Here is a 56,364-nt window from a genome sequence, read left to right as displayed (position 1 = left end):
CGGAGCCGTCATCGGCGCCGACGGAAACCACGCAGAGATTGTCGTTGGTCACCTCGTCGCGGCTGCATTCCACGGCCCCCGCCCGCTCGCACTCCGCGATGACGGCCGCCGAGGCGGCCGCGTTGTCGACGCCGGTCGCGCTGTACCCGACCAGGGTTCCGTCGAGCACTCCGGAACCGACCGCCTGCGAGATGTTCTCGTCACCCTCGACGACACCGCTGGGCCCACCGGCCCATGCCGAGGCCGCCGACACCACCGAGACGAGCACGCCCGCGGCGAGCATCGCCGAACCTGTCCGAATGCGCGCCATTGGGCTCCTCACGTGTGCCGACCGCCGGAAGGTTAGACCCACACCACCCGCGGCGGGGATGGTGTCGGCAAAGGGTTGTCGCGGGCGACAGTATCAGGAGGTCGAGTGCATGGCGTGGCCCCGCCCTGGCTTCACGCAGGTGTGGTCAACCGCCCACGCCCGCGAGGTCGGACGTCGAGCAGCAGGCGATGAATGATTCAAGCAGTCGACGCGACGAGTTCTCCACGCTCCAGTTCACCTCGGGGTGCCACTGCACCGCGAGGAACGGTCGCTCGGTGGACTCGTAGGCCTCGATCAGCCCGTCAGCGGCACGCGCGGCCACGACGAAACCGTCGGCGAGATCGCGGATGCCCTGGTGGTGCTGACTGTTGACCGGCAGCATGCCGTCCCTGGCCATCCACTCGGCCAGCCGGGAGCCCGTGGTCACCTCGACCTCATGAGCCATCTCCATGAGCCGATCCTCACCCAGCCGATGCACGACGTCGGAGGCATGATCACGCGCCAGATCGACGTAGAGCGTGCCGCCGCGCTGGACGTTCACCAGCTGCGCACCCCGGCAGATCGCCAGGGTGGGGACGCCGCGCTGCCAGGCGGCCTCGAACGCCGCGATCTCGTTGGCATCGCGCGTCGGGTTCGTCCCGACCACGGTCGGATCCTCGGGGTCGCCGCCGTAGCGTCGCGGATCGACATCACCTCCCCCGCTGATGACCAGCCCATCCACCTGCCCCATCAGCGCATCCAGATCTGCTGTGGCCGTAGCACATTCCACTGCGACCACGATGGCCCCACATTCCTGAAGGCCGTCGAACATCCGCCGCCAGTGCAGCATCCACGAGAACTCCGAGGTGTTGACCGTGACGGCGATAACCGGCTTTGCAGACAAAATCTTCCTATCTCATCAACTCAGGCGAACGGCGATGCGGCGGAGCAGCTTGGTGGCCAGGATGTAGGCCGTGGCACCGAACGGCCACTGCGACACGATCCGGCCGCTGCCGGCCTGGAAGTAGTTGCGGGTGCCGGCCCACACCGTCTTGGCCAGCTTCTCCTGAATCCACTCGTTGTAGACCACGAACGCCGACCGGCGCACCTCGATCGTCCGGCGGCGCTCCTTGGCGGCCCGGCCGATCAGGCTCGCCGCGAACGCGGCCTGCGCCTCGTAGAACGACACCAGCGGAATGGAGTTGGTGTTCGGGCCGTACATGATGAAGAAGTTCGGGAACTTCGGCACCATCATGCCCAGGAAGGCCTCCGGCTCACCCTGCCATTCGGAGTGCAGTTCCACCCCGCCGCGACCGTGCACCCGGTAGTTGCCCAGGTAGTTGGCCGCGTCGAAACCGGTTGCCAGCACCACGATGTCGAGTTCGTGCTCGTCACCGTTGGCGTCGACGGCGCCCGTGCGGGTCAGGCCCTTGACGGCGTGCGGCACCAGGGTGACCTTGGGGCTCAGCAGCGACCGGTAGTAGGTGTCGCTGACGACCGTGCGCCTGCCCTCGTACGGGAACGACGGGGTGGCCAGCTTGAGCAGATCAGGCCGCGACCCCAACTCGCGGTGCAGGAACGCCTCGGCGGCGCGGCGCTTGCGCTTGTTGGTGAAGCCGTTGGCCCGGGCGTGGCTGGAACGGTACTGCCGCAGGTCGTAGTTGACGTACAGCTTCATCCGGCGGTAGGCGTACACCGGCAGCAGTCGGTTCAGGCGCCGCTCCGACGCAGTGAAGTCCCGGCTCTCCTTGGGCAGCAGCCAGTTCGGCTCGATCTGGAAGATCTTGACGTCCTTGCCGACTCGCTCAGCCTCGGTCACCACCTGGACGGCCGACGAACCGGTGCCGACCACGCCGATCGACTTGCCGGTCATGTCCACGCCTTCGGGCCAGCGTGAGGTGTGGCAGACCACGCCCTCGAAGTCGTGCTCCTCGCGGGCGAACGGCGGCAGCAGCGGGATGTTCAGGAAGCCGACGGCGCTGATGACGGCGGTGAAGCTGCCGTGGTCCTCCCCCGAGGAGGTGGTCAGCGTGTAGGTCTCGTCGGTGTCGGACCAGGTGACGTCCTCGACCTTCTCGTTGAACCGGATGCGACGGGGCAGATCCCATTTGCGCGCCACGTGGTTGAGGTAGCCGAGCAGCTCACGCCAACTGGCGTGGGTCCGGGTCCAGTCGTACCGTTCGAAGGAGAACGAGTAGATGTGCGACTCCAGGTCCACCTCGGCGCCCGGGTAGCGGTTGTAGAACCAGGTGCCGCCCAGTTCCGGCGCCTGCTCGAAGATCGTGAAGTTCTCGATCCCCTTCTTGCGCAGGGCGATGGCTGCGGCGATGCCGCTGAACCCCGACCCGATGATCGCGACTCGGGGAGTGGCACCAGCAGGTGCGTTCATCCTTGGTCTCCTGTCCATGATGCGGAAAAACGAGGGGCGGGCCAGAGCGACTTCGCCGGAGAATGTCGAACCTAAAGTTCTATAGGTTCATTATTTAGGCCTTTATTGAGAATGTCAACGGTCACCCCCGGCCGTCACCGCGGTGACCTACTTGATCTGGTTGCTCCACCCGCCGTCGACGACGAGGTCGGTGGCGGTGATGAAGGACGCTTCGTCAGACAGCAGGAACGCGATGGCGTTGGCGATGTCCTCGGGCAGGCCGAGACGGCGCAGCGGCGTGCGCTGCTCCATGTTGGTGCGGCGCGCCGGATCCTCGGTGTACAGATACTCGATCATCGGCGTCAGGGTGGCGCCCGGGCACACGGTGTTGCACCGGATGCCCTCCGGTCCCAGCTGCAGTGCCAGCGCCTGGGTCAGCGATACCACGGCGGCCTTGCTGACCTGGTAGGCGTCCAGCGGCGAATCCATGCCACGCAGGCCCGCAGTGCTGGCCACGTTCACGATGCTGCGCCCAGTTCCTTTGCGCAGGTGCGGGATCGCGGCCCGCGTGACGTGCCGCAGGCCGTGCAGGTTGACCCCGAGGGTGATGTCCCAGATCGACTCGTCGATGTCGAGCATCGACCCGTCGCGGTCGAACAGGGCGACGCCGGCCGCGTTGACCAGGTGGTCCAGTCCGGCCCCGGCCAGCGGTTCGAACAGCTCCTCCGGATCGCCGGAGCGCAGGTCGAACGGGATGTATTCGACGCCGGCCGGGAACTCCGGCGCCGACGGGTTCAGATCGGTGGCGATGACCCGAATCCCTTCGCGCGCCAGGCGTTCCACGGTGGCCGACCCGATGCCGCCACCGGCCCCGGTGACCAGTGCGGTGCGCGTCACCGCGCCACGCCCAGGGCCGCGGCCAATCGCTGACCGGCGAACGTCATGGCCTCGGTGGCGTTCGGGAACACCTCGTCGAGTCCGAAGAAGCCGTGCACCAGCCCCGGGGTGAGGTGGCTTTCCACCGGGACGCCTGCGTCGGCAAGGGCTTTGGCGTACAGCTCGCCCTGCGGCCGGATCGGATCACACTCAGCCAGGATCACCGTGGCCTCCACCGCTCCCGACAGATCCGCGTCAAGGACATTGACCCGCGGATCGGAGGCGGCCGCCGGGCTCGACAGGTAATTGTCCTGGTGCCACTGCAACTCGTCGCGCTCGAGCATGACGCCGTCGTATTCGGCGTCCATGCCGCGCGTCAGATCCGTGGTGGTCACCGGGTAGACCAACAGCTGGTGGCGCAATGCCGGACCACCGGCGTCACGGACGTGCAGGGCCACCACCGCTGCCAGGTTTCCACCCGCACTGTCGCCGGCGACGGCGACCCGCGTGGTGTCGACGCCGAGGTCCGCCTTCGGGCTGACCGCCCAGTTGAGCGCGTCGATCGCATCGTGGACCGCCGTCGGGAACCTCGCCTCCGGTCCGCGCCGGTAACCGACCGACAGCACGGCGCTGCCGGACGCCAGCGCCAGCAGGCGCGTCGCGACGTCGTGGGAGTCGATGCTGCCCAGCAGCCATCCCCCACCGTGGTAGTAGACGGTCAACGGCAGGTCCGAACTGTCGGACGGCAGGTAGAGGCGACCGGGGAGCTGCGCGCCGTCGCGGGTCGGGATGGTGACGTCGACGGTCCGGAAGATGTCGGGTTTGGCCAACGCGCCGAAGGTGTTCTCAAAGTTCTGTCGGGCGGTGGGGACGGGCAGCAGATGGGCGTTGGGACGTCCCGAGGCCTTCGCGTCGTCGAGCATCTTCTGTGCGATGGGATCAATGGGCATGTGCGGCTTCTCTTTCTTCTCGTCTTGTGGGCAGCGCTATACGCGCTCGTAGTAGCGGCGGGATTCCCAGTCGGTGACGGTGTGGGAATCGAAGGCGACCAGTTCGTTCTGCGCCGACTCCAGCAGATGCGCATACACCTCGTCGCCGAACGCCATCCGCGCCATCTTGTTCTCGGCGAACCGGTCCAGCGAACGATGCAGCGAGGTGGGCACAGTGACGATCTCGTCTGTGGTCCAGGCGTTTCCGCTGAACACCTCCGGCGCCTCGAGGCGACGCTCGATGCCGTCGAGCCCAGCCGCGATGGTGCCCGCGTAGGCGTAGTAAGGGTTCACGTCGGCACCAGGAATCCGATTCTCCACCCGGAACGACGGACCCGAGCCCACCAGCCGGAACGCGCACGACCGGTTGTCGTAACCCAGTGCGATCGCCGTGCCGGCGAACTGATCCGGCTGGAAACGCTTGTAGGAGTTGATCGTGGGAGCGAACAGCAGGCTGATGTCGACGGCATGGGCGAGCTGTCCGGCCACAAAGGAGCCGAACGTGGGCGCCATCCGTCCCGGGTCGGATTCCGACCAGCACAACGGCGTCGACTCGTCGGCCGACCACATGCTGACATGCAGGTGACACGACGATCCGACATCGTCGATCTTCGGTTTCGCCATGAAGGTCGCGGTCAGATCAGCGCGATGCGCAAGCTGTTTGACGCCGTACTTGAACAGCACGTGCCGGTCGGCCATCTCCAGGGTGGAGCAGTAGTCGAGGGTGACCTCCTGCTGTCCCAGTCCCCATTCGGGTTTCGAGGACTCGATGGGCACGCCGAACTTCGGCATCTGATTGCGGATCTGCTCGATGAACCAGTCGTCGCGGCTGGCCTGGATCATCTGATAGTCGGATCGGTAGTCCGACAGCATCTTCAGCTCCCGGTAACCCTGCTCCCAGGCCTGCCGGGGCGGCACCGCAGCCAGATAGAACTCCAGCTCGGAGGCGAACTTGAACGCCAGTCCCTGCTGGGCTGCCCGCTCGATCTGCCTGCGCAGGATCGACCTGGGCGCCACCGCCAGCAGCGTGTCCGACCCCATCTCGTAGGCATCGCAGATCACCAGCGCAACATTGGGTTCCCACGGCACCCGCCGCAGTGTCGTGAGATCGGGCACCAGCCGGATGTCGGCCCAGCCGTTCTCGGCGTTGGCCACCGGCAGGTCCAGCGGTTCCATCTCGAGGTCGACGGCGAAGACGAACCCACTCGCGGCGACACCGGCCCCGGTCAAACCCAGTTCACGGAACGCCGGGATCGTCAGACGCTTCCCCACCAGTCGTCCGTACGGATCAGGCGCGGCGCACACCACGGTGTTGATCTCTCCGCTGCGGGCGAGGGCCTCGAACTGGTCGAGGTCCAACAGGTTTGCATCAGACGTCGTCATTGGTGCTCCAGGTGTCGAGTGAGTTCCCAACCGGTGATGGTCGTGCGCAGCCACGTCTCGTAACGCTGCAGTTCGGCGCGGCGAGTGGCCGCAAATGAAGCGCAGAACTGTGGGCCGAGGAGTTCGGGCAACCACGTCGAGCCCTCGAACCGGCTCAGCGCGGCACCGAGGTCGCCGGGCAGCGTGAGCGGATCCTCGTCGCGGCCCGGCAGCGCCGTCCGTTCCCGCAGCCCGCGCAGCCCGGCGGCCAGCAGGGCGGCCGCAGCGAGGTAGGGGTTGGCGTCCGCGCCGGGGCGACGGTGTTCGACCCGAGCGGACTTCCGCTCACCGAGCAGGACGCGGGCCGCCGTGCTCCGATTGTCGAACCCCCAGTCCGCCACCGATGGTGTGTACATCTCGGGATCGATGCGCTTGTAGGAGTTGATGTTCGGGTTCATCATCAACACCGTGTCGGGCATGCCCGCCAACAGGCCGGCCAGGTAGTGGGTGCCCTCCTCCGAGAGAGCGGCGCCGGTCTCGTCGGCGAAGACGTTGATCCCGTCGCGCGTCAGGCTCGAATGCACGTGTCCCCCGGCGCCTGACTTGTCGGCGTACGGTTTCGACATGAAACTGGCGTGCATTCCCCGCTCGGCGCACAGGTCGCGCAGGTACTGACGGGCGCGGGCCGCGTTGTCCGCAGCGCGGATCGCGGGCGCCGGCGCGAGGGTGAACTCGAAGAATCCGGGCCCCAGTTCCCCGTGGAACATCTCCACCTCGATGCCAACCTGCTGCATCCGGTTGATGAAATCAGTGGCCAGAGAGTGAATTTCATTGCCACGAGTGAGGCTGTACGCATTCTCGGTGCGTCCGAAGGGAACGTAGCCGGGCAGCGCGCCGCCCACGCCGGGTGCACCCGGGGACTCGATGAACAGCCACATCTCGTATTCGAAGCCCAGCACCGGCTGCAGCCCCAGCTCGGCGTATCCCTGGTTCAGCGATCCCAGCACCGCACGCGGCGACAGCTCAAGCGGCTGCCCGTCGGCGCCGGTCAGTTCGGCGATCACCGCATCGGTGCCCGGACGCCACGGCAGCTCGATGCGGGTCGACTCGTCGGGCACCAACCGCGCGTCAGGGTAGCCGTTGCCGGCGTTGCTGAACGGGGTGTCGGTGACGTCGTCGGTGACCGACAGACCGTAGAGGATCGTGCAGAACGAGAGACCCGAACCGCCGGTGGTCTTGTCGGCCCGGGCCAGTTTGCCGCGGAGCCCGAGGTCGTAGTCGGCGACCTCGAGCTGTGTCATCGCCACGGTGTCAGCCATGCGCAGTCTCCCTCGATGGACTCGGACGCAGGGCTGGATCGCGGCCAACCCGGCGATAGACGGAATCGGGAACGTCGGCGGGGTCGTGATAGACCCACCAGGTGCACGACGTGGTGGTGGCTTCGGGGCCCCAGGTCGGCGGATCGATCACCCGCGTGGGATGACCCAGCCGGTCGATCGGCATGACCTCGTTGAGCTGGCAGCAGTGCACGCAGTAGGAGCAGATGCCGACGGTGTTCCAAGCCCAGTCGTGTGGCTGCGTGGTGACCGCGAAACCGAACGGAGCTCCCGACCGCGGCTGGCCGTCGGTGATCGCCGGATCCAACGAACGGCCACCCGAGCCGCACGGGGCGAACCTGAAGCCGGTCCGGTGGGGCTCCTCGATGAGCTCGATGTCGCCCTGTCGTCCGGTGCCGGCGAGGTGCGCGTGGAAGCCGTCGACGATCGCGACCATCAACTGGTGCGCCGACTGTTCCCACGGCTGGTTCGTCAGCGCGTAGCGGCGCTCGTGGACGTCGTACCAGTCGCCCATCAGGTGGTCCCACAGGGCGCCGAGCGCCGACTCCCCGACCAGCCTGACGGCGATGTCGATCATGCCGGCGACTCGGTCCACCGCACGGTCATGGATGCCCTGCCACACCCGCCGGGCGGCCTCGATGCTCTCCGCCGCCGCCGGGTCCTGGTCACGGCACAACCGCGCGGCAGCCGCTGCCGCGGCGATGTACTCCGGCCACTCGGCCGCGATGCCGGCCATCGCCGGCTCACCGATCAGATCGCCGAGTCGGCGCACCGCCTCTTCGACAGCGACCTCCGTGGCGCCATGGTCGCGGACCCACTGCAGCGTGGCGGTGGGCCAGCGGTCGTAGACGTCACGCAGCTCCTCGGCCTCGAGGACCGACACCTCGACCAGGCGCGCGGCGGCCTCCCACTCGGCCGCGTGCACCTTCTCGATCGCGGTCCGGAAGGTGCCGCGGGACAGTTCCGCCCAGCTGCCCTGGCGCGCATCGCGCCCGAGCGAGGGTTCGTACGCCACCACGGGCGGCACCGGCGTGGTCATGACAGCTGGAAGCCTCCGTCGACTCGCAGGTCAGAACCGGTGATGTAGCTGGCCTGATCACTGAGCAGGAACGCGACGGCGTTGGCGATCTCGTCGGCGGTGGCGAACCGACCGGCGGGCACCCGCGGCGCCAGCGAGGGCGGCAGGCTGCTGGTGTCGCCGTGAGCCGCGGCCATGGCGGTGGCCACGAAACCTGGCGAGACGCTGTTGACCCGCACACCGTCGGCCGCCAGGGCCCGCGCCGCACTCTGGGTGAGCATCTGCAGAGCGGCCTTCGACGCCGCGTACTGCGGAGTCGGGTCGGGGTCGGTCAGCGCCACCACCCGGGTGGCCTCGATCGAGGCGATGTTGACCACCGAGCCAGCCTGCGAGCGGCGCAGCGACGGTGTCAACGCATCCAGCACGTTGTATGCGCCGACGAGGTTGATGTCCAGACACCGCAGCCACTGCTCACGGGTCACCCCACCGAAACCGGTGGTCTCAATGATCCCGGCGCAGTTCACCACGTAGCCGACGTCGTCCGCCGCGATTCCGGCTGCCGCGAGCCTGCCGAGCAGGTCGGTGTCGCGGACATCGGCCGCGCAGCAGGCCTGCATATCGGGACCGAACTGCGGGTCCGGCTGCGGTTCCCGAACGTCGAGCCGGATGGTGCGCACACCCGCCGCCATCAGCGTGCGCGCGGTGGCCGCTCCGATGCCGGCTGCGGCCCCGGTGACGACGGCGTCTCCACCGCTGAACGTCAGCGCGAGGGTCTTGGCTCCCATGGAGATCATGCCTGCCCGTATCGGCGCTGGTGCTCTGCCATCGCATCAGCGAAGCACTCCCGCGGCGCACGGATGACACCGGCTCCGATCTGGCCGCCGTCGCGGCCGGCGAGTCCGACGTCCATGACCGGCAGCACTCCGCTCTCGAGCACCTTGCGGGCGTCGATGCCGGTGGGCGTGCCGCGGAACTCGAACAGCGGGATGCGGTAGGTGCTGTTCTCGCCGTGGGTGATGTCGTACATCTCTCGATTGCGCTCGATCATCACCTCGGGCGAACCGCCCTGGTATTCCTGCAGCGACAGGGCGCAGGCCTGGGCGAATCCGCCAAGCCCGATGGTCTCGGTGATCGGGGACTCACCACCCATCCAGGTGATCTCGTCCTCGGTGTGGCCGGCGAACAGCTTGCCCTGATGGATCGGCGGCGGTCCCTCGAACCAGGTGTCGCCGAGACCGGCCAGCTTGATCGCGAAGCCGCGGCAGCTGAAGGCCATCGCCGAGACCAGGGTGGACCCGGGCACGACCATGGCGTCGGCGGACGCCTTCGCGGCGGCCATCGACAGGCGCAGGAAGAAGTAGTCGTTCTCCGCCAGGTGCAGGATGGTCTCGCGAACGCCCGGGACCTTGTCCTCCACCATGTCCAGGATCGACGGCATGATCTCACGGTTGAACAGGATCGAGGCGGCCGCATTGCGGCTGTGCACCTCGTCGCCCATCCGGAGCGCCCGGGCGATCAGAGACTTGAGCGCGATACCGCCCCGACGGCGGATCGCCTCGCCCACCACCGGCGCGAGCACGTTGTTCACGTGCAGCAGACGGTCGCGGACCCCGTCGTCGTAGCAGCCGTAGTTGAGCCGGCGCGGCTCCTTGCCCTCGTAGAAGTTGCAGAAGCCGCGGTTGCCGTGCGCGCGGTTCTCCACGACGAACACCGGCATGGAAGCCGTGTAGATCCCCGCCAGGGAACCGACCGCCGAGTAGTCGTGGCAGGCGCCGACCTCGATGCGTCCCGAGTCGAAGCCTTCGATCGCCTCCTCCCGAGTCTGCGCCAGCCCTTCGAACAGGGCGCCGCCGATCAGCGCCTCGCGCTGCCCGCCGGTGTATTCCGACCACGGCATCGGTGCGCCCGACGTCAGGACGAGGTTGTCGCGGTAGCCGGGCAGCACATCGCGGGCCGGCGCGACATCGACGACCCAGGGATCGGCCTCGTTGAGTCGCGCGAACGCCGCCGCGTTGGCCGCCTCGACGGAGGTGGGGTTCTCAATCGTCGTGGTCACCAGGCGACCACCCCTCCGTCGACCAGCAGCGTCTGCGCGGTGATGAACGAGGCCCGCGGGGAGATCAGGAACTCGACCGCCTCGGCGACCTCTTCGGGCTCGCCGATCCGCTTGAGCATCGCGTAGCTGGCGCTGACCTCTTCACCGCCCGAGACCCGAGCCATCGACGGGCTCATCGGAGCCCGGATGACGCCGGGGGCGACGTTGTTGACCCGGATCCCGCGGGGGGCGAGCTCCTCGGCGACATAGCGGGTGTAGGCCGCGATTCCGGCCTTGGTGGCACCGTAGACCGAAGCGCCGCGGAACCGGCCGAAGTGTCCGGTCAGGCTGCCGATGTTCACGATCGCGCTGCCCTCGGTGAGCAGCGGTGCCACCGCGTCGGTGACCCGGGCCATGCCGGCGATGTTCACCTGGAACATCAGCTCCAGCTTCGCCTCATCCAGCTCACCCAGGAATGAATCCCGAAGGATGCCAGCGCAGTTCACCAACCCGTACAGCGATTCTCCGGGCTCCACGACGGATTCGACTGCCGAGGCGACACTTTCACGGTCGCTCACGTCCATCACCACTGTCAGCGCACCGTTCAGTCCGGCGGCGTCGAGGTCCAGCGCGTCGATCGCCGGCTTGAGGTCGGCCGCGACGGCGACATAGCCGCTCTCCATCAGACGACGGCAGATCGCCTGGCCGATGACGCCGGCACCGCCGGTAACGATGACTTTGTTTCCCACCGCGATACCCCTTCTGGTTCATGCCTCACTTGCGAAGTGACCTCAGTCTCACGCATAAAGAACTATTGGTCAAGTGTTTAGGTCTTTAATCCTCTTGACACGTCAGCCATCCCGCTCGCCGGCACCGATATGGCCCATTGGCTCGGACATACCCGCATTGACCGCCTCGTGGGTTACCCTTCGACGAAAGGAAGGGGTTCTACATGTCGGATGTGCACGCTTCGGCGTTGAGTCCGGTACGACAGATCCCTGCCCACGAACTCGTGGTGGACCAGATGCGCCGCGCCCTCGAACTCGGGCAGTTCCGGCCCGGCGACAGGCTTCCCACCGAGCGTGAGTTGGCCGAAACACTGGACGTGTCAAGGACCACCGTCCGTGCGGCCGTTGCAGTTCTGGAGCGCGAGGGCCTCATCGCCGTGCGCCGCGGCCGCGGCGGCGGCTTCACTGTGCAGGCGCCGGTGTACGACGCGGCCGAGATGCGCCGGGAGTTTCGGCGCGACAAGCGCGCCATCCGGGACGCGTTCGACTATCGCACCATCGTCGAGACCGGAGCCACCCGGCTGGCGGCGAACCGTCGCCGCGCCTCCGATCTGCACGAGCTGCACAAGCTGCTGCGCGGTATGGACACCGCGCTGCACACCGCATTGGCCGAGCAGTCTGCCCGGCACACCAGCGACTTCCAGACCCTGGACTCGGCGTTTCACCTCGGCATCGCCCAAGCCGCACAGAACGACCGGCTCCTCGAGGCCGTCGCCGATGCGCGCAGGCGGATGTGGCTGCCGGTCGGTGCGATCTTCGGCCGCCTCGAACCCAATGCCAACGACTACCACGAGGCCATCCTCGAGGCCATCGAGAACCGAGACCCCGAGCTCGCCGCGGCCCGCATGGAGGCCCACATCAACGACACCCGCCAGACCATCGAGGCCTGGCTCAAGCGCTGAGGCCGCGCGGCCGCAGAGCTCACTGAGACTCCGGGAACTCCGGCAGGGTCTGTCCACCGTCGACGACCAGGGTCTGGCCGGTGACAAAACCCGCCTCTTCACTCGCGAAGTACATTGCGGCGGCGGCGATGTCAGCCGGAGAACCCAGTCTGCGCTGGGGAATGCAGGCGATCATGCTCGCGATCGCCTCTGCGCCGAGGCCGTCGAGCCCCTCGGTTCGGATACTGCCGGGCAGGACCGCGTTGACGGTGATCCCGTCTCGCGTGAGCTCCAGTGCGGCACTTCGCACGAAGCCCAGCTGGGCGGCCTTACTGGCGCCGTAGTGACTCAGGCCGGGATAGCCCGTGATCGGACCGGTGATCGATGACGTCACGACGACCCTGCCGCGCCCGGATGCGCGCAGCGCCGCCCGGCACGCCTGCACGCTGAATATCGTGCCGCCGACGTTCACGGCCAGGATCGAGGTGACGTCATCCTGGGTGAGGTCGTCGATCTGCGCCTCGGGATAGATTCCGGCGTTGGCGCACAGGACATCCAGTCCACCGAGACGCTGCTGACACTCCTGCGCCATCCGGTCACAGGAGTCCCGGTCGGCGACGTCGGCGACGATCGTCTCCACTCGCCTGCCCGGTGCGGACAACCTTTCAGCGGCCGTGGCCAATGTCGCCGGGTTTCGTCCGGCGATCGCCACGGCGGCTCCCACCTTGAGGAACTCCTCGGCGATGCCCAGGCCGATGCCCTGACTTCCGCCGGTCACCAGGACCTTCATCGTCGACCAGTCAGTCATCGATTCCACATCCGCTCTCGTGTTCCTGTGTCATGAAAGCGCATGCCCGGCTTGGCTTGTGGGGGGGAAAAGCCAAGCCGGGCATGCAGATTGAGGTGGCTAGTCAGCCGAGCCGGAAGATCCGTCGTCGAAGACCGTGCTGCCGATCCGCGCGTACAGATCGGGCCGAGCCTTTCGCCAGTACAGCGCCAGTGCCATGGAACCGAACAGCAGACCCACCAGGATGAACGGGATCATCTTGAAGAACAGAGTTTCCGATGCCGTTCCCGCGGCCGCCTGCATGTTGGTCAGCATCAGGTAGATCACGTAGACCATGCCTGCGCCACCGATGATGGGGCACAGAATGGTGCGCCACCAGCTTGCGGTCTCCGGGTGCTCCTTCTTGATGTGGAAGTAGATGATGGTCGTCGCCGAACACATCGTCTGCACCACCAGCAGGCACAGTGTGGCCAGAATCGCCACCAGCACAAAGAGATCGGCGTAGGGATCCGAACCCGACACGGAGCACACGGTCAGCAGCACAGCGGCGAAGACGCTCTGCACCAGCGAGGCCACCCACGGCGAGGAGTGCTTGGGGTGGGCCTCACCCAGGCGCCGGGGCAGCAGGCCGTCCCGGCCGAAGGCGAAGAGGTAGCGGGCAGCCGAGTTGTGGATCGCCAGCGCGCAGGCGAAGGATCCGCCGAGCACCAGCCACTCGAACACCGTGACCGCCCAGGGGCCGAGGTAGGCCTCGGTGGGCACGTAGATCAAGTCGAACGGGTTTGAGCCGGAAGCCAATTCGACGGCCTTGTCGGGTCCGTTGCCCACGATCACACCCCAGGCCACGAAGGTGTAGAAGGCGCCGATGCCGATCACCGCGATGAGCGTGGCCAGGGGCACGATCTTCTTCGGGTTCTTCGACTCCTCACCGTAGATCGCGGTCGACTCGAAGCCGACCCAGGACCAGAAGGCCATCAGCAGGCCCAGGCCGACCACACCGCCGGCCACACCGTTGGTGCTCAGCGCCGAGGCGGGGTTCAACGATTCGAAGCTCATGCCGTCGGGGTGGTTGATCAACCCCGCGACCGAGGTGAGGGTCAGCATCGCGATCTCGGCGACCAGCACGACACCGAGGACCTTGGCGGCCACCGAGATGTCGAAGTGCGACAGCACGGCGATGGCCACCAGGCAGAACACCGCGTAGAGCTCCCACGGCAGATCGATGCCGAACTGGGAGGCCATGGCCTGGTTGGCGAACGCCGAGAAGATGCCGATCAGGCCGGCTTCCATGGTCATGTAGGTGAACGCCGGAAGCACGCCCGCGGGCAGGCCCGGAATCTTCGACCACCCGCGCGAGACGAAGGTGTAGAAGGCACCTGCGGCGGTGATGTGCCGCGCGAGGGCCACGAAGCCGACGCTGAACACCGTCAGCACGATCGTGGCGATGATGAACCCGGCGGGTGCGCCCAGACCGTTGCCGAATCCCACCGCAACCGGCAGGTTTCCGGTCATCGCGGTGATGGGTGCGGAGAATGCGACGACCATGAAGACGACTCCGACGAGTCCGATCGCGCCGCGCTTCAGCGTGGGTGTGTTCTGACCGGTCGGCGAGGTCGCCGTGGCCTTGGGCAAGGGTTCAACGGCCATGCGTTGCCTTCCTTTCTGGTGGGCTGGAGTGAGACTAGGGCCACAAAGACCTAAAAACAAGACCTATAGACCATTCTTAGCGCAGTGCGACGCCCCTCGCATCCGGAATGGCGCAGATTGCAGCCCATTTCCCAAAAAGGACTAAAGACCCACCCTTAGTGCCCAGAGTTTGGGAAGGATCCTCGTGGTGAGTCCTGACCGGCCCCAGAAGTGCCCCAGAAAGGCCACGAGGGCCGAGTCGGTACGTGCGACACGGAATGTCGCCGTACCCACTCGGCCCTCGTGGAAAAGGGATCCTAGGTGACGAGCGCGACCGAGTTGGCCCGGCGCAGCTTGCCCGACGGTGTCTTCGGGATGGTGCCCGGGCCCAGCACGACCACGTTGCGGGGCCGCACGTCGACCTCGGCGACCACCTCGTGGGCGACCTGGTGCTCGATCCGGCGCACCTCGGCGGGATCCTGATAGGCGTTGGACTCGACGGCCACCGCGAATGTCTCGCGCGAATGCCCGGCGTCCAGACGCACGGCGACCGCGCAGCCGGGACGCACGCCCTCGACCCGGCCCGCGGCGCGCTCGATGTCGGTCGGGTAGATGTTGCGGCCCGCCATGATGATGACGTCCTTGACACGACCGCACACCACGATGTGCCCGTTCTCCATGGTGTAACCCAGGTCGCCGGTGTCGTACCAACCGTGCTCGTCCTGCGCCGGGATGAATCCGCCCATGGTGGTGTGGCCGGGAGTCATCGCGTCGCCGCGCAGTTCGATCACGCCGACCGCACGCGCCGGACGGACATTTCCGTGTTCGTCGACGATGCGGGCCTCGATGCCCTCCAGCAGCGGTCCCAGCGAAGCGAGTCGCTTGGTGTTGCCCTTGGTGGCCGGAACGGCCTGACGCAGCGCGGCCAGCAGGTCCGCGTCGACCTCGTCGACCACCAGGCCCGCGTTGCACTCCGAGAACGACACCGCAAGCGTGGCCTCGGCCATGCCGTAGGCGGGCAGGATGGCCGATGGCTTGAGCCCGAAGGGCTTACCCGCGTCGATCAGGTCCTCGACGTCGGCCGGTTCGACGGGCTCCGCCCCCGACAGCGCGAACCGCAGCGTCGAGAGGTCGAACTGGCCGGGCTCGGCCTGCTTGCGCAGACGCTTGGCGAACAGCGCGTAGGCGAAGTTCGGGGCCGCCGTCATGGTGCCCTTGTACTTGTCGATCAGCTTGGCCCACAGCAGCGTGTCGCGCAGGAAGTCCATGGGCGTGACCTTGACCAGTTCGGCACCGAAGTACATCGGAACGGTCAGGAAGCCGATCATGCCCATGTCGTGGAAACACGGCAGCCAGCTGACCATGACGTCCTTGTCGACGTCGTACTCGGCGCCGATGAACATCGCCTCGGCGTTGGAGTGCAGGTTGCGGTGCGTGATGTGGACGGCCTTGGGCGACCCGGTCGAACCGGAGGTCAGCTGCATGAGCGCCAGGTCGTCCTCGTCGGTCTCGACGGGGTCGACGGGCTCGAACGCCAGCAGATCGGAGACCGTGAGGACCTTCAGGCCCTTCTCCTCCAACACCGGCGCGGCGGCCATGAAGGGCTCGGAGATGACCACGGCCTTGGCCTCGATCATGTCCACGACGTTCATCGTGTCCTCGGCCCACATCACCAGATCCGTGCGCGGTGTCGGCTGGTGAAGCATGGTCAGGCTCGCCCCGCGCATCCACAGGCCCTGCGCGGTGGGGGCGATCTCGACGGGCGCCCCCGCGAGCACACCGACGGCGTCACCGTGGCCGACGCCGGCGGCCGCGAGGCCTCCAGCAATGCGACGGGCGCGCTCATGCACCTCACCCCACGTGTGCCTGACCGGCTCGTGAGGTTCGCCGGTGACCATGCCCTTAGTGCTGGTCCTGGCGTTGTAGTACATCTTGTCGGTGAATCTGCTCACGAGGACCTCCTCGGCTGCGGGAGCAATTCCATGGTCCGCCCGTCGACGGGTGCTCCCAAGGAGGCACGCGAGAACAATTGAGCGGCAGTTGGATCTCGAAACGGCTGAGTACGGCGGGCACGCTGAACACCACCGGTGGCCCCGGCAGGCGAAACCTCAGCGGCTACAGATCGAGCGGTACCCATCACCGCGGATCATCTTAAACTCCTCTTAAGTAACCGGCCAAACTTTGCAGTTCGGTGAGACATATCCCACTGCACAGGTCGCCTCGGGCTGCTCATCCGGGCACAGATCATCGGTACGCGTCAACTGCTCACGATGCGTGCGCCGTGGACCGGGCCGCTTGCGACCCGCACCGTGCGGCACACCCCGGCACCGGCCAACTCGGTGCTGACGTCGACGGCCGCGGACTCCGAGGCACACAGGAACGCGCAGGTCGGCCCCGACCCCGAGACGATGCCGGCCAGCGCGCCGGCCTCCCTGCCCGCGCGCAGGGTGCGACGCAGGCCCGGATCCAGGCTCAGTGCCGCAGGCTGCAGATCGTTGCCGAGCAGCGGTGCCAGCGCCTTGGCGTCACCGGACGCCAGCGCGGCCAACACGGGTTCGGGATCCTCGAGCCGCGGCGGCGACCCCGCCTCGCGCAGCCGGTCGATCTCGGCGAACACCTTGGGCGTCGACAGGCCGTTCCGCCCGAACGCGAGCACCCAGTGGAACGTGTTGCGCGCGAGGACCGTCGCCAACTCCTCGCCCCGGCCCGTGCCCAATGCGGTCCCGCCGTGCAGCGCGAAGGGCACGTCGCTGCCCAACTGCGCCGCCAGCGCGTGCAGATCCCGGCGCGGAACGCCCTGCTCCCACAGCGCGTTGGCGGCCACCAGGACCGCCGCGGCGTCGGCACTGCCACCGGCCATCCCGCCTGCCACCGGGATGGCCTTGCGGATGGTGATCGCGACATCAGGTGTGCGGCCGACGTGCTCGGCCAGGAGTTCGGCGGCCTGCCAGGCCAGGTTGCGCTCATCGACCGGAAGATGCTCGGCGCCCTCGCCGAGGATGTCGAGTGACATCACATCCGAGGTCCGCACGGTCACCTCGTCGAACAGGGACACGGCGTGGAACACCGTCGTGAGCTCGTGATAGCCGTCGTCCCGAAGGTCGCCCACGGCCAGAAACAGATTGACCTTGCCGGGCACCCGCACGGTCACCGAACCCGTGGGCACCCAGTCGGCGGCGGTGTTGCCATCTGACGCGGTCACCGGACGAGGGTACCTAGGAACCGCCCCGAGGACGCCGAGGCCGCAATACGCTCAAGGGCGTGCCGCCTGCCGGTCCAGAACAGTGTGGTTACGTGCCCGAGAAGGTGCTGGGCCGTGGCGGCAGCGCCACTGTGTATCTGGCCCGCCGCGGCGCCGACAGCACCCCGGTGGCCCTGAAGGTTCTCGACACCGAGCACACCGAGCACACCGACGCCCGGATTCGGCTCGAGCGTGAATTCGCCTTCGCCAGGCGGGTGGACCATCGGCACGTCGTCACGATGTACGAGCACGGGCCCGACTGGCTGGCCATGCAGTATGTCGACGGCGGTGACATCGGCCACCTGGGATCCGACCGGCGGATGCGGGCACTGGCGCAGATCGCCGACGGGCTCGACCACACCCACCGGGCGGGCATCGTGCACTGCGACGTCAAACCGACCAACATCCTGGTGCATCGCGACTTCGAGGCCGGAGGCGCGGTGCTGATCGATTTCGGGGTGGCGCATTCCCTGGCGCAGGACATGGCGATCCGGCTGTCGCACGACCCGATGTCGAGGCTGTCGCTGGATCCCGCCCGCCGGATCACCCGGCATCCGGAGCACCGCGAACCGCTGATCCACGCGTCGCTGCCCTACGCCGCCCCCGAACTGCTGCTGGGCCGGATGCCGGCGGGCGGCACCGACCTCTACGCCCTGGCGTGCACTGCCGTCGAACTCCTCACGGGTGCGCCGCCGTTTCCCGCCGGCAGCGCGAACGAACTCATCGAAGCCCACCTCGACCGGCTGCCGCCGCCGACGGGCTTGGCCCGCGGGGTCGACTCGGTGCTCGCCAAGGCACTGGCCAAGGATCCGGAGGCGCGCTACGGCACGTGCCAGGAATTCATCGACGCGCTGGTCCGCGCGCTGCGCTGAATCGGCTAGAGAGCGGGGATGTCGCTGCGCTGATCGGACTCGCCGGAGCGCTGGTAGAGCCGGACGAAGTCCGCGATGGACAGCGTCTCACCACGGCGCGCCGGGTCGATGCTGGCGGCCAGCAGCCGGCTGGCCGACTCGTTGCCCGAGCCCGCCCATTCGACGAACGCGTTGCGCGAGGTCTTGCGGCGCTGCGCGAACGCGATGTCGACGAGTTCGAAGACCCGATCGCGGAAGTTCTCATCCGTGGGCCACGGCGACGTCTCGTACCGATCGATCCGGACCAGGCCGGAGTAGACGCGCGGGATCGGCCAGAAGACCGTGGGCGAGACCATGCCGTACCGGCGGACGCGACCGTAGAAGCGCACCTTGGCGCTCGGGACGCCGTACTCCTTGGTGCTGGGCTCGGCGGCCAGCCGCTCAGCCACCTCGGCCTGCACCATGACCATCACGGTCTTGATCGACGGGAACTCGGCGAGCAGGTGCAGCAGCGCCGGAACCGCGATGTTGTACGGCAGATTGGCGACCAGGGCGGTGGGCTCGGTGTCGAGGTCAGCCTGCTTGATCGTCAGGATGTCGCGGTTGAGCACCGTGAGCCGGTGGATCTCGCTGTGAGAGTGCGAGGCGATGGTCTGCGGAAGGCGTTGTGCCAGGACCGGATCGATTTCGACAGCGGTGACAGTCGCACCGCGGTCAAGGATTCCGAGCGTCAACGAACCCAGTCCGGGTCCCACTTCGATCACGCGGTCGTTGCGATTGATGCTCGACGCCGACACGATGCGGCGCACGGTGTTCGCGTCGTGGACGAAGTTCTGACCCAGCGACTTACGAGGCCGGAACTCGAGTTCCTTGGCCAGATTCCTTATCTCGGTTCGCCCGAGGAGTCGGATCGTCAGTTCACACCTGCCCTACCACTGCATGTTGGCCATGCACCCCAACCTTGCCGAGCCCGCGTCACCTCGGCGATCGCGATCTGTTCTTCACGAGTTGCCAGGTCCGCACGAGGAGCATAGCGCAAACCGCCCTGCCGTTCCCATGTGTTCAAGTCAAATTGCACGCCACCGTAGTAGCCGTTACCAGTGTTGATGGACCAGTTCCCGCCGGATTCGCAGCGTGCGAGCGCGTCCCAGATCAGTCCGTTGGTCACCGGCGGAACCTCGGTTCCCGGCTTTGCGCCGACCCTCACGACCGAATCCCGCGCGGGGGTCACCACGACATTTGCCACAGGGAGGCGCCCGGTTTCGACGCCGTTCACCTTCGCGACGGCGAACGTCACGTCCTGCGCGCCGGGCGTGCCCGGGTCCTCGACGACCTGACGGCTCATGTTCATCGTCGGATCCTCGATCCGCTGAGCGTTCGGGTCCAGGGGCCGGCGTTCGGTGACCTTCTCCACCCGGATCCGGGTGACCTGAATCTGCATGCCCTCGACCACGGGATCCGCACCCGCGGGCACGACCGTGTCGCTCTGTTCCAGCGGCACACCGGCTTCCGCGAGCAGACCGGCGACGTTCGGGGCGGCCAGGCGCACGGTGCGGACCGCGCCGCCGTCGTTGATGTGCACGGTCTTCGCGCTGACCACGGGAAGGGCCATCCCCTCCAACGGGACTCGGGAACCGCGCGAGGCCGCCGCCGGGGCCGTGTCGGTGAGCTTCAGTTGCGCCAACGCCTCATCGACGGTGGACGCCGTGGTCCACACCTGCCGGCTGCGCTGACCGTCCAACGAGAGTTCCACGGGCCTGCTGCGCTTGAGCACGATGGTCTCGGCGTCACGGACGGTGGAATCCGCGGCGGGCAGCAGGTCGTCGCGGTCGTCGACGTCGAAGCCGTTCTCGGTCACGACGTCGATGACGCGGGACTTCATGGTGGTCACGGTGATCGGTGCACCGTCGACGGACAGGGTGACGGTCTTGTGTGCCTTGACGGCGTATCCGCCCGCGAAGGTGAGCGCCAGCAGCATCGCGGCGACGAGCACCCTGAGCACGCGAGACTGCGATTGATGAAGTTGTGTCAGAGCATTCACCGCAGGCAGTCCAAACTCAGTCTCAATCCGGTGGGGACCGACAGGTCCCCCTGATGATCACAAGACGGTAACGAAGGCTCCTGCGGTGGGGCAAATTCGCAGGAGGACTCTCATAACCCTCACAGAGCCGGGCCGTCCTCCAGACCGTACACACGCCTGGCATTTGCCGACGAATCCGCAGCGAGTTCGCTCGCCGGCCTGCCGGTCAGGTCGGCCAGCGCACGCACCGTGTACGGCAGGCAGTACGGCTCGTTCGGCGCCCCACGGTGCGGATGCGGAGTGAGGAACGGCGCATCGGTCTCCACCAGCAGTTGCTCCCGCGGGATCAACACGGCGGCCTCCCGCAGGTCGGCGGCATTCTTGAAGCTGACCGTGCCCGACAGGCTGAGGTACCAACCGGCGTCGATGCACGTCCGTGCCATCTCCGGGCCCGACGAGAAGCAGTGGAAGATGACGTCGTCCGGGGCCCCTTCGGCACGCAGCACGTCGAGCACGTCGGCATCGGCGTCGCGGTTGTGGATCATCAACGGCTTGCCGGTCCGCTTCGCCAGGTCGATGTGCCAGGCGAACGATTCACGTTGCTGGGCGGGTTCGGCGCAGCCCTCGAGGCGGCCGGGCCAGTACAGGTCCATGCCGGTCTCCCCCACCGCGACGACCCGGTCTCGGCCCGCCAGGTCCTCGAGCACGGCCCGCGCGTGGTCGTCGAGAGCGTTCGCCCGAGTCGGGTGCAGCGCGACCGCGGCGTACACGCGGGAATCCCACTCAGTGGCCGCGGCGGCCCACGCAGCGGCCTCCAGGTCGTCGGCGATGGTCACCACGGCCTGCACCCCGACGGCTTCGGCGCGGTCGAGGATGTCGGCCACATCGCGGGCGTCGGAGGCGCCGCAGGCATCCAGATGGGTGTGAGCGTCGATCAACGGCGCGAGGGGCTCAGGTGCGGGAGGCGGCGTCCGGCGCCGGGAATCACTCGTGCTTTTCGTTGACACAACCGAAGACAATAAGGTGGGTACCTGATGAGTGAGCCTTACTACCTGACGACGGCCATCGCCTACCCCAACGGCGCGCCGCACGTCGGGCACGCCTACGAGTACATCGCGACCGATGCGATCGCGCGGTTCAAGCGTCTCGACGGGTACGACGTCCGCTTCCTGACCGGCACTGACGTCCACGGGCTCAAGATGGCGCAGACGGCCGCGGCCGAGGGCATCCCGACCGCCGAGTTGGCGCGCCGCAACTCCGACGTGTTCCAACGCCTGCAGGAGAAGCTCGGCATCTCCTTCGACCGGTTCATCAGGACCAGCGACCCCGACCACTACGAGGCGTCGAAGGCCATCTGGCAGCGGATGAACGACAACGGCGACATCTACCTGGACTCGTACGCGGGCTGGTACTCGGTGCGCGACGAGCGCTTCTTCACCGAGGACGAGATCGAGTCCAGGCCCGACGGCACCCGGATCGCCACCGAGACAGGCACCGAGGTGACCTGGACCGAGGAGCAGACCTACTTCTTCCGGCTGTCGGCCTACGCCGACCGCCTGCTGGCGCACTACGAGGCCAACCCGGACTTCATCGCCCCGGAGGCCCGCCGCAACGAGGTGGTCAGCTTCGTCTCACGCGGCCTGACCGACCTGTCGATCTCCCGCACGACGTTCGACTGGGGTGTGCCGGTGCCCGGCCATCCCGACCACGTCATGTACGTCTGGGTCGACGCGTTGACGAATTACCTGACCGGCGTTGGCTTTCCCGACACCGACTCCGAGGATTTCGGCCGGTACTGGCCCGCCCAGCTGCACATGATCGGCAAGGACATCATCCGGTTCCATGCGGTGTACTGGCCCGCATTCCTGATGTCAGCGGGAATCGAGTTGCCGCGCCAGGTCTTTGCGCACGGCTTCGTGTTCAACCGCGGCGAGAAGATGAGCAAGTCGGTGGGCAACGTCGTCGACCCGATCAACCTCGTCGACGCCTTCGGTCTCGACCAGGTCCGGTACTTCCTGCTGCGCGAGGTCCCGTTCGGCCAGGACGGCAGCTACAGCGAAGAGGCCATCATCAGCCGGATCAACACCGACCTGGCCAACGAATTGGGCAATCTGGCCCAGCGCTCGCTGTCGATGGTGGCCAAGAACCTCAGCGGCGTGGTGCCGCAGCCCGGCGCGTTCACCGCCGAGGACGAGGCCCTGCTGGCCCAGGCCGACGTGCTGCTCGACACCGCTCGCAGACATTTCGACAACCCGGCCATGCATCTTGCGCTCGAAGCGATCTGGCTGATGCTGGGCGCGGCCAACCGATACTTCTCCGCTCAGGAGCCGTGGGTACTGCGGAAGTCCGAGGACGCTGCCGACCAGCAGCGTTTCGGCACAGTGCTTTACACGACGATGGAGGCAGTCCGAATCGCGGCGCTACTGGTGCAGCCCGTGATGCCGACATCGTCAGCCAAACTGCTGGACCTGTTGGGCCAGCCGGAAGACCAGCGGGATTTCAGCGCGCTCAACACTCGGCTTGTGCCGGGCACGCAGCTGCCGAAACCAGAGGGCGTGTTCCCGCGATATCAGGTGGAAGAGAACTGATGAACACCGACGATCTGCATGTGAAGCTACGGGATGTCTTCGATGAGGTGATGCGCCGCAACACCGGCGAAGCCGAATTCCATCAAGCCGTCTACGAGGTCCTGACGAGCCTGGGGCCGGTGGTCGCCAAGCATCCCGAGTACGCCGACACCGCGGTGATCCGCCGGCTGTGCGAGCCCGAACGTCAGATCATCTTCCGGGTGCCCTGGATCGACGATTCCGGCACAGTCCAGCTCAACCGCGGCTTCCGCGTCGAATTCAACTCCGCGCTGGGACCTTTCAAGGGTGGGTTGCGGTTCCACCCGTCGGTCTATCTGGGCATCGTGAAGTTCCTCGGCTTCGAGCAGATCTTCAAGAATTCGCTGACCGGCCTGCCGATCGGCGGCGGCAAGGGCGGCTCGGACTTCGACCCCAAGGGCCGCTCGGACGCCGAGGTGATGCGGTTCTGTCAGTCCTTCATGACCGAGTTGTACCGGCATCTGGGCGAATACACCGATGTGCCGGCCGGTGACATCGGCGTCGGCATGCGCGAACTCGGTTACATGTTCGGCCAGTACAAGCGCATCACCAACCGCTACGAGTCGGGTGTGTTCACCGGCAAGGGCCTGACGTGGGGCGGATCGCAGGTCCGCACCGAGGCCACCGGTTACGGCACGGTGTTCTTCGTCGAGGAGATCCTGCGCAGCCGCGGGAAGTCCTTCGACGGTACCCGTGCCGTGGTGTCGGGTTCGGGCAACGTCGCGATCTACGCGATCGAGAAGATCCACCAGCTCGGCGGCATCGTCGTCGGCTGCTCGGATTCCAGCGGCTATGTGGTCGACGAGAAGGGCATCGACCTCGAACTGCTCAAGGAGGTCAAGGAGGTGCGGCGCGGCCGCATCGCCGAGTACGTCGACGCTCGCGGCGGCGCCACCGAGTTCGTGTCGGGCGGTTCGGTGTGGGACATCCCCTGTGACGTCGCGCTGCCCTGCGCCACGCAGAACGAACTCGACGGCGATGCCGCGACCGCCCTGATCAAGTCGGGCTGCAGGATCGTCGCCGAGGGCGCGAACATGCCGTGCACGCCGTCGGCGGTCAAGCAGTTCACCGAGGCCGGGGTCGTCTTCGCGCCCGGCAAGGCCGCTAACGCCGGCGGTGTGGCCACCAGCGCACTGGAGATGCAGCAGAACGCCTCGCGTGATTCGTGGACCTTCGAGGACACCGAGGAGCGGTTGGCGGAGATCATGGGCCGCATCCACGACCGCTGCCTGTCCACCGCCGACGAGTACGGCCAGCCGGGCAACTACGTCGCGGGCGCGAACATCGCGGGTTTCATTCGGGTCGCCGACGCGATGGCCGCACTCGGCCTGGTGTAAGCGCGTGATGTAGGTCACAAAACGCGAGAGAGTTGTCACAACTCCGGCTCCTGCGGTGTCTCGAGGTCAGCACCGCCTCAACAAAGGAGTGGAGAACATGGCAACCACAGCTGCGAACATCGTCGTGCTGGGTGGCGGCTACGCCGGAGTGCTGGCCGCCAACCGGCTGCGCCGGAACCAGGATCTGCATATCAGCCTGGTCAACGCCCGACCGCACTTCGTCGAGCGCATCCGGCTGCACCAGCTGGCGATCGGAAACGACGACGCCGTCGAGCCTTACGACACGCTGCTCGGCGACGGCGTCGACCTGGTCGTCGCCGCCGCGACCCGCATCGACGCCCCAGCGCGTCAGCTGCACCTGGCCTCAGGCGCGGTCCTGGACTACGACTGGCTGGTCTACGCCGTCGGCAGCACCGGCGGGGCACCGCGTGCCGTACCGGGGGCCGCCGAATTCGCGTTTCCGCTGGCCGAATTCGAGGACGCCACTCGCCTGCGCGCCCGACTTCAGGATGTGCCGGAGCACTCACCCATCGTGGTCGTCGGCGGTGGCCTCACCGGAATCGAGGCCGCCTCCGAGTTCGCCGAGGCGGGCCGTCCCGTCACGCTGGTCACCGATCGCCTCGGCCCCTCTCTGGGCACCGCCGGTCGCAAGTCGGTGACCAAGGCTCTGCGCAGGCACGGCGTGCGGATCCTCGAGGGTGTCACGGTCACCGCCGTCACGGCCGACGCGGTCCAGCTCGCCGATGGTGCTCGGCTGCCCAGCGCCGTGACCGTGTGGACCGCGGGCTTCGGTGTGCCGTCGCTGGCCGCCGACAGCGGCCTGACCGTCGACGCTCTGGGCCGCCTGCTCACCGACGAGACCTTGACCAGCGTGGACGACGACCGCATCATCGCCGCGGGCGACGCCGCGGCGCCGTCGGGCCTGCCGCTGCGGATGAGCTGCCAGGCCGCGATGCCGCTGGGCGCCCAAGCCGCCGAGACCGTGCTGGCCCGGGTCGCGGGTGCCGAAGCGAAGGCACTGAGTCAGGCGTTCACCGGGCAGTGCATCAGCCTGGGGCGTACGTTCGGCACTGTGCAGCTCGCGCATGTCGACGACACTCCTCGCCGGGCCTACATCGGCGGCCGGACAGCGGCATTCGTCAAGGAACAGGTGTGCCGGTTCACCCTGCGCGGACTGCGCTGGGAGGCCGACAGGCCCGGCGCCTACCGATGGTTCCACAGCGATTGGCGCCAGGACCTGCTGTCGGCGGCCGACGAGGCGGTGCCGGTCCGGTGACCGCAGCCGCCGCCGGCACCGACGAGCACGCAGAGCGGTTCACCCATCTGCGGCCGCTGCTGTTCACCATCGCCTATGAGATCCTCGGCACCGCAACGGAAGCCGACGACGTACTGCAGGAGAGCTACCTGCGGTGGGCGGCGGTGGACCTGAGCGGGGTCACCGACACCAAGGCCTACCTCGCCCAGCTGGTGACACGGCAGTCACTCAACGCGCTGCGCGCAGCGGCCCGACGTCGTGAGCAGTACGTCGGGCCGTGGCTGCCTGAGCCCCTGCTGCTGGAGGGTTCACTGCAGGGCGGGGACGCCTCGGCCGACGTGGTGCTGGCCGAGTCGGTGTCGATGGCGATGATGGTGGTGCTCGAGACGTTGAGCCCGGACGAGCGCGCGGTGTTCGTGCTGCGGGAGGTGTTCGGCTTCGACTACGACGAGATCGCCTCGGCCGTGGGCAAATCCACGGAGGCAGCGCGTCAGGTGGCGCACCGGGCCCGTGCGCATGTGCGGGCCCGCCGCCGCCGGTTCGAACCCGTCGACCCGCAGGAGTCACTCGCGTTGACCGCGCAGTTCTTCGCCGCGGCCGCCACCGGAGACGTTGACCAGCTGGTGTCGATGCTGGCGCCGGATGTGGTGTGGACCGCCGACAGCGACGGCAAGGTCAGTGCGGCCCGGCGCCCGGTGTCGGGTGCGGACAACGTCGCACGCCTGGTGATGGGACTGGTTCGCCTCGGCGGACCCCAGGCGCGGGTGGAACCGGCGAGCTACAACGGCGAGCCCGCGCTCAACCTCTATCTCGGCGACAGCTTCGAGGGTGTGGTCATGGTCGAGGTGGTCGACGGAAAGATCACCAACTTCTACGCCATGCGCAACCCGGAGAAGCTGGCCGGCCTCGCGGTCGCCCGCCAGATCAGCCGTTGAGCAGGCCGTCTGGGAAGCTGATGCCATGCGCATCGACCGCCTCGGAGCCCTCGGCACACCCGCCGAGGTGCTGCGCGCGGTGTCTGTCGGCGCCGCCCGGCGGGGGTTGGCCCCGCCGGCCGCGCTGACAGGCGAGTGGTTCGGCGCGCAGGCCGTGATCGCTCCGAGCGTCGCGATCGGATCCGTCGCCGCCGATGAGGCCTTCGATGTCCGCGCGGCGGGCCCGGCCGAGGTGGTCGGCGGCGGATGGATCGGCGGCCTGTCGTTTCCGTCCGGCGGGGCGCCCTCGGCGGTGGGCGGGTGGACCGACTGTGTGCTGCGCTGCGACGCCGCGGGGCTGTGGTGGTACGAGAGCCTGACGGGGGCGCCGCTGCCGGGCTGGCTGGACGAGGCCCTGATGACGCCGTCGACACCCCAGCCATGGCGCATCGACTGGACACCGCCCGACCGTGACGTGCACCGTGCCGGGGTTCTCGCCTGCCTGGCGGCCATCGCGGCCGGGGAGGTCTACCAGGCGTGCGTCTGCACGCGATTCACCGGAACGCTGCACGGGGCGGCGGTGGACTTCTTCGCCGACGCGGTCGCCTCGACAAGTCCGGCGCGCGCCGCCTATCTGAGTGGGCCGTGGGGTGCGGTGGCGTCGCTGTCCCCGGAGCTGTTCCTTCGCCGCCGCGGGCAGACCGTGACGTCGAGTCCCATCAAGGGCACGCTGCCGTTGCACGCCGACCCGGCACGGCTGCGCGACTCGGTCAAGGATGTCGCGGAGAACATCATGATCGTCGATCTGGTGCGCAATGATCTGGGCCGGGTGGCAACCATGGGTTCGGTGACCGTGCCCGAACTGCTCGCCGTGCGGCCCGCGCCGGGGGTGTGGCATCTGGTTTCGACGGTGTCGGCGCACGTTCCGGCCGAAGTCGCGACGCGCGAACTCCTGTCCGCCACGTTCCCCCCGGCCTCGGTCACCGGCACTCCGAAACTCCGTGCCCTGGAACTGCTTTCGCAGTGGGAGCCCCACCCGCGGGGCGTGTACTGCGGCGCCATCGGACTGGCGTCCCCCGTCGCGGGGACCGAACTCAACGTCGCGATCCGCACCGTCGAGTTCGATCATGCCGGGCGGGCCGTGCTCGGTGTGGGTGGCGGGATCACCGCCGACTCGCAACCAGACGCGGAGTGGCAGGAGTGCCTCGACAAGGCCGCGCCGACCATCGGGCTCAGCAGTGCCGCCGGCAGCGCTCGACGAGGATCTCCGCCAGCAGTCTCGGCTCGCTGACCATCACTGCGTGACACGCGTCGAGAGCCCCCGACGACCGCTACTCCCGTGAACGTAACACCGCGTCGTAGAGCTCGCGGCGCGATGGCGCGCCGGGATGCGCGGACACCACGTGCTGGCACGCGTCCTTGACGCGCATGCCCGTCTCGACCAGCTCGGCCACCTCGGCCGCCAGGGTGTCGATGTCGGCCACCGGCGTCGCTCCGGCCAGCACCACGGTGATCTCGCCGAGCACGCCGTCGGCGGCCCAGTCGGCCAGCTCGGCCAGCGTCCCGCGCACGATCTCCTCGTGGGTCTTGGTCAGCTCGCGGCACACCGCCGCGCGGCGATCCGGACCCAATTCGGCCACCGCGTCGCGCAGACAGTCGGCGAGCCGGCGCGGCGACTCGAAGAACACGCATGTGCGCTGCTCGCCGGCCAGCGTCGCCAACCAGGTGCGGCGGGCGCCGGGTCTGCGGGGGGCAAAGCCCTCGAAGCAGAACCGGTCGGCGGCCAGGCCCGAGACCGTCAGTGCTGTCGTCACCGCCGATGGGCCGGGCAGGCAGGTCAGCGGCAGGTCGGCGGCCACGCACGCGGCCACCAGGCGGTAGCCGGGATCGCTGATCGAGGGCATGCCGGCGTCGGTCACCGCCAGCACCGTGGCACCGGCCTGCAGTTCGGCGACCAGCATGGGAACGCGTGTGCTCTCGTTCTGGTCGAACAGGCTGACCACGCGTCCGCTGATGTGCACGCCCAGCGATTGCGCCAGTGAACGTACGCGTCTGGTGTCCTCGGCGGCGACGATGTCGGCCGAGCCGAGAGCTTCGATGAGGCGTGCCGACGCATCGCCGGGCTGCCCCAACGGCGTGGCAGCCAGCAACAGTCGGCCGCCAGTCATGACCCACAGCCTACGATCGTCACTGATGACCGCTCCAACTCCCGTCGTGCCGGAGCGCGCCGTACCCGTGATCAGTCCCGGGCCGCTCGTCCCGATCGCCGACTTCGGGCCGCTGGACCGGGCCCAGGGCTGGGCCATGACCGGCGTGATCGCCGGTTTGGCCGCCGCCAGCAGGTTCCTCAACGTGTGGTCGCCGACCGATGCCGGCACGCCCATCTTCGATGAGAAGCACTACGCGCCGCAGGCCTGGCAGATGCTGCACAACCACGGCGTCGAGGACAATCCGGGCTTCGGCCTGGTGGTCCATCCGCCGGTGGGCAAGCAGTTGATCGCCATCGGTGAGGCGATCTTCGGCTACAGCGGTCTGGGCTGGCGGTTCACCATGGCGCTTCTGGGCGTCATCACGGTCGTGCTGGTGGCACGGATCGTTCGGCGCATCACTCGCTCGACGCTGATCGGTGGCATCGCCGGCCTGCTGATGGTGGTCGAGAGCGTGTCCTTCGTGACGTCGCGTACCGCCCTGCTCGACGGGGTGCTGGTCACCTTTGTGGTGGCGGCGTTCGGAGCGCTCATCGTCGACCGGGACCAGGTCCGGGAGCGCATGCACACCGTCCTGCTCGACGGGCGGATCGGCGAGACGCCGTGGGGTCCGCGACTCGGCGTGCGATGGTGGCGGTTCGGCGCCGGTGTGCTGCTCGGCCTGGCGTGCGCGACCAAATGGTCGGGGCTGTACTTCGTGCTGTTCTTCGGGTTGATGTCGTTGGCGTTCGACGTGGCCGCACGGCGGCAGTACCGGGTGGGGCGGCCCTGGTTGGGCACCGTGCGCCGCGACCTCGGTCCGACGGCCTGGGCGATGGGTGTCATCCCGGTGGCGGTGTACCTGGCGTCGTACTGGGCGTGGTTCGCCTCCGAGACCGGGGTCAACCGCTACGAGGCGGGCCGAACCATCGGCGAGCGCGCCTGGTTCCAGCCCCCCGACGCGATCCGGTCGCTGTGGCATTACACGTTCAAGGCCTACGAGTTCCATTCCGGCCTGACCAACGCCGGGGGCAATCACCATCCGTGGGAGTCCAAGCCCTGGACATGGCCCATGTCGCTGCGGCCGGTGCTGTACGCGATCGACCAGGACAACGTGCCGGGGTGTGGCGCTGCCTCGTGCGTCAAGGCGGTCATGCTGGTCGGCACGCCGGCGATGTGGTGGCTGGCGGTCCCGGTGCTCGTCTACGCGGCCTGGCGCGCCTTCATCCGGCGCGACTGGCGCTACGCCGTGGTCCTGGTCGGCTACTGCGCTGGTTGGCTGCCGTGGTTCGCCGACATCGACCGGCAGATGTACTTCTTCTACGCCGCGACCATGGCGCCGTTCCTGGTGATGGCGATAGCCCTGATATGCGGCGACATTCTGTACAAACCGACACGTGACCCTGAGCGTCGCACGCTCGGCGCCGTCGTGGTCTGTCTTTACCTCGCCGTGGTGATCACGAACTTCGTCTGGCTGTTCCCAGTGCTGACCGGAATGCCGATCTCTCAGGCCACCTGGAATATGCAGATCTGGTTACCGTCCTGGCGGTAGTGCGGAGTCGGGTTGGCCGCCGAGCCGCCGTGGCCTGCCAGTCGCTTGCGTGCCGAATTGCCCAGACGGTCGTTGATCCACAGATCCCTCCGCCCTCCGTGCAATTTCGGCGAGGCGTGTCACCGGCGGCGCTGAACATGCCCCCATGGACAGTCCATTCCTGGGCACGGAAGCCCTCAGAAGCGGGGCGCTGACCCGCGCTCAGCGGCGCTGGAACCACCGCGCGATCCTGCCCAACGTGTACGTGCACAAGGACGCCCGAGCGTCGCTGTGGATGCGCACGAAGGCCGCGTGGCTGTGGTCCGGGCGGCGAGCAATCATCGCCGGTCGCGCCGCGGCAGCGTTGCACGGTGCGTTGTGGATCGACAGCGACATTCCCATCGAACTGCTGTGGCACTGCCCCCGCCCGCCGCCGGGCATCATCGCCCGCAACGAGCGGTTCTCGTTCGACGAAATCGTCGAGGTCCGGGGCATGTACGTCACGTCGCCGACCAGAACGGCGTTGGACCTGGCGCGGCACCTGACTCGTGACCCCGCCGTCGCACATCTCGACGCGTTGGCGCGAGCGACGGGAATACAGTCGGAGTCGGTGCTCGACCTGGCGGAGCTGTATCCCGGTGCGCGCGGACTGCCACAGGCGCGAAAGACACTGCCGCTCCTGGATGCCGGCGCGCAGTCGCCCAGGGAGAGCTGGCTTCGGCTGCTGCTCACCGATGCGGGCTTCCCGCGCCCACGTACGCAGATCCCGGTCACCGACGGGTTCAGCACGGCCTATCTCGACATGGGCTGGGAAGACGAGATGATCGGTTGCGACTATGACGGCGAGAGGCATTTCTCTGATCGCACACGCTTCGTGCACGACATCGGCCGCAACGAATTGGTGGCCGGTCAGGGGTGGATCGTCAGGCACGTCGTTGCCGAGCACAGCAGAAAGTTCATCGTGCGCCGGGTGAACGAGGCGTTTCGATTGCGGGGCATTGCATTACGGGGCACAGTTCGGCCAGATTGCGCCTAGGGTCGTTGCGCAGCCCAATCAACAGCCCTACATGCAATCCCGCGGCCAGGCAGGACACAAGCCCGCCCCCACCGAGCGCTGACTACAGCGGATCCCGCGCCGCCGGGCACGACATGCAGCGCGGGCCGCCACGCCCCGTCCCAAGCTCGGAGGCCGAGATGCGCAGCACCTCGATACCCGAATCCTCAAGCCGGGCATTGGTTTCGGAGTTCCGCTCGTAGGCCACCACCACTCCGGGGGCCACCGCGAGAGTGTTGTTGCCGTCGTCCCACTGCTCACGCTCGGCGGTGACGGGGTCCAGTCCCGTGGCGATCACCCGCAGCTTGTCGATCCCCATGGCGGTCGCCGCAGCCTCGACGAAGGGAGCCGAGTCCGCAATCTGCACACCGCCGTCGCCCAGCCGGCGAATGGTGAAGGCGGACAACGAGTCGACGACGTTGGGGTACATCACCACGGCGTCGACGTCGACCATCGTGCACACGGTGTCCAGATGCATCTGCGCGCGCTCCTGGGCGATCGGCACCGCCAGCACGGTGTGCGCCAGATCATCGTCGAACAGGCTGCGCGCCAATGCCTCCGCGCCGGCAGGTGTGGTCCGCTCCCCCACCCCGACGGCCACCACACCCGGCGCCAGCAGAAGCACATCGCCACCCTCGACGGGGGCCGACCGTGACTCGTAGGCGCGCCGCACACCGAGGAAGCGCGGATGGTGGGCATAGATCAGGTCCGTCAGCGAGGTCTCCCGGATGCGTGCGGGCAGCGCCAGCGACGTGATCGCCACCCGCGGACCGATCCAGAACGACGAGTCGCGGGTGAAGAGCAGATTCGGCAGGGGTTCGATCACGAAATCGCCGCCGTGATGCATGCGCCGCACCAGCGACAGCTCGCTCTGCGCGAGCGGCAACTCGGTGAACGTCATGCCCGCCATCAGCACGTGCGCCAAGGCCGTCGGGTCCAGGCCCCGCAGGTACGCCGAAAGTTCTTGGGCCAGGGGCAACCCCAGCCGACGAGAATCGACGGCTGCGGAGATGCCGTGCATTCTGGCCGCCCCGCTGACCAGCGCCTCACCGAGCAGGTCGGCGAGAAGAAGGACCTCGACACCGCGGGAGCGCAGCAGTTCGGCGAACGCGTCGTGTTCGTCCTGGGCCCGAGAGACCCAGGGCAGACCGTCGAACAGAAGTTTGTCGCTGTTGCGCGGTGTCAGCCTCTGCAGTTCAGCACCGGGCCGATGCAGGATCACCGAGCGCAGCGTCCCGACCTCGGAATTGGCGCCCAGAGTCACAGCACTCACACGTAGAACCGTAACCCCATCGGCCACCTCAACTATTGTTCAGGTGTATGAACGCCCTGGAGTTGACGCCGGGCGAGCTGGCATCCCGAGCCGGGGTGGCCATCTCCGCACTGCACTTCTACGAGCGCGAGGGCCTGATCTCAAGCCGTCGCACCTCCGGCAACCAACGCCGCTACAGCCGGGAGACACTGCGGCGCGTCGCGTTCATCCGAATGTCACAGCGCCTGGGCATCCCCCTGGCCCGGGTGCGCGATGCACTCGCGACACTGCCCACCGATCGGATTCCCACGAGCCGCGACTGGGCACGCCTCTCGGCGGGGTGGCGCCAGGACCTCGACGACCGGATCCTGCATCTGCAGCGCCTGCGCGACAATCTCGCCGACTGCATCGGCTGCGGCTGCCTGAGCCTGAAGAGCTGCGCGCTGTCCAACCCGGGCGACGTCATGTCACGGGAGGGTCCGGGCGCAAGCCGGCTGTAGCTCGAACACGTGTGCGATAGACTGGACCACGTGTCAGTGTCGCTGCAGGGCGCCCTGTTCGACCACGCCGAACGGCGCTGGTTGGAGCACGGCGCGTGGATCGACGTACGTGCCGGGTGGTACGACGCGCCGGACGGGCTGTTCGACGAGTTGCTGACCGCCGTCCCGTGGCGCGCCGAACGCCGTCAGATGTACGAGCGCGTGCTGGATGTGCCACGACTGGTCAGCTTCCACAACCTCGTCGCGGACGAGGCGCCGCACCCCGCCCTCAAACAGATCCGCCGCCGCCTCAACGACATCTACGCCGGTGAACTCGGCGAACCCTTCACCACCGCCGGGCTGTGCCTGTACCGCGACGGCAACGACAGTGTGGCGTGGCACGGCGACAACATCGGCCGGTCCCGCACCGAGGACACCATGGTGGCCATCGTCAGCCTCGGCGCACCGCGCACGTTCGCCCTGCGGCCACGCGGCGGCGGGCCGTCGCTGCGCCTCAAGCACGCCCACGGCGACCTGCTGGTGATGGGCGGTTCGTGCCAGCGCACCTGGGAGCACGCGGTGCCCAAGACCGCCCGTCCCACCGGCCCGCGGATCAGCATCCAGTTCCGGCCGCGGGACGTCCGCTAAGACCGGATCGCGTTGACCGCGTCGGTGAGCAGCGCCTCGGCGCGCTTGGTGTCGACTGGCGCGACGGGCTTGTCGGGGGTCACCAGTGGATTGGCGGTGACGATCACCTGGTGGTCACCGAAGTGGGCCAGATAGCTGTACACCTCACCGGTCTGCGACTTGCCGTTGATGTTCGCCTCGAGCACGCGGTGCACACCGGAGGTCTGCACGCCGTCGATCTGAGGTGCCGGCACGACCTCCATGGTGCCCCGCATGGTGCCCGTGCTGAACGAGACCTTCTGGCACTTGTCTCCGGGATCCTTGACCGGCACCTCCTGCGAGGTCTGCATCGCGATCACGACAAAACGGTTGCCGTTGCCCTCGGCGATCACCGACGACATGTTGCCCTTGAGGTCATCCGGCATGGTCTGCTCCGTCGCGAACGCCGCGCAGTCGGCGGGATCGAACTTCAGCCCCTCCGGCAGCTTGGGGCTCTCGAGCATCTTCGGGTCGATCCCCGAGGACTTCTCGGTGATCTGGAAATCCGGGCCGAACGTGGACTTCATTTCACTGACCTTGGCGATATCGGCTGTGCCCGCGTCCTCGGGAGACCCTCCCGAACACCCCGCCAGCAGACCGACACTCAACAACGCGAACAGCACTCTGTGTGTGGACATCGGGGTGCAATCTACCGAGGGTCAGCGCGCTCCGCGCACCGCGGAGATGGATTTCACCAACAGGTCGGCGGCGTCCTGAGATGTCAGGGCCTGATGCGGGGAGCCCGGATCCACCACGAGTGCGACGAAGACGAACCCGTCGTCGACACGGGCGGTGAAGGTGTAGGCCTGCGAATCGGTTTCGGTGCCGGATTCGACGAACGTACGGACCGAAGCCGCCATGCCCATGGTCACCGCGCCCTCGACCGCCGGCGCCGGGATGAGAGACACCGCGGCCGTCGATCCACCCGAGACCACGGACCACTGCGCACACTCGGTCGACAGCCCCGAATCCTGCGCGGGCTGCCCGTGCGGAGTCGCGGCCGCCATCACATGCAGCAGGCCACCGTCCCCTGAACCGGACAGCCCCTGCCCCGGCGCACCCGCGACGGGGTCCAGCAGCGCGCCGCACTGTGGCGGATCGGCGGTCCACCCCGGTCGCATGCCCCACGAGCCGATCGGAGAAACCGGGCCCGTCGCCTCGATGACCTCGTACCCGACCGGCAGATCGGCGCGCACACGCCGGATGCGGCCAGGATCGAAGGACTGCGCCGCGGCCTGGGCGTCCGACGGCGTCACCGATTCCGACACTGCGCGGTCGGCGTCACCGCACCCGGTGACCGAGATCGCCGTCACCACGAATACGGAGATGAGGCGTCGCACACCCGATTTGACCACGCATCGGCCGTTTCGCCCGCACGGACCGCCGATCCCTCGACGAGATCCCTACACGGGCGGTCAACGAGTCGGGATTCCCACGCCACGGGAAGAAAACCTTTTCTTGAATAGTTCAAGTTTACGAGCTACCGCGCACATGACGGCAGACGATTCAGGAGGAGGCGGACATGAGAAAGACGGCGACGATCACCACAGGCACCATCGGCGCCCTGGCAGTGCTGACGCTGGGACTGGCCGCACCGGCTGCGGTCTCGACGCTGCAGCCGCAGGGCACCGACACTTTCACGGCGCAGACCATCAACGCACCACTGGACGAGGACCAGTTCTCTGACCTGGGCGTCCTGGGCAATCGCGGTCCGCGCGACGGGGTCAAGCGGCCGGGTTTCGGCGGCGGTGTGGACCGTCCGGTCTTCGGCCCTTCAGCAGAGGGCCGCTGACGCAGGCAGAGCAGAGGGGCGCTCCGACTTCGGAGCGCCCCTCTTCTCATGCTCAGCGGTTCAACCGCCAGATATCGGTCGACATCACGGTCGCGAAGGTGCACCAGGCCGGATATGCCGTCAGCGCCAGGCCGGCCTGCGGATTGACCGCGGCCGTCCGGCGGGCCAGATCCGCACTGCTCACGGCCAGCACACCAGCGGCCACCGCCGCGGGCCCGAGCCGGTGCCAGCGGAAGAACACCCAACTCCAACTGGCGTTGAGCCCCAGGTTGAGGGCCAGCGCTGCCACGTAGGCACGAGTGCGGGCATCGTCGCCCTCGGCGCGCAGTCGGTCGATCGTTGCCGCCGACGTCGCCGCGATCGTCGCGTACAGCGTCGTCCACGCCACCGGGAACACCGGGCCGGGTGGCACGTACGACGGCTTCTTGATGGTCGAGTACCAACCCTGCATTCCAGACGCGTTGGCGACGCTGCCCAGTGCGGCCGCACCGGCCGTGGCGAGTCCCGTGGAGATCAGTGTTCGAATGCGCATCCCTGATTCCTACCCGCGCCGGCGGCCCGCCAATCCGCACGGGAGCTCTCAGCCGTCCCGCCCGATTCCGCCGTGTCCTGCGGCGATGTCGCCCGCGAAGACGCCTCACAGGGGACACTGTCGCTGTGGACACGACATCGATCGGCCGACTGACCGCGATTGCGGGTGCGGGCCTGACGACCATCGCACTGACCTTCGCCCTCGTCGGCTGCGGGTCCAACACCAAAGAGGGCGTGCCGACGACGGCCGAGGCCTCGGCCGAGGTGGAGACCACGACCGCCGAGGCGTCTCCCACCGAGACGCCCGACACCCGTGCCCCTCAGCAGGCGGGCAAGCACCGCACGATTCAGGACTACATCCGCGACAACGCCATCCAGGAGACCCCGATCAAGCGGGGCGACCCAGGACCCAGGATCGACCTGCCCGTGCCCGACGGCTGGCAGGCCGCCGACGACATGCCCAACGCCCCGTACGGCGCAATCGTCTACCAGGACACCGCCGTTCCGGACAACCCGCCACGGATCCTGGCGCTGGTGTCGAAGCTCACGGGCGATGTCGATCCGGCGGAGATCCTCGCGCTGGCCTCCGGCGAGTTGAACAACATCCCCGGATTCGACGGCCCACTGGAGGGCGACCGGGACTCGCTGGGCGGCTTCGACGCGGTGCAGCTGGGCGGCAGTTATGAGGTCGACGGCAAGAAGGGCATGATCGCCCAAAAGACCGTCGTCATCCCCGGCCAGGACGGGCTGTACGTCCTCCAGTTGAACGCGTACTCCTCCGAGTCGGAGGCCGGAATCCTCGGTGACGCCACCAACGTCGTGGATGAGCGGACGACGATCACGCCCTGACCGAACCGAACTGAGGGCCCGGCAGCGGTCAGCGCTGGCCGGGCGCGACCTCAGGCCCGCGAGATCGCTGAAGCCTCCGCCACCTGCTCCTGTGTCGGCCGCACGCCGGTGTACCGCTCGAACTGCTCGGCGGCCTGAAGTGCGATCACCTCGGCCCCGGTGATGACCTGCCTGCCCGCCGCCCGGGCCGCGGCGATCAGGGGTGTCTCCGCGGGCAGGGCGACGACGTCGAACACGGTGTCGGCCGCGGCGATGGCCTCCGGCCCGAAGGGGCTGTCGTGCTCGTCAGGACCGCCCGCCATCCCCACCGGAGTGACATTGACGATGATCGACGCGCACGCTCCGCCGAGGTGCGGGCGCCAGCGGTAACCGAGTCGGTCGGCCAGGGCCGGCCCGGTGACCTCGTTGCGGGCCACCACCGTCCCGCGCTCGAACCCCTTGTCCCGAAACGCGGTTGCCACCGCAGCGGCCATCCCGCCGCTGCCGTTGATGAGGACGGTCGACTCCGGGGACAGCCCGTGCTCGTCGATCAGTCGTTCGACGGCCAGGTAATCGGTGTTCGAGGCGGTCAGCACCCCGTCGTCGTTGACGATGGTGTTCACCGCGTGGATCGCCCGTGCCGAGGACTCGACGTGATCGACCAACCGCAGGACGTCCTGCTTGAACGGCATGGACACCGAGCACCCGCGGATGCCGAGGGCCCGCACGCCGCCGATCGCCGCCGCGATGTCGGTGGTGGTGAACGCCTTGTAGATGAAGTCGAGTCCGAGCACCTCGTAGAGATGATTGTGGAATCGGGTGCCGATGTTGCTCGGCCGAGCCGCCAGCGAGATGCACAGCGTGGTGTCCTTGCTCAACGGTGGCCGCGGCATGTCAACCGACCGCCCGCAGGACCTGCCGCGCGGTCACGGCGATCTGCTCGATCAGCTTCTTGGGCAGTCGGATTCGCTGCCTGTCAGGCACCTGTATCACGGTCATCACCACCCCGAGATCCTCCCTCTGCCAACTGGCGCCGAAACTGTCGAAGATCCGGCGCATCGCCAGGTTCTCGGCCAACACGGTGGCGGTGAACTCCTCGACGCCCCCCTCCTGGGCGGCCACCGCGAGCGCCTTCATGAGGAACGTGCCGATTCCCTGGCCCTGGTAGGCGTCGGCCACGATGAAGGCGACCTCCGCCGATGTCGGTTTGGCCGGGTCCCGGATGAACCGCGCGTCGGCGATCACGTCCTCGCGACTCTCCGGATCGGGACTGCAGGGGTCGAGGACGACCCATACGAAGTGGTCCACATAGTCGACCTGGAACAGGTAGTCCATCAGCGCCTTGTTGGGCTTGCGGACCGACATGAAGCGGCGGTACACCGTCTCGGCGGAGAACTCCACGTGTCCGCGGGACGTGCGCTCGCTGTCACCCGGCAGGACTGGCCGCAGCAGCAGATCGTGGGCGCCCTTGAGACGGATCGGCACGGGCGTGATGAACGCCGCGAGTCGCTGCCGCGCGAGTCGGACCAGATTCGGCAGCACCCCTGGGAGCCCGACGAGTTCGCCGAACGCCTCGTCACCTCCGCGCCATCCCCGCACATCGGTGGTCGCGACGACGGTCGCCACCCGCGTGCCGTTGCGCAGCAGCGCGATCTCTCCCACGATCTGCCCGAACGGGACGGTGAGTTCGGTGATCGACCCGTCATCGTTCTCATGCCGGATCGCGACGTCCCCCTCGGCGATCACATAGAACGAGTGGGCCTGCTCGCCCTGCCGCATCAGGACGTCACCCGCACGGAATCGGACGGGCTCGAGCAGCAGCGCCAAGCCGTAGAGGTCGGCGCCGAAACAGTCGGCGAAAAGCGCCAGCGTCGCGAGTTCGTTGGCCCGCTGGGTGATCAGTTCGGCCACGGCTGAACCCTTTCGCAGCCTGTTCGCACTCCTTGCAGCGCCACGTTACCGGAAGCCCTCGGACGTCTTAGTCGACTCTGACCACCCGGATGCTCAATCTGCCGAACTGAGCCCCCAGGGTCACTCAGTATCAACTACTTGTCATTGGCGGGGCCGCCGTCTACCGTCGAGCCAAAGCCCACGTGTCGGCGTCGTCAGCCGACTCACATCGCAGAGGAGCGGGCATGGCTCGGTTTCCCAAGCCGGACGAAGGCAGTTGGACGCAGCACTACCCCGAGTTGGGGACAGGCCCAGTGTCGTACGAGGACTCGATCAGCCCGGAGATCTACGAACTGGAGCGTAAGGCGATCTTCAAGCGCGCCTGGCTGAACGTCGGCCGGGTGGAACAGGTTCCACGCAAGGGCAGCTATTTCACCAGGGAGATGCGCGCCGCCAACACCTCGATCATCGTGGTGCGCACGAAATCCGGGGAGATCAAGGCGTTCCACAACGTCTGCCGACACCGTGGCAACAAGCTCGTCTGGGACGACATGCCTCTGGAGGAGACCAGCGGCATGTGCCGGCAGTTCATCTGCAAGTACCACGCCTGGCGGTACGACCTGGACGGTGAACTCACCTTCGTGCAGCAGGAGGACGAGTTCTTCGACCTCGACAAGAGCCGCTACGGCCTGATCGGCGTGCACTGCGAGGTGTGGGCGGGGTTCATCTTCGTGAACTTCGCCAAAACCCCAGAGCAGTCGCTGCGCGATTTCCTCGGCCCGATGATCACCAACCTGGAGGGCTACCCCTTCGACAAGATGACCTCACGGTTCACGTATCGCTCTGAGGTGAAGGCGAATTGGAAGCTCTACATGGACGCCTTCCAGGAGTTCTATCACGCACCGGTGCTGCACGCGAACCAGTCGCCCACCGCCTACCGCAAGGCCGCCGCGGAGGCCGGCTTCGAGGCGCCGCACTACCAGATCGAGGGGCCGCACCGGCTGGTCAGCACGTCAGGCGTGCGCGCCTGGGAGATGGCCGACGAGATGCGCAAGCCCATCGAAGATATCTGCCAGAGTGGGCTTTTCGGCCCGTGGGACAAGCCCGACCTCGGTGAGATGCCCCCCGGTCTCAACCCGGCTCGGTGTGACCCGTGGGGGTTGGACTCGTTCCAGCTGTTCCCGAACTTCGTCATGCTGTTCTGGGGTCAGGGCTGGTACCTGACGTACCACTACTGGCCGACGTCGTTCAACACCCATCTCTTCGAGTGCACGCTGTATTTCCCGCAGCCCCGAACGCCGAGGGAGCGGTTGGCCCAGGAGTTGGCGGCCGTCTCCTTCAAGGAGTACGGATTGCAGGACGCGAACACCCTGGAGGCCACCCAGACCTCGATCGAGACCCGGGCCGTCGACGAGTTCCTGCTCTGCGACCAGGAGGTCCTGATTCGCCACCTGCACAAGGAAACCGCCGCGTGGATCGACGACTACCAGCGCAAGACTGCCGGAGTGTGAGCCGATGAGCACCAGACTGCCCACCGAATTCGCCGACCTCGAGCCCTTCGCGGACTGGTGCCTGGCCAGTGAGCCGGAGCGCTACGCGAAACGCCTGAACAGCACCATGACTCAGATGCAGGCCTTCTATGACGCGATCACCCCGCGCGCCGAGGAGGCGATCTCCTACTGCGACAAGTTCAGCCTCGACGACATGCCCGAGGATGTGCTGAACCTCATGCACCTGCTGTACTCGATGGTCACAGTGTCCTTCCCGGTGGAGTGCTGGAAGCAGCCACGGGTACCGGATTCCGGTGCGACAACGCTGGACTGCGTCGCCGAGCCTGTGCCGTGACCGCAGCCGAAACCGCGACGACGGTTCTGCGGGCCGCGCGGTGGCTTGACGTCGCCGCGGGCGAGGTCCGCTCCCCCGCGGTCGTGGTCGTCGAGGGCAACAGGATCACCGACGTCAATCCCGCGGCACCGCTTCCGGACTCGGCGACCGTCGTCGACCTGGGCGACGTCACGCTGCTACCCGGGCTGATGGACATGGAACTCAACCTGCTCATCGGCGGACCGGGCAACCCGGACGGGCTGCCCACCCCGATGCACGGCGTGCAGGACGACCCGGCCTACCGGACGCTGCGAGGCGCGGTCAACGCCCGCACCACGCTCGATGCCGGATTCACCACCGTGCGCAACCTCGGCCTGATGGTGAAGACCGGCGGTTACCTCCTCGATGTCGCTCTACAGCGCGCCATCGACCAGGGGTGGCATCAGGGGCCGCGCATCCACCCCGCGGGCCACGCCGTCACGCCGTACGGCGGACACCTGGATCCGACGGTCTTTCAACGGCTGGCGCCGGGAATCATGCCGCTGTCCGTGGCCGAGGGCATCGCCAACGGAGTCCCCGATGTCACCGCCTGCGTGCGCTACCAGATCCGACACGGCGCCAAGCTGATCAAGGTCTCGGCCTCGGGCGGCGTGATGTCCCACAGCACCTCACCGGGCGCCCAGCAGTACTCCGACGCGGAGTTCGCCGCGATCGCCGATGAGGCCCACCGCGCCGGAGTGAAGGTGGCCGCCCACGCGGTCGGGGACAGCGCGATCCAGGCCTGCATCCGGGCCGGCATCGACTGCATCGAACACGGCTTCCTGGCCAGTGACGAGACGATTCAGATGATGGTCGACCACGGAACCTTCCTGGTGTCGACCACCTATCTCACCGACGCGATGGCGATCGACCGCATCGCACCGGAACTGCGTAAGAAGGCCAACGAGGTATTCCCGCGGGCAAAGGCCATGCTGCCCAAGGCCATTGCCGCTGGCGTGCGGATCGCCTGCGGCACCGACGCTCCCGCGATCCCGCACGGTGAGAACGCCAAAGAACTGTGCGCCCTCGTCGCGCGCGGCATGACCCCGATGCAGGCACTGCGGGCCGCGACGCTCACCAGCGCCGAACTGGTGGACGTCGCCGACGAACTCGGGCAGTTGGCACCGGGCTTCCTTGCCGACGTCATCGCCGTCCCGGGTGACCCGAGTGTGGACATCGCGGCGACCCTCGACGTCAGGTTCGTGATGAAGGACGGCACGATCTATAAGAACACCATGCGCTAGCGTCACGAGTGGGCGCGGAAGGAGGCGAGATGGAACTCACCGACAACACCCTGTGGTGGCTCAAGCAGGCGTTCTACTTCTCCCTCACCGAGGTCAACGAGGCCGTCAAAGAGCACGGCGTCAGCACCGCCCAGATCGGCGTCCTGCGCCAGTTGGCCAACCAACCCGGCCTCTCCGGAGCCGAGCTGGCCCGCCGCCTGCTGATCACCCCGCAGGGCGTGCAACTCGCACTCACGGCCCTGGAGAAGCGCGGCCTGGTTGAGCGCAAACAGGATCCCCAGCACGGGCGCATCCTTCAGGTCTTCCTCACCGACGAGGGCCGGGCGGTGGCCTCCTCGGTGTTCGCGGATGCCGTCGCCGCCCACGATCGGGTGTTCGGCGTGCTCAGCAGCGCGGAGCAGGAGCAGTTGCGTGCCCTTCTGCGGCGAGTGATCGAACAGGGCACCGGGCACACCCCGCATTCCGACCACATCGACACCTAGACCACCGAGCACCGATGCATATCAAGCCCTTGAGATTAATAACAAGTACTTGATATTGTTGGCCGCGATGGAGGAACCGACAACAACCCCGCACCGATCCGTGGCCGACGCGCACGGTTTCACTCCCCTACGGGTCAAGGCGGTGGTCCGGGAGACCACCGACGCGGTGTCCCTCGTCCTCGACGTTCCCGAAGCCAGCAGGGACCGATTCCGTTACCGGGCTGGCCAATTCGTGACCGTGCGCGTCACGATCGACGGCGCGGAACATCGCCGCTGCTATTCGATGTCCTCCGCCCCCGCCGTCGAGTCCGACCTGCGGATCACCGTCAAACGCGACCGCGATGGTCTGGTCTCCAACTGGATCAACGACACCATGACCGTCGGCCACGACCTGCACACCTCACCCCCTGAGGGGCGTTTCGTGCTCACCGAGACCGATCGCGACGTCGTCACGTTCGCGGGCGGCAGTGGCATCACCCCGGTGTTCTCCCTGGTGCACTCGACGTTGGCAGCCACCGCCCGCCGGGCACGACTGTTCTATGCGAACCGCAGTCGCGACTCGGTGATCTTTCGGGACGCGTTGGCAGACCTGACGGGCACCCATCGCGGCCGCTTCGAGGTGCACCATCATCTCGATGATCAGGACGGCGTGGTCTCACCGCAGCGGATCGCCGACTTCATCGCCGACGGCAGCCACCCCCACACCGACTACTACGTCTGCGGCCCCACACCGTTCATGGACACCGTCGAACGAGTGCTGCGCGACGCCGGCGTCCCCAAGGCGAACCTGCACTTGGAGCGCTTCACCGTCGCCTCGGTCCCGCCGCCGAATCCGGCCGAGACCGCCGTCACCGAAGAGGTGACCATCACGCTCGGACGCCAGACCATCACCGTGCCCTACCGCGCGGGAAACACGCTGTTGCAGACCGCTCGCCTTGCCGGACTGAAGGCGCCGTCCTCCTGCGAGACCGGTTCGTGCGGAACATGTATGGCGCAGGTGACAGCGGGTAGCGCACGCATGAACAACAACGACGCCCTCGATGACGACGAAGTCGACGAGGGCTGGGTCGTGACGTGTCAGGCGTTGCCGACCAGTCCCAAGGTTGAGGTGGTGTACGAGTGACACAGGAGTGGCGGACGTGACGCACAGGGTGGCCGTGGTGACCGGCGGCGCATCAGGCATGGGCGAGGCGACCTGCCACGAGTTGGGCAGTCGGGGCCACCACGTCGCGGTCCTGGACGTGAACATCGAAGCCGCACAACGGGTCACCGACGACCTGCGGGCGGCGGGTGTGACGGCCTGCGCGGTGGGCGTCGACATCACCGACCGAACCGCGGTCGAGGACGCCTTCGGCAAGGTCCGCAGCGAACTGGGCCCCGTCGGCATCCTGGTCACCAGTGCGGGCAAGTTCGGATATGCGTCCTTCGCCGAGATCACGGAGGAGACCTGGGCGCAGATGCTCGAAGTGAATCTCAGCGGCACCTTCCGGTGCTGCCAGGTGGCCCTGCCCGACATGATCGACGCCGGATGGGGCCGGATCGTGATGATCTCGTCCTCAAGTGCGCAGCGCGGCACCCCCTTTGCGGCACACTATGCGGCCTCCAAGGGCGCGTTGTTGACCCTGACGAAATCCTTGGCCCGCGAGTACGCCGCACACGGCATCACCGTCAACAACATTCCCCCATCGGGCATCGAGACTCCGATGCAGCACGCATCGCAGGCCGCGGGGTTCCTGCCGCCCAACGAGACCATCGCCGCCAACATCCCGGTCGGGCGATTGGGCACCGGAACGGACATCGCTGCGGCAGTGGGATTCCTGTGCTCCGAAGAGGCCGGATTCATCACCGGACAGACCCTCGGCGTCAACGGTGGCGCCGTGATGTAGATCGTCGTCGACAGTCCCGCACCACTCGTCACACGGAGGTACGTATGGCCACCAAATGGCCCAAGCCGGCGGAAGGTTCCTGGACCGAGCATTACCCTGACCTGGGCACCGGGCCAATCCCATTCCGCGACTCCATCTCTCCGGAGTTCTACGCGCTGGAGCGGGAGGCGGTCTTCAAACGGGCCTGGCTCAACATCAGTCGGGTGGAGGAGACACCCGAATCGGGGAGCTACATCACCAGGCAGATCGAGGCCGCCGACGCGTCGCTGCTGCTGGTCCGCGACCGCGAGGGCGGGATCCGCGCCTTCCACAACCTCTGTCGCAGACGCGGCCACGCCCTGGTGACGCCCGACTTTCGCGCCACCGAACTGCGCAGCACCGGAGACGAATTCCAGTGCCGAACCTGCGGGTGGAGCTACTCGCTCGACGGAACACTGACGGCACTGCCGGACGCCGATCAGTTCGCAGGACTGGACACCGCCGACTACGGACTGCTCCCAGTGCAATGCGACGTCTGGGCCGGATTCGTGTTCGTCACCATGAACCCGGAGCCGGACCAGAGCCTGCGGGAGTTCCTCGGTCCCATGGTCACCGCCCTCGAGGACTACCCGTTCGACCGGCTCACCGAGCGATACGACTGGGTGGCGCACAACAACAGCAACTGGAAGATCTTCGCCGACGCCTTCCAGGAGTACTACCACGTGCCGTCGCTGCACACCCAGCAGGTGCCGCCCGAGGTGCGGGATCCCAACGCGGGCTTCACCTGTGGGCACTTCCAGCTTGACGGTCCGCATCGTGTCGTCTCGACGGCGGGCACTCGACGCTGGCTGCTCGCGCCCGAGTACATGTACCCGATCGAACGGGCCACGCAGAGCGGACTTGTGGGCCCCTGGCGGACCCCGGACATCGGTGAACTGCCGGCCGCACTCAACCCCGGCGGCATCGAACCGTGGGGTATCAGCAACTTTCAGATCTTCCCCAATCTGGAGATCCTGATCTACGGCGGGTGGTACCTGCTCTACCGCTACTGGCCGACCTCACACAACACCCACCGCTTCGAGGCCTTCACCTACTTCCACCCCGCCCGTACCGTACGGGAACGCATCGAGCACGAGGTGGCCGCGGTGGTCCTCAAGGAGTTCGCCCTCCAGGACGCGGGCATGCTCGGCGGCACGCAGGCCGCCCTGGAGTACGACGTGATCGACGACTTCCCGCTCAGCGATCAGGAGATCCTGGTGCGTCATCTGCACAAGATGTCGGTCGACTGGGTGCAGGCGTACCAGAACAGTCGCGCAGCGGCGGGGGTGTGACCATGGCGGCCGACCGACTCCCCAGCGCGTTCGCCGAGTTGGAGCCACACGCCGAAACCTGGTGTCTGCCCACGGAGTCCGAGCGATGGGCACAGCGCCTCTCCAGCACCATGCCCGAGATGCAGCGCTTCTACGACGACTTCTTCCCACGGGTCGAGGAGGCGATCGAGTACTGCGACAAGTTCCCCCTCGACGACATGCCCGACGACGCCGTCAACCTGCTGCACCTGATCTATTCGCTGGTCATGGTCGCCATGGCGGTGGAGATCATGCATCAACCCGCCCCCACCGACGCGGCCGACGCTGTCATGGTCCGCACCGGCGAACCGCGCCCCTAGCCCCCCACCCTCCGAACACGAAAGGACACACCGATGAGTGTGTTGACGATCAACAAGCTGACCACGTCGGTGGGTGCTGAGGTGGCGGGCGTCGATCCGGAGCGCCTGGCCACCGACGACGGCCTCGGCGCGGCCGTGCTGGACGCGCTCGAGGACAACGGTGTGCTGGTGTTTCACAACCTGAACCTGAATCCCGAAGCCCAAGTGGCATTCTCACAGCGACTCGGCAGCATCGACCGCTCCGCTGACGGCCACCACCCGGTATCGGGCATCTACCCCATCACCCTGGACAAGACCAAGAACAAGGCGGCCGAATACCTCAAGGCCACGTTCGACTGGCACATCGACGGCTGCACCCCACTGCATGGCGAATGCCCGCAGAAGGCCACGGTGCTGACCGCGGTCGAGGTGGCCACTCGCGGCGGTGAAACCGAGTTCGCGAACGCCTACGCCGCTTACGACACTCTCGACGAGGCCGACAAGGAGCGTTACGGCACGCTGCGCGTGGTGCATTCGCTCGAGGCCTCGCAGCGACGGGTGTACCCCGACCCCACCCCTGAACAGCGGCGCCGGTGGAGTGAGCGCCCGACCCACGAGAACCCGCTCGTGTGGACGCACCGCAATGGGCGCAGGTCACTGGTGCTGGGCGCGTCGGCGGACTACATCGTCGGCATGGATCTCGACGAGGGCCGGGCACTGCTGGCCGACCTGCTGGCCCACGCCACCACTCCCGACAAGGTGTACAGCCACCGATGGTCCATCGGCGACACCGTCATCTGGGACAACCAGGGCGTCCTGCACCGCGCGGCCCCGTATGAACCCAACTCACCTCGCCACATGCTGCGCACCACCGTCCTCGGCGACGAACCCATCCAGTGACCGCAGGACCATTGGTCGCCGATTAGCCGATCGGCGACCAATGGGCAGTGCAGCTGCTTGCCTGGCTGACGGTGCTGTGGGGCGCCGTGCTGGTGATCTACCTGGCGCTACCCCGAGGAAATTTGGTGCAGTTACCCCTCTGCCGTGGCACTTAGGCTCGATACATGGTGTGGATGACGCTGCCCGTGAGGACAGGGCACTGAGATGCAGCACGGTGTCGATCCCTTCGGCCACTCGGATCCCTTCGGTTCACCGCCGCCCAGTGCCGGTCACCTGAGGGCACCGGCGCCCAGCGCCCCGGCCCGTCCGCTGCCGCCACCACCCTCGCCCTACTCGCTGCCGGGTGCCGACGAGATGACGGTCCAGTTGGCGCGTCCCGGCGGCTCGCGCGCATCGAGACGGCCCACGATCCCCAACCCGCTTGCCGGCTGGCTGTTCTCGGGTGTGGGCACCGCGATGGTCACGTCGGCGGCCGCCGTCGTCCTCGCGTTGCCCGAACTGGAGATGTTCTACGGCGATGTCAGGACGATCGCCCTGACCGCCGCGGTGGCACTCGTGGCGTTGGCCGCCGTGGTCTGTTGGTTGGCCTTTCGATGCGTCCGGGGCCGGGCACACACGAGAGTGCCGACGACGATCGGATGCGCAGTCGCCGTGGCGGCCGCGCCTGCGGTGTGGCTGCTGACGCCGACGTTCCAGGTGGCGTGGCTGGCGACCATGACCCGGGTGACTGCCATCGTCGCGGCGGTGGTGGCGGTCGCGGCCGTCGCGATGTTGTTCGCGCCGCAACGCTCGGCCCGTTCTGCACCCCCGGCACGCCGCGCGGCCCACACCACGCCTGCGCGGGTGCCCCAGCCGGTTGCTGTCGGCGCTGTTGTGCCACCGGCGCAGCCGAGCTGGCAGCCGTCCCAACCCACTTTGCGCGCAGGCGATTATGACCCGTTCTCCTGAGCCGCACGGCCACCGACGAGAAATGGCAGGTCAGTTGCCTGACCTGCCATTTCGATTGTGGAGCTAAGGGGAATCGAACCCCTGACCTACTCGATGCGAACGAGTCGCGCTACCAACTGCGCCATAGCCCCTTGGTCGCCAGTAGGCTACCAGCCCACCGGCCCCAACCAGAAACCGGCTCGTCACTGCCCCGCAGCGCGCGGCAGGTCGAACTCCCGCGCGAACGGCACGTATTCGAGGTGTTCGAATTCCGGATCCTCGTCGTCGATCTCCAGGACGGCGGCGCCGGGCCGACGCAGCCGGGCCGGCACGACATCCAGATCGCGATCCTGGGTGTTCTCGACGCCCAGCCGGGACCGAGCCATCCGCTGCATCCGACGCCGCCGCAGTCGCTCCTCGATCCGGGTCTGCCGCCGCAGGTAGGCCAGGTAGAGCACCGTCATCGTCGCCACGGCACCGCACACCCACCACATGGCGGATGCGAGCAGGAATGCCGCCATGGCCGAGACCACCATCGCGATGGCCATGACCAGCAGGACGTTCTTGCGGAATCGGTACTTGCGAGCCTCGACGGCGGCCGCGGTCTTCGACTGGTGGTAGCGACGGTCGCGGGACAGCGGCACGGCGCGAGCCTCCTCGCCCGCGGCAGGCTCGTCCTCGGCTTCAAGGCCCGACGTGTCTTCGACGTACTCGTACTCGTAGCCTTCGTCGAGGTCGTCCTCGAGAGTGTCGTCCTCGTCCGCTTCAGCGGACACCTCGGGCTCGGACTCAGACTCCGGTTCGGGCTCCGGCGCCTCGGCCACAGGCTCGGGTTCGGGCTCGGGTGCGGTCTCTGCGACGGGTTCGAATTCCGTTTCGGCAGTGGCGAATTCGAGCGGCAGCTCGTCCTCGTGCCGCGCTTGCGTCGGCTCCTGCTTCAACCCGGAGACGACCCGTCCGACGGGCAGGGCGCCGGAATCCTCGTCGACGACGTCCACATCGAGATAGTCCGGCTCGTCCTCTTCGGCGAGCGAGGTCACCACGGCGACCGACCGGGTTCGCGGCTTGCCGGTGACGACGACGGGACCGGTCGCGTCGTCGTCGTAATCGTCCGGATCCTCGTCGAGATCGCTTTCCCGCCGCCAGTGGGGATCGCTGGCATGGCCGGCCGCGGGCCCTCTCCGCTTGATCAGGCGGGCGGCGCGACTACCGGTGTTGAGCACCCGCGTGGCCAGCGCCACGTCACTGGTGCGCTTCACGGCGTCACGCTTGTTCACCAACATGGGCACCAGCACGAACAGCCAGAGCACCACGAGGGAAATCCAGAGTAGAGATTGGGGGATGCTCGGCATGGTGGCCTTTCCTTTCCCCTCCAGGCTAGGTCTGTGACCAGCGCGGCCGTGCGCGGCGCGCCGAGGTCAATTACACACCTGTAATTCACCGGATACAAGCACCAACAGCCTCAAATGTCACACCAGTAACAGGTGGGGGGTTTTCTGCACACCCAATCGCGACATCTCGGCGACCCGCCCCCTCGAAATGCGCCCACGGGCTGTGATCCACCCGATTCGACAACCAATCACGACATCTCGGCGACCACGGGTAGCGTCACGCCGCCCGTCCACGCTCGGACCATGCCTGACGGACCCGTCGCAGGATGTTGTTCTGACTGTGTTCGGCCACCACCCGGATATTGCGCCAGCCCTGGGCACGCACCATGTCGTCGCGGGCGAGGTCGCGGACATAACGGGAACGGTCCGTGAAGTGATACTGACCGTCGTACTCCAGGCCGATCTTCGGCTCATCCCAGCCCATGTCGAGGTACGCGTTGAGCATGCCGTCGCTGACCCAGATCTGAGTGCGCGGCCGAGGAAAGCCTGCCCGCATCACCAGCAGTCGCAGCCAGGTCTCCCGCGGCGACTGCGCCCCGGCATCGACGAGATCCAACGCGGTACGAGCACGCCGAAGCCACCGCGCACCCGGATAGCGGTCGGCGATCGCCATCACGAGCGCGTTGTCGAAGCCGGTCACCCCAGCAAGCGCGTCGAGATGGGCAACCGCGGGATCAGGCATCAGGTGTCGGGCGAGATCGAACGCGGTGCGCGCCGGGGAGGTGACACGCATCCCGGCGATCTCGACGACCTCATCGTCGGCGATGCGCTCCTGCCGCGCGATGACCCCGGGTCGGCGCCGCCTACCGGGCGCGATCACCTCGACGGGGATGTCGGCGTCGATCCAGCGCACGCCGTGCAGCGCCGCGGCGGCACGACCAGCGATGACGCCTTCCCGACCTGTCCACAGCCAGACCGCTTCGGTCCTGGCGAGCAGTGTCAACGCCGCACCCTTCGGGACATACACCCGCGGGACGACGGGTTCGAAGTTCCATCGCAGACGCCCCCGGGTCAGCGCCCCGGCAGCCACCTCCTCGGGGCCGATGATCGGTCCATGCATGTCGGCATGGTCGGAGCCCACACCGACGCTGCCCCTTCACTGACGCTGTCGGCACTGGATCGCTGTGGATGAGGACATGACTGTGGATCCCGCGAGAATCACAGCGCGAGATGTCTGAATTGGCTGCGATCCCGCGAGAATCACAGCCCTCAGCGACAACTCGGCGCAGAGAAGACTAGGCCCAGCGCGCCTTGCCCGCCCGCACCAGCGACGCCGCCACCGACCCCGACACCTCTTCGACGGTCATCGCCACGAGCAGGTGATCGCGCCAGGCGCCGTCGACGTCGAGATAGCGCCGCAGCAGACCCTCCTCGCGAAAACCGGCCTTGGCCAACACCGCTCGGCTCGCGGCGTTCTCCGGCCGCACGGTCGCCTCGACACGGTGCAGATGCACGGGACCGAACGCGTGGTCCAGCCCCAGCGCCAGCGCGCCCGTGGCCACTCCCCCGCCCGTGAGCTCGCTGTGCACCCAGTAGCCGATCCAGGCCGAACGCAACGCCCCGTGGGTGATGTTGCCGATGGTCAGCTGGCCCGCGAACTGCCCATCCACCTCGATCACGAGCGGCAGGATGCGCCCTTTGCGGGCTTCTGAGCGCAACGCCGAGCACATCGCGGGCCAGGCCGAAATCCCATGCCGGGCAACCCAGTCCACGTCGGCCGAAGGTTCCCACGGCTCCAGGAAACGGCGGTCCTCGATCCGGAGCCGGCTCCAGGCAGCGGCGTCACGCATCCGAATCGGCCGCAACCGCACCACCCCGGCGCGCACCCGCAGCGGTCCCACCGACACAGGCCAGCCCGGATGCATTGCGCTGGAACCGAACCAGGACCGAGTCACCTCAACCGCGCTGCGCGAGGAAGGCGACGTCCACAACCTCGCCGGTACGGATCTGCTCGGCCTCGCTGGGGATCACCACCAGGCAGTTGGCCTCGGCGAGGGTGGCCAGCAGATGCGACGAGACCCCTGGCGCCCCACCGAGCGCCTGCACCAGGTACTCCCCGGTGTCCTGGTCACGCATCAACTGCCCACGCAGATAACCCTTGCGCCCCACCACCGACGAGATGGGCGCGAGCGTGCGCGCCTGCACCACACGCCGGGTGGGTTGGCGCTTCCCGAGCGACAACCGGATCAGCGGTCGCACCATGATCTCGAAGACGACCAGGGCCGACACCGGGTTCGCGGGCAGCAGGAACACCGGCACGCCCTCGCGCCCGAGTTGACCGAAGCCCTGCACCGAACCCGGGTGCATCGCGATGCGGGTCACTTCCATCTCACCGAGTTCCGACAGCACCGCACGCACGCGTTCGGCCGCCGCGCCGCCGACCGCACCGGCGATCACCACGACCTCGGCCCGACTGAGCTGACCCTCGACGACCTCGCGCAGCTTCGCGGGATCACTGTCGACGATGCCCACGCGGTTGACCTCGGCACCCGCGTCTCGCGCCGCCGCGGCCAGGGCGTAGGAGTTGACGTCATAGACCTGGCCGTTGCCGGGCGTGCGGGAGATGTCGACCAGTTCGCCGCCCACCGACAACACCGAGACCCGGGGCCGGGGATGCACCAGCACCCGCTCCCGGCCGACCGCCGCGAGCAGACCCACCTGCGCGGGCCCGATGATCGTGCCTGCCCGCACCGCGACGTCGCCGGGTTGAACGTCATCCCCGGCCCGCCGGACATACGCCCCGGACCGGACCCCACGCAGCACCCGGACCCGGGACTGGCCGCCGTCGGTCCAGCGCAGCGGCAGCACGGCGTCGGCGAGTGTCGGCATCGGTGCCCCGGTCTGCACGCGCGCGGCCTGCCGCGGTTGCAGCCTGCTGGGCGTGCGGGCGCCGGCATCGATGGTGCCCATGACGGGCAGGCTGATGTCACCGCCTCCGGGATCGTCGTCGGAATCGCCGCCGATTCCCAGCACGTCGACGCTGCGCACGGCATATCCGTCGATGGCCGCCTGGTCGAAGCCCGGCAGCGGTCGCTCGGTCACGACCTCTTCGGCGCACATCAGGCCCTGCGCTTCGGCGATCGCGACACGGACAGGTCTGGGTGCCACAGCTGCGGCCTGCACGCGGGCCTGCTGCTCCTCAACCGAACGCACGGTGCGCCTTTCCGCCGTCGGACGCGGGACATCCCCGTCCGACGATCCAACTACTGCTCAGCCAGGCCCAGGCGCTCAACCAGCCAGCGACGCAACTCTGGGCCGTAGTCATCACGTTCCAGAGCAAAGTCAACCGCAGCCTTGAGGTAGCCGCCGGGATTTCCCAGGTCGTGTCGTGATCCGCGATGGACGACGACATGGACGGGATGGCCCTCGTCGATCAGCAGGGCGATGGCGTCGGTGAGCTGAATCTCGCCACCGACACCCTTCTGTACACGTCGCAGCGCATCGAAGATCGCCCGGTCCAGGACGTATCTGCCCGCGGCCGCATACGGCGACGGAGCATCCTCGGGCTTGGGCTTCTCCACCATGCCCTTGACACGCAGCACGTTGGGGTTGGCCGCGTCCGGAACCACCTCGACGTCGAACACGCCGTAGGCGCTGATCTCGTCACCGGGCACCTCGATCGCGCACAGCACCGAACCGCCGCGCTTGGCGCGGACCTTCGACATGGTCTCGAGCACGCCGGTGGGCAGCACCAGATCGTCGGGCAGCAGCACCGCAACGGCGTCCTCGTCGGGTGCGAGCACCGACTCGACGCAGGCCACAGCGTGCCCGAGGCCCAGCGGCTCGGCCTGGACCACCGACTCGACCTTGATCAGTTCCGGTGCGCGCCGAACCTTTTCGAGCATGACGTGCTTGCCGCGGGCCTCCAGCGTGCCCTCGAGGACGAGGTCCTGGACGAAATGCGCGACGACACCGTCCTTGCCCTCGGACGTCACGATCACCAGACGCTCAGCGCCGGCTGCCGCGGCCTCGGCGGCGACGAGCTCAATACCCGGGGTGTCGACGACGGGCAGCAGTTCCTTCGGCACGGTCTTGGTCGCCGGCAGAAAACGGGTCCCCAAACCGGCCGCGGGCACAATCGCGGTGCGCGGAATCGGTACTTCAGGACCCTGCGGCATGGACATCACCATAGCGGTGTACCCCCGGCAAGGTCAGTCGGGCATCCGTGACGTCATGCCATTGTTAACGGATGCAGAATCCGGCAGCCGAGGCCAAGGCTGCGCTGCGCCGTCGGCTGCTTGCCGCGCGCCGATCCGTGCCGGAGCCGGTGCACGCCGACGAGGCGAAGGCGCTGTCCGACGCGCTCGCCGATTTCGTGACGGCACAGGTCGGTTCGGGTGCAACAGTGTGCGCCTATGTACCCGTGGGTTCGGAGCCCGGATCACCGGCCATGGTCGACGTCTTGGCCGCCACGGGTGTGCGGGTGCTGCTGCCGGTCGTCGACACCGGCGAACCGAAGCCCCTCCGCTGGGCCGTCCACGAACCGGGCCGACTGGTCACGGCGCGCTTCGGTCTGCTGGAGCCGGCAGGCCCGCGACTGCCCGCCGGCACGGTGTCCGAGGCGGCCGTGCTGATCATTCCCGCGCTGGCAGTCGATCGTCGCGGCGTCCGGTTGGGGCGCGGTGCGGGCTTCTATGACCGCTCACTGCCGTTTCGCGATCCCGCGGCCCGGTTGGTCGCGGTCGTCCGGGACAGCGAATTCGTCGACGCACTGCCCGCCGACCCGCACGACGTACCCATGACGCAGGTGGCCACCCCGGGTGCCGGAGTGACCGACCTGCAGAACCAGACGGACTAGCAGGACTTCAGGACGTCGGCCATCGAACGCCTCTCGTTCTCCGACACCCACAGCCCGTAACTGGTCTTGACCTCGATCTGGCGCACCACGAACTCGCAGCGGAATCCCTCGTTGGGCGGGAGCCATCCCGCAGCGTCCCGAAATGCCTTGTCGAAGTTGGCCTTCGAGCTGACCGCCAGCAGGTTGCGCGGGTCGTTGGCGAACTCGAGTCGACGCTTGTCGTCCCAGTTCCGGGCGCCCTTGTACCAGGCGTCGGACAGCGAGACCACGTGGTCGATCTCGATCGCCTTCGACGTCGCCGGACCGCGGACGAAGGTGATCACGGTCGCGGTGTAGGGATCGCGCAGCACACCGCGGTCGGCGAAGCAGGTGTTGGGCCGGACCACCACTTCGGCGAGGTCACGGCGCAGGATGTCGTCGCGTGTGTTGCAGCCGTTGCGGCCGAACTCGACGTCGACGTCGTCGCTCCACGCCTCGCCGAACCGGTGCCGCTGGTAGTCCTGGGCACGGTCCCAGCCCTTGACGGGCAGCACGGCCAGCCGCTCGCGGGCGGCCACCACGCGCGGATCCGACGCGGGGGCCGGGGTCCAGGTCGGAGACGGTTGCGCGTAGTTGTCCCGCCCGACTCGCAGAACGACGGCGGCAAGCGCGACCAAGGCCACGATGACGAGGATGGTGAGGACTGGTCGGACCCATCGCCACCGTTGGGGCGGCTCGGGAATGGGAGAGGCCACATAGCGGTTCTAGCACTTGAGACGGTAGAGTGCTAACAGTTTCACTTGACAGCGGAGGTTCTTGGTGCCGACTTACAGCTACGCGTGTACCGACTGCGGTGACCGCTTCGACGCGGTCCAGGCCTTCACCGACGACGCCCTGACCACGTGCACCAAGTGCGAGGGCAGGCTGCGCAAGTTGTTCAACTCGGTCGGTGTGGTGTTCAAGGGCAGCGGTTTCTACCGGACCGACAGCCGGGATTCGAGCAAGAACACCGGATCGACGTCGTCGAGTTCCAGCGAAAAGTCCTCGTCCTCCTCGTCGGAGAAGTCGTCGTCGACCTCCTCGAGCGAAAAGAGCTCCAGCTCCTCGGCGGCACCCGCGGCCGCCGCGTCGAGCTGATCCCCCATCCACAGGCGCGCCGCCGGCCGCACACGTAGGCATCGAACGCTGCCTACAGTGCGGCCATGGGCAGTGAGCTGGATCCGACGGCGCTGACCCGGCTGCGCCAGGCGCTGCAGCCCGACTGGGTGCACACCGTCCGGGCCCGACGCCTGGCCGCGGCGGGCCTTGTCCTGCTCGCCGGCGTGGCAGTGGTGCGTGACAACCCGGATGCAGACCTCACCACAGTGGTCATCGCCGCGCGCGACCTGACGCCCGGCACTCCCGTCAGCGCCGACGACCTGCATGTCGAGAGTCGCTCGGCGGCAACACTTCCCGATGGAGCGCAGGTTGAGACGGCGACCGTGCTGGGGGCGACGGTGGCGGGTCCGGTTCGCCGCGGCGAGGTCCTCACCGACGTCCGTCTGCTCGGGTCGCGCCTTGCGGAGTCCGCCACCGGACCCGACGCCCGGATCGTGCCGCTGCACCTGGCGGACAACGCGGTGCTCGACGTCATCCGCTCGGGAGACGTCGTCGACATCCTCGCCGCGCCTCACGCCGAATCAGACTCCGTGCCCAAGGTCATCGCCACCGACGCCATCGTCGTGCTGGTATCGGCCGCCCCGCAGGGGCCGGGGCAGACCCGAGACCGGGTTGTCCTCGTCGCGCTCCCCTCCGGTCCGGCAAACACCGTGGCAGGGGCGGCGTTGGTGCAGTCGCTGACATTGACGCTGCACTAGGTGCTTCTGAATCGCCAACGCATAGGACTAACCTTTCACCTCAGGAAAGTATTCTTCGACGGCAGAAAGGTGTCCCCATGTTGAAGGGGTTCAAGGAGTTCATTGCCCGGGGCAACGTCATCGACCTGGCGGTCGCTGTGGTCATCGGCGCCGCGTTCACAGCGGTGGTGACCACGTTCACCGACAATGTGATCCAACCACTCATCAGCCGTATCGGCGCCGGACCCGAGTCCGACTACGGCATCCTGCGAATCCCACTGGGCGGAGACCAGTTCATCGACCTGAACGCGGTACTGACGTCGGTGATCAACTTCCTTCTGGTGGCCGCAGTCGTGTACTTCCTGATCGTGGTGCCGTTCAAAAAGCTGAAGGAACGCGACACCAAGGTCGAGGAAGATGAGACGGAACTCACAGTCCTGACCGAGATCCGCGACCTGTTACAGCAGCAGTCCAACGGTTCCACCGCGGGCCGGCATGGTGCCGCAGCGGACCCCATTCCGCCGACTCGGCACTGACCCCACAAAAGAGTGACGCCCCCCCCCCCCCCCGCGGGGGGGGGGGGGGGGGGTGGGGGGGGGGGGGCCCCGCCCGGGCGGGGGGGGGGGGGGGGGGCGCGGGGGGG

At 67.6% G+C, this 56,364-nt stretch carries 58 protein-coding genes and 1 tRNA gene (1 of these 59 only partly in view); 27 read left to right on the top strand and 32 right to left on the bottom strand.

Annotated elements, in window-relative coordinates; translation table 11 throughout:
- From A5727_RS13535 to A5727_RS13485, 11 genes are all read right to left on the bottom strand, one after another.
- Positions 1-310 carry the 5' portion of a hypothetical protein gene (locus A5727_RS13535; RefSeq protein ID WP_068249867.1) on the bottom strand. The gene continues 125 nt to the left of window position 1, outside the view, so only the first 310 of its 435 coding nucleotides appear in the window; the start codon lies at positions 308-310; its stop codon lies beyond the left edge, outside the window.
- A 145-nt stretch (positions 311-455) separates the two neighbouring features.
- Positions 456-1,193: a gamma-glutamyl-gamma-aminobutyrate hydrolase family protein gene (locus A5727_RS13530; RefSeq protein ID WP_068249865.1), complete on the bottom strand. Its 738-nt coding sequence runs from the start codon at positions 1,191-1,193 to the stop codon at positions 456-458.
- Positions 1,194-1,208: 15 nt separating this feature from the next.
- Complete coding sequence (locus A5727_RS13525) at positions 1,209-2,678, bottom strand: flavin-containing monooxygenase (protein ID WP_068249862.1); 1,470 nt, start codon at positions 2,676-2,678, stop codon at positions 1,209-1,211.
- 147 nt (positions 2,679-2,825) lie between these two features.
- Positions 2,826-3,554, bottom strand: coding sequence for an SDR family NAD(P)-dependent oxidoreductase (locus tag A5727_RS13520; RefSeq protein ID WP_068249860.1), 729 nt, complete (start codon positions 3,552-3,554; stop codon positions 2,826-2,828).
- Positions 3,551-4,483 carry an alpha/beta hydrolase gene (locus A5727_RS13515; protein ID WP_068249858.1) on the bottom strand — a complete coding sequence of 311 codons (933 nt, stop codon included), beginning with the start codon at positions 4,481-4,483 and terminating at the stop codon, positions 3,551-3,553. Before A5727_RS13515 ends, A5727_RS13520 begins: the two co-directional genes overlap by 4 nt.
- Positions 4,484-4,519: 36 nt before the next feature.
- Positions 4,520-5,905 (bottom strand): glutamine synthetase family protein, encoded by a 1,386-nt coding sequence (locus tag A5727_RS13510; RefSeq protein WP_068249856.1) that lies wholly within the window; start codon positions 5,903-5,905, stop codon positions 4,520-4,522.
- Positions 5,902-7,203, bottom strand: coding sequence for a type I glutamate--ammonia ligase (locus A5727_RS13505; protein ID WP_068249854.1), 1,302 nt, complete (start codon positions 7,201-7,203; stop codon positions 5,902-5,904). Before A5727_RS13505 ends, A5727_RS13510 begins: the two co-directional genes overlap by 4 nt.
- Positions 7,196-8,260 carry a hypothetical protein gene (locus A5727_RS13500; RefSeq protein WP_068249853.1) on the bottom strand — a complete coding sequence of 355 codons (1,065 nt, stop codon included), beginning with the start codon at positions 8,258-8,260 and terminating at the stop codon, positions 7,196-7,198. Before A5727_RS13500 ends, A5727_RS13505 begins: the two co-directional genes overlap by 8 nt.
- Positions 8,257-9,024 carry an SDR family NAD(P)-dependent oxidoreductase gene (locus A5727_RS13495; RefSeq protein WP_068249884.1) on the bottom strand — a complete coding sequence of 256 codons (768 nt, stop codon included), beginning with the start codon at positions 9,022-9,024 and terminating at the stop codon, positions 8,257-8,259. Before A5727_RS13495 ends, A5727_RS13500 begins: the two co-directional genes overlap by 4 nt.
- 5 nt (positions 9,025-9,029) lie before the next feature.
- Positions 9,030-10,295, bottom strand: coding sequence for a YlbE family protein (locus tag A5727_RS13490; protein WP_068249852.1), 1,266 nt, complete (start codon positions 10,293-10,295; stop codon positions 9,030-9,032).
- Complete coding sequence (locus A5727_RS13485; protein WP_082949788.1) at positions 10,292-11,023, bottom strand: SDR family NAD(P)-dependent oxidoreductase; 732 nt, start codon at positions 11,021-11,023, stop codon at positions 10,292-10,294. Before A5727_RS13485 ends, A5727_RS13490 begins: the two co-directional genes overlap by 4 nt.
- A gap of 203 nt (positions 11,024-11,226) precedes the next feature.
- Between A5727_RS13485 and A5727_RS13480 the strand changes: the two genes are divergently transcribed.
- On the top strand, positions 11,227-11,964 hold the full coding sequence (locus A5727_RS13480; RefSeq protein ID WP_068249851.1) for a FadR/GntR family transcriptional regulator: 738 nt from the start codon (positions 11,227-11,229) through the stop codon (positions 11,962-11,964).
- Between the two features lie 19 nt (positions 11,965-11,983).
- On the opposite strand, the gene fabG is transcribed toward A5727_RS13480, so the two are convergent.
- From fabG to A5727_RS13460, 4 genes are all read right to left on the bottom strand, one after another.
- The gene (gene fabG, locus A5727_RS13475; protein ID WP_068249849.1) at positions 11,984-12,751 is read right to left on the bottom strand and encodes a 3-oxoacyl-ACP reductase FabG; all 768 of its coding nucleotides are present in this window, start codon (positions 12,749-12,751) and stop codon (positions 11,984-11,986) included.
- A gap of 99 nt (positions 12,752-12,850) precedes the next feature.
- Positions 12,851-14,377 (bottom strand): APC family permease, encoded by a 1,527-nt coding sequence (locus tag A5727_RS13470; protein WP_068249847.1) that lies wholly within the window; start codon positions 14,375-14,377, stop codon positions 12,851-12,853.
- Between the two features lie 296 nt (positions 14,378-14,673).
- Positions 14,674-16,308 (bottom strand): fatty acyl-AMP ligase, encoded by a 1,635-nt coding sequence (locus tag A5727_RS13465; RefSeq protein ID WP_068249844.1) that lies wholly within the window; start codon positions 16,306-16,308, stop codon positions 14,674-14,676.
- A gap of 305 nt (positions 16,309-16,613) precedes the next feature.
- Positions 16,614-17,558: a 4-(cytidine 5'-diphospho)-2-C-methyl-D-erythritol kinase gene (locus tag A5727_RS13460; RefSeq protein WP_068249843.1), complete on the bottom strand. Its 945-nt coding sequence runs from the start codon at positions 17,556-17,558 to the stop codon at positions 16,614-16,616.
- Positions 17,559-17,617: 59 nt separating this feature from the next.
- Here A5727_RS13460 and A5727_RS13455 point away from each other — a divergent pair, with 59 nt between their 5' ends.
- Positions 17,618-18,469 carry a serine/threonine-protein kinase gene (locus A5727_RS13455; RefSeq protein WP_068249842.1) on the top strand — a complete coding sequence of 284 codons (852 nt, stop codon included), beginning with the start codon at positions 17,618-17,620 and terminating at the stop codon, positions 18,467-18,469.
- A gap of 5 nt (positions 18,470-18,474) precedes the next feature.
- On the opposite strand, the gene rsmA is transcribed toward A5727_RS13455, so the two are convergent.
- The 3 genes from rsmA to A5727_RS13440 form a co-directional block, all read right to left on the bottom strand.
- Entirely contained in the window at positions 18,475-19,365 is an 891-nt protein-coding gene (rsmA, locus tag A5727_RS13450; RefSeq protein ID WP_068249839.1) for a 16S rRNA (adenine(1518)-N(6)/adenine(1519)-N(6))-dimethyltransferase RsmA, read from the bottom strand.
- Positions 19,362-20,489: a resuscitation-promoting factor gene (locus A5727_RS13445; RefSeq protein WP_082949787.1), complete on the bottom strand. Its 1,128-nt coding sequence runs from the start codon at positions 20,487-20,489 to the stop codon at positions 19,362-19,364. The genes rsmA and A5727_RS13445 overlap by 4 nt, the downstream gene beginning before the upstream one ends.
- 119 nt (positions 20,490-20,608) lie before the next feature.
- A complete protein-coding gene (locus tag A5727_RS13440) occupies positions 20,609-21,406 on the bottom strand; it encodes a TatD family hydrolase (RefSeq protein ID WP_231992067.1) in 798 nt (265 codons plus the stop codon).
- Positions 21,407-21,502: 96 nt separating this feature from the next.
- On the opposite strand from A5727_RS13440, the gene metG reads away from it, so the two are divergent.
- The 5 genes from metG (at position 21,503) to A5727_RS13415 (ending at position 27,871) form a co-directional block, all read left to right on the top strand.
- Positions 21,503-23,056: a methionine--tRNA ligase gene (gene metG / locus A5727_RS13435; protein WP_068249833.1), complete on the top strand. Its 1,554-nt coding sequence runs from the start codon at positions 21,503-21,505 to the stop codon at positions 23,054-23,056.
- A complete protein-coding gene (gene gdhA, locus A5727_RS13430) occupies positions 23,056-24,411 on the top strand; it encodes an NADP-specific glutamate dehydrogenase (RefSeq protein ID WP_068249831.1) in 1,356 nt (451 codons plus the stop codon). The genes metG and gdhA overlap by 1 nt, the downstream gene beginning before the upstream one ends.
- 97 nt (positions 24,412-24,508) lie before the next feature.
- Positions 24,509-25,687 carry an NAD(P)/FAD-dependent oxidoreductase gene (locus A5727_RS13425; RefSeq protein ID WP_068249882.1) on the top strand — a complete coding sequence of 393 codons (1,179 nt, stop codon included), beginning with the start codon at positions 24,509-24,511 and terminating at the stop codon, positions 25,685-25,687.
- Entirely contained in the window at positions 25,684-26,601 is a 918-nt protein-coding gene (locus A5727_RS13420; protein WP_068249829.1) for an RNA polymerase sigma-70 factor, read from the top strand. Before A5727_RS13425 ends, A5727_RS13420 begins: the two co-directional genes overlap by 4 nt.
- 25 nt (positions 26,602-26,626) lie before the next feature.
- Complete coding sequence (locus A5727_RS13415; RefSeq protein WP_068249827.1) at positions 26,627-27,871, top strand: aminodeoxychorismate synthase component I; 1,245 nt, start codon at positions 26,627-26,629, stop codon at positions 27,869-27,871.
- A gap of 40 nt (positions 27,872-27,911) precedes the next feature.
- Here the strand turns inward: A5727_RS13415 and rsmI are convergent, their stop codons facing one another.
- Positions 27,912-28,748, bottom strand: coding sequence for a 16S rRNA (cytidine(1402)-2'-O)-methyltransferase (rsmI, locus tag A5727_RS13410; RefSeq protein ID WP_068249824.1), 837 nt, complete (start codon positions 28,746-28,748; stop codon positions 27,912-27,914).
- 25 nt (positions 28,749-28,773) lie between these two features.
- On the opposite strand from rsmI, the gene A5727_RS13405 reads away from it, so the two are divergent.
- Both A5727_RS13405 and A5727_RS13400 read left to right on the top strand, forming a co-directional pair.
- Entirely contained in the window at positions 28,774-30,318 is a 1,545-nt protein-coding gene (locus A5727_RS13405) for a dolichyl-phosphate-mannose--protein mannosyltransferase (RefSeq protein ID WP_068249822.1), read from the top strand.
- A gap of 145 nt (positions 30,319-30,463) precedes the next feature.
- Positions 30,464-31,333 carry a putative endonuclease domain-containing protein gene (locus A5727_RS13400; protein WP_068249819.1) on the top strand — a complete coding sequence of 290 codons (870 nt, stop codon included), beginning with the start codon at positions 30,464-30,466 and terminating at the stop codon, positions 31,331-31,333.
- Positions 31,334-31,415: 82 nt separating this feature from the next.
- On the opposite strand, the gene arcA is transcribed toward A5727_RS13400, so the two are convergent.
- On the bottom strand, positions 31,416-32,615 hold the full coding sequence (gene arcA, locus A5727_RS13395) for an arginine deiminase (RefSeq protein WP_068249817.1): 1,200 nt from the start codon (positions 32,613-32,615) through the stop codon (positions 31,416-31,418).
- 56 nt (positions 32,616-32,671) lie between these two features.
- On the opposite strand from arcA, the gene soxR reads away from it, so the two are divergent.
- Both soxR and A5727_RS13385 read left to right on the top strand, forming a co-directional pair.
- Entirely contained in the window at positions 32,672-33,103 is a 432-nt protein-coding gene (gene soxR, locus A5727_RS13390; protein WP_068249815.1) for a redox-sensitive transcriptional activator SoxR, read from the top strand.
- A gap of 30 nt (positions 33,104-33,133) precedes the next feature.
- A complete protein-coding gene (locus A5727_RS13385) occupies positions 33,134-33,730 on the top strand; it encodes an alpha-ketoglutarate-dependent dioxygenase AlkB (RefSeq protein ID WP_068249809.1) in 597 nt (198 codons plus the stop codon).
- Here A5727_RS13385 and A5727_RS13380 read toward each other — a convergent pair.
- Both A5727_RS13380 and A5727_RS13375 read right to left on the bottom strand, forming a co-directional pair.
- On the bottom strand, positions 33,727-34,386 hold the full coding sequence (locus A5727_RS13380) for a DUF5642 family protein (protein ID WP_068249807.1): 660 nt from the start codon (positions 34,384-34,386) through the stop codon (positions 33,727-33,729). The genes A5727_RS13385 and A5727_RS13380 overlap by 4 nt on opposite strands.
- Before the next feature lie 21 nt (positions 34,387-34,407).
- Entirely contained in the window at positions 34,408-35,061 is a 654-nt protein-coding gene (locus A5727_RS13375) for a DUF5642 family protein (protein WP_197507656.1), read from the bottom strand.
- A gap of 209 nt (positions 35,062-35,270) precedes the next feature.
- Here A5727_RS13375 and A5727_RS13370 point away from each other — a divergent pair, with 209 nt between their 5' ends.
- Positions 35,271-35,540 (top strand): hypothetical protein, encoded by a 270-nt coding sequence (locus tag A5727_RS13370; protein WP_068249803.1) that lies wholly within the window; start codon positions 35,271-35,273, stop codon positions 35,538-35,540.
- 52 nt (positions 35,541-35,592) lie between these two features.
- Here A5727_RS13370 and A5727_RS13365 read toward each other — a convergent pair whose 3' ends face one another.
- Positions 35,593-36,072 (bottom strand): TspO/MBR family protein, encoded by a 480-nt coding sequence (locus tag A5727_RS13365; RefSeq protein ID WP_068249799.1) that lies wholly within the window; start codon positions 36,070-36,072, stop codon positions 35,593-35,595.
- Positions 36,073-36,197: 125 nt separating this feature from the next.
- Here A5727_RS13365 and lpqN point away from each other — a divergent pair, with 125 nt between their 5' ends.
- Positions 36,198-36,920 (top strand): envelope biogenesis lipoprotein LpqN, encoded by a 723-nt coding sequence (lpqN, locus tag A5727_RS13360; RefSeq protein ID WP_231992066.1) that lies wholly within the window; start codon positions 36,198-36,200, stop codon positions 36,918-36,920.
- Between the two features lie 50 nt (positions 36,921-36,970).
- On the opposite strand, the gene A5727_RS13355 is transcribed toward lpqN, so the two are convergent.
- Both A5727_RS13355 and pat read right to left on the bottom strand, forming a co-directional pair.
- On the bottom strand, positions 36,971-37,792 hold the full coding sequence (locus tag A5727_RS13355; protein ID WP_068249797.1) for a shikimate 5-dehydrogenase: 822 nt from the start codon (positions 37,790-37,792) through the stop codon (positions 36,971-36,973).
- A gap of 1 nt (position 37,793) precedes the next feature.
- Entirely contained in the window at positions 37,794-38,810 is a 1,017-nt protein-coding gene (gene pat, locus A5727_RS13350; RefSeq protein WP_068249795.1) for an acetyltransferase Pat, read from the bottom strand.
- 224 nt (positions 38,811-39,034) lie between these two features.
- On the opposite strand from pat, the gene A5727_RS13345 reads away from it, so the two are divergent.
- The 10 genes from A5727_RS13345 to A5727_RS13300 all read left to right on the top strand — a co-directional run bounded on the left by A5727_RS13345 (position 39,035) and on the right by A5727_RS13300 (position 47,739).
- The gene (locus A5727_RS13345) at positions 39,035-40,300 is read left to right on the top strand and encodes an aromatic ring-hydroxylating oxygenase subunit alpha (protein ID WP_068249794.1); all 1,266 of its coding nucleotides are present in this window, start codon (positions 39,035-39,037) and stop codon (positions 40,298-40,300) included.
- A 4-nt stretch (positions 40,301-40,304) separates the two neighbouring features.
- Entirely contained in the window at positions 40,305-40,634 is a 330-nt protein-coding gene (locus A5727_RS13340; protein WP_068249792.1) for a hypothetical protein, read from the top strand.
- Complete coding sequence (locus tag A5727_RS13335) at positions 40,631-41,896, top strand: metal-dependent hydrolase family protein (protein WP_068249790.1); 1,266 nt, start codon at positions 40,631-40,633, stop codon at positions 41,894-41,896. The genes A5727_RS13340 and A5727_RS13335 overlap by 4 nt, the downstream gene beginning before the upstream one ends.
- A gap of 29 nt (positions 41,897-41,925) precedes the next feature.
- Positions 41,926-42,378: a MarR family winged helix-turn-helix transcriptional regulator gene (locus tag A5727_RS13330; protein ID WP_068249880.1), complete on the top strand. Its 453-nt coding sequence runs from the start codon at positions 41,926-41,928 to the stop codon at positions 42,376-42,378.
- Positions 42,379-42,445: 67 nt separating this feature from the next.
- On the top strand, positions 42,446-43,501 hold the full coding sequence (locus tag A5727_RS13325; RefSeq protein WP_068249788.1) for a ferredoxin--NADP reductase: 1,056 nt from the start codon (positions 42,446-42,448) through the stop codon (positions 43,499-43,501).
- Positions 43,502-43,517: 16 nt separating this feature from the next.
- A complete protein-coding gene (locus A5727_RS13320; protein WP_286150103.1) occupies positions 43,518-44,264 on the top strand; it encodes an SDR family NAD(P)-dependent oxidoreductase in 747 nt (248 codons plus the stop codon).
- A 44-nt stretch (positions 44,265-44,308) separates the two neighbouring features.
- Entirely contained in the window at positions 44,309-45,574 is a 1,266-nt protein-coding gene (locus tag A5727_RS13315; protein WP_068249786.1) for an aromatic ring-hydroxylating oxygenase subunit alpha, read from the top strand.
- A 2-nt stretch (positions 45,575-45,576) separates the two neighbouring features.
- Positions 45,577-45,912 (top strand): hypothetical protein, encoded by a 336-nt coding sequence (locus A5727_RS13310; protein ID WP_068249782.1) that lies wholly within the window; start codon positions 45,577-45,579, stop codon positions 45,910-45,912.
- A 33-nt stretch (positions 45,913-45,945) separates the two neighbouring features.
- Positions 45,946-46,791, top strand: a complete 846-nt coding sequence (locus A5727_RS13305; protein ID WP_068249780.1) for a TauD/TfdA dioxygenase family protein — start codon at positions 45,946-45,948, stop codon at positions 46,789-46,791.
- 204 nt (positions 46,792-46,995) lie between these two features.
- Positions 46,996-47,739: a hypothetical protein gene (locus tag A5727_RS13300; protein ID WP_068249778.1), complete on the top strand. Its 744-nt coding sequence runs from the start codon at positions 46,996-46,998 to the stop codon at positions 47,737-47,739.
- 58 nt (positions 47,740-47,797) lie between these two features.
- Here the strand turns inward: A5727_RS13300 and A5727_RS13295 are convergent.
- The 6 genes from A5727_RS13295 to A5727_RS13270 all read right to left on the bottom strand — a co-directional run bounded on the left by A5727_RS13295 (position 47,798) and on the right by A5727_RS13270 (position 53,227).
- Positions 47,798-47,870 (bottom strand) — tRNA-Ala (locus A5727_RS13295).
- 51 nt (positions 47,871-47,921) lie between these two features.
- Complete coding sequence (gene sepX, locus A5727_RS13290; RefSeq protein ID WP_068249776.1) at positions 47,922-49,070, bottom strand: divisome protein SepX/GlpR; 1,149 nt, start codon at positions 49,068-49,070, stop codon at positions 47,922-47,924.
- Positions 49,071-49,326: 256 nt separating this feature from the next.
- Positions 49,327-50,169, bottom strand: coding sequence for a type IV toxin-antitoxin system AbiEi family antitoxin (locus A5727_RS13285; RefSeq protein WP_068249876.1), 843 nt, complete (start codon positions 50,167-50,169; stop codon positions 49,327-49,329).
- 175 nt (positions 50,170-50,344) lie between these two features.
- Positions 50,345-50,974, bottom strand: a complete 630-nt coding sequence (locus A5727_RS13280) for a GNAT family N-acetyltransferase (RefSeq protein ID WP_068249774.1) — start codon at positions 50,972-50,974, stop codon at positions 50,345-50,347.
- Between the two features lie 31 nt (positions 50,975-51,005).
- Positions 51,006-52,262, bottom strand: a complete 1,257-nt coding sequence (glp, locus tag A5727_RS13275; RefSeq protein ID WP_068249773.1) for a molybdotransferase-like divisome protein Glp — start codon at positions 52,260-52,262, stop codon at positions 51,006-51,008.
- A gap of 50 nt (positions 52,263-52,312) precedes the next feature.
- Positions 52,313-53,227: a UTP--glucose-1-phosphate uridylyltransferase gene (locus A5727_RS13270; RefSeq protein WP_068249874.1), complete on the bottom strand. Its 915-nt coding sequence runs from the start codon at positions 53,225-53,227 to the stop codon at positions 52,313-52,315.
- A 71-nt stretch (positions 53,228-53,298) separates the two neighbouring features.
- On the opposite strand from A5727_RS13270, the gene A5727_RS13265 reads away from it, so the two are divergent.
- A complete protein-coding gene (locus A5727_RS13265; protein ID WP_068249771.1) occupies positions 53,299-53,907 on the top strand; it encodes a 5-formyltetrahydrofolate cyclo-ligase in 609 nt (202 codons plus the stop codon).
- Here the strand turns inward: A5727_RS13265 and A5727_RS13260 are convergent.
- Positions 53,904-54,569 carry an HNH endonuclease family protein gene (locus tag A5727_RS13260; protein WP_231992065.1) on the bottom strand — a complete coding sequence of 222 codons (666 nt, stop codon included), beginning with the start codon at positions 54,567-54,569 and terminating at the stop codon, positions 53,904-53,906. The genes A5727_RS13265 and A5727_RS13260 overlap by 4 nt on opposite strands.
- A 136-nt stretch (positions 54,570-54,705) precedes the next feature.
- Between A5727_RS13260 and A5727_RS26985 the strand changes: the two genes are divergently transcribed.
- The 3 genes from A5727_RS26985 to mscL all read left to right on the top strand — a co-directional run bounded on the left by A5727_RS26985 (position 54,706) and on the right by mscL (position 56,257).
- A complete protein-coding gene (locus tag A5727_RS26985) occupies positions 54,706-55,023 on the top strand; it encodes an FmdB family zinc ribbon protein (RefSeq protein WP_082949785.1) in 318 nt (105 codons plus the stop codon).
- Between the two features lie 65 nt (positions 55,024-55,088).
- A complete protein-coding gene (locus A5727_RS13250) occupies positions 55,089-55,742 on the top strand; it encodes an SAF domain-containing protein (protein WP_068249767.1) in 654 nt (217 codons plus the stop codon).
- A gap of 77 nt (positions 55,743-55,819) precedes the next feature.
- Positions 55,820-56,257, top strand: a complete 438-nt coding sequence (gene mscL, locus A5727_RS13245) for a large-conductance mechanosensitive channel protein MscL (protein ID WP_068249766.1) — start codon at positions 55,820-55,822, stop codon at positions 56,255-56,257.
- The last annotated feature ends 107 nt before the right edge of the window (positions 56,258-56,364 follow it).

The sequence above is a fragment of the Mycobacterium sp. ACS4331 genome (genome assembly GCF_001667265.1).
GTDB lineage: Bacteria > Actinomycetota > Actinomycetes > Mycobacteriales > Mycobacteriaceae > Mycobacterium.
Note: the sequence above shows the minus strand (reverse complement) of the source record. Positions and strands in the feature narration are given on the sequence as shown.

Excerpts from the sequence above, each read along its gene's own strand:
- A5727_RS13285 (WP_068249876.1), bottom strand. The coding sequence starts at position 50,169 with ATGCATGGACCGATCATCGGCCCCGAGGAGGTGGCTGCCGGGGCGCTG.
- A5727_RS13400 (WP_068249819.1), top strand. The coding sequence starts at position 30,464 with ATGGACAGTCCATTCCTGGGCACGGAAGCCCTCAGAAGCGGGGCGCTG.
- sepX (WP_068249776.1), bottom strand. The coding sequence starts at position 49,070 with ATGCCGAGCATCCCCCAATCTCTACTCTGGATTTCCCTCGTGGTGCTC.
- A5727_RS13355 (WP_068249797.1), bottom strand. The coding sequence starts at position 37,792 with ATGCCGCGGCCACCGTTGAGCAAGGACACCACGCTGTGCATCTCGCTG.
- A5727_RS13310 (WP_068249782.1), top strand. The coding sequence starts at position 45,577 with ATGGCGGCCGACCGACTCCCCAGCGCGTTCGCCGAGTTGGAGCCACAC.
- A5727_RS13495 (WP_068249884.1), bottom strand. The coding sequence starts at position 9,024 with ATGGGAGCCAAGACCCTCGCGCTGACGTTCAGCGGTGGAGACGCCGTC.
- A5727_RS13330 (WP_068249880.1), top strand. The coding sequence starts at position 41,926 with ATGGAACTCACCGACAACACCCTGTGGTGGCTCAAGCAGGCGTTCTAC.
- A5727_RS13365 (WP_068249799.1), bottom strand. The coding sequence starts at position 36,072 with ATGCGCATTCGAACACTGATCTCCACGGGACTCGCCACGGCCGGTGCG.
- A5727_RS13315 (WP_068249786.1), top strand. The coding sequence starts at position 44,309 with ATGGCCACCAAATGGCCCAAGCCGGCGGAAGGTTCCTGGACCGAGCAT.
- A5727_RS13305 (WP_068249780.1), top strand. The coding sequence starts at position 45,946 with ATGAGTGTGTTGACGATCAACAAGCTGACCACGTCGGTGGGTGCTGAG.
- A5727_RS13500 (WP_068249853.1), bottom strand. The coding sequence starts at position 8,260 with ATGACCACGCCGGTGCCGCCCGTGGTGGCGTACGAACCCTCGCTCGGG.
- A5727_RS13470 (WP_068249847.1), bottom strand. The coding sequence starts at position 14,377 with ATGGCCGTTGAACCCTTGCCCAAGGCCACGGCGACCTCGCCGACCGGT.
- A5727_RS13325 (WP_068249788.1), top strand. The coding sequence starts at position 42,446 with ATGGAGGAACCGACAACAACCCCGCACCGATCCGTGGCCGACGCGCAC.
- rsmI (WP_068249824.1), bottom strand. The coding sequence starts at position 28,748 with ATGACTGGCGGCCGACTGTTGCTGGCTGCCACGCCGTTGGGGCAGCCC.
- A5727_RS13300 (WP_068249778.1), top strand. The coding sequence starts at position 46,996 with ATGCAGCACGGTGTCGATCCCTTCGGCCACTCGGATCCCTTCGGTTCA.
- A5727_RS13270 (WP_068249874.1), bottom strand. The coding sequence starts at position 53,227 with ATGCCGCAGGGTCCTGAAGTACCGATTCCGCGCACCGCGATTGTGCCC.
- A5727_RS13265 (WP_068249771.1), top strand. The coding sequence starts at position 53,299 with ATGCAGAATCCGGCAGCCGAGGCCAAGGCTGCGCTGCGCCGTCGGCTG.
- A5727_RS13280 (WP_068249774.1), bottom strand. The coding sequence starts at position 50,974 with ATGCATCCGGGCTGGCCTGTGTCGGTGGGACCGCTGCGGGTGCGCGCC.
- A5727_RS13415 (WP_068249827.1), top strand. The coding sequence starts at position 26,627 with ATGCGCATCGACCGCCTCGGAGCCCTCGGCACACCCGCCGAGGTGCTG.
- A5727_RS13505 (WP_068249854.1), bottom strand. The coding sequence starts at position 7,203 with ATGGCTGACACCGTGGCGATGACACAGCTCGAGGTCGCCGACTACGAC.
- A5727_RS13370 (WP_068249803.1), top strand. The coding sequence starts at position 35,271 with ATGAGAAAGACGGCGACGATCACCACAGGCACCATCGGCGCCCTGGCA.
- soxR (WP_068249815.1), top strand. The coding sequence starts at position 32,672 with ATGAACGCCCTGGAGTTGACGCCGGGCGAGCTGGCATCCCGAGCCGGG.
- A5727_RS13250 (WP_068249767.1), top strand. The coding sequence starts at position 55,089 with ATGGGCAGTGAGCTGGATCCGACGGCGCTGACCCGGCTGCGCCAGGCG.
- A5727_RS13340 (WP_068249792.1), top strand. The coding sequence starts at position 40,305 with ATGAGCACCAGACTGCCCACCGAATTCGCCGACCTCGAGCCCTTCGCG.
- A5727_RS13425 (WP_068249882.1), top strand. The coding sequence starts at position 24,509 with ATGGCAACCACAGCTGCGAACATCGTCGTGCTGGGTGGCGGCTACGCC.
- A5727_RS13345 (WP_068249794.1), top strand. The coding sequence starts at position 39,035 with ATGGCTCGGTTTCCCAAGCCGGACGAAGGCAGTTGGACGCAGCACTAC.
- metG (WP_068249833.1), top strand. The coding sequence starts at position 21,503 with ATGAGTGAGCCTTACTACCTGACGACGGCCATCGCCTACCCCAACGGC.
- A5727_RS13510 (WP_068249856.1), bottom strand. The coding sequence starts at position 5,905 with ATGACGACGTCTGATGCAAACCTGTTGGACCTCGACCAGTTCGAGGCC.
- mscL (WP_068249766.1), top strand. The coding sequence starts at position 55,820 with ATGTTGAAGGGGTTCAAGGAGTTCATTGCCCGGGGCAACGTCATCGAC.
- fabG (WP_068249849.1), bottom strand. The coding sequence starts at position 12,751 with ATGACTGACTGGTCGACGATGAAGGTCCTGGTGACCGGCGGAAGTCAG.
- A5727_RS13405 (WP_068249822.1), top strand. The coding sequence starts at position 28,774 with ATGACCGCTCCAACTCCCGTCGTGCCGGAGCGCGCCGTACCCGTGATC.
- A5727_RS13525 (WP_068249862.1), bottom strand. The coding sequence starts at position 2,678 with ATGAACGCACCTGCTGGTGCCACTCCCCGAGTCGCGATCATCGGGTCG.
- gdhA (WP_068249831.1), top strand. The coding sequence starts at position 23,056 with ATGAACACCGACGATCTGCATGTGAAGCTACGGGATGTCTTCGATGAG.
- A5727_RS13515 (WP_068249858.1), bottom strand. The coding sequence starts at position 4,483 with ATGCCCATTGATCCCATCGCACAGAAGATGCTCGACGACGCGAAGGCC.
- A5727_RS13380 (WP_068249807.1), bottom strand. The coding sequence starts at position 34,386 with ATGTCCACACACAGAGTGCTGTTCGCGTTGTTGAGTGTCGGTCTGCTG.
- A5727_RS13480 (WP_068249851.1), top strand. The coding sequence starts at position 11,227 with ATGTCGGATGTGCACGCTTCGGCGTTGAGTCCGGTACGACAGATCCCT.